This is a genomic window from Kitasatospora sp. NPDC057542 (assembly GCF_042801945.1).
Taxonomy (GTDB): Bacteria; Actinomycetota; Actinomycetes; order Streptomycetales; family Streptomycetaceae; genus Kitasatospora.
Window position 1 is genome coordinate 1 of sequence record NZ_JBHVFE010000020.1, and the last position, 41026, is coordinate 41026.

Sequence of the window (41026 nt, forward strand, 5' to 3'; positions counted from 1 at the left end):
GTCCAGGGGCATCGGCGGCCGGACGGTCAGCTCCCGCGCCCGGCGCCCTCCGGGCGCGGCCGCCGGCAGGCCCGGGACGGAGGCGATCCCCGCCGAGCCGTGCCCGGTGCGGACCAGGACCGTTCCGCGGGACTTCACCGCTACGTTTCGAGTACCCAAGAGAATCGTTTCGCCTCCGGCCGCCCTGCGCCACCACCCGGCTTGTCCCTACTGGCGCCAAGGCAGCGTGGCACGCCCGAACCGCTCGTCCGGCGAATCGCGCGAAGCCCGGACACCCGGGCCCGGAACGCGCTACTCTCCCCGGTCCACGGTTGCCCTGGGTGCCCCTCCGCGCACCCAGGGCAATCGCGGGTCCCGCCCGACGGCCGGGCTCAGAGCTGCCGCAGCAGCATCCCCGGCTGCTCCACGCAGTCCGCGACGAACCGCAGGAAGCCGCCCGCCGTCCCGCCGTCGCAGACCCGGTGGTCGAAGGTGAACGACAGCTGCGTCACCTCGCGCACCGCCAACTCCCCCTGGTGGACCCAGGGTTTGGCGACGATCCGGCCGACCCCGAGCATCGCCGCCTCCGGGTGGTTGAGGATCGGGGTGGAGCCGTCCACGCCGAACACCCCGTAGTTGTTCAACGTGAAGGTGCCACCGGTCAGTTCGGCCGGGGTGAGCGCGCCGCTGCGCGCCGCCTCGGTCAACCGGCCAAGCTCCTCGCCCAGTTGCTCGGTGCTGCGGTCCTGCGCGTCCCGCACCACCGGGACGACCAGCCCGCGCTCGCCCTGGGCGGCGAAGCCCAGGTGCACCGCCGAGTGCCGGATGATGCCCGAACCGTCCTCGGTCACCGAGGAGTTGAGCTCCGGGAAGCGCGCCAGCGCGACCGTGCAGATCCGCGCCAGCAGCGCCAGCACGCTCACCTTCGGCCCCGGCGTTGCGTTCAACTGCCGTCGCAGCGCCATGAGTTCGGTGGCGTCCGCGTCCACCCAGCAGGTCGCCGCCGGGATCTCCCGGTGACTGCGGCCGAGCTTCTCGGCCACTGCCTTGCGCAGCCCGCGCAACGGGACGACACCCTCCTGCGCGGCGGGCCCGGCGACCGCCGGAGCGGCCACCTTGGCCGCGACCGCCCGTTCGACGTCCGCACGCATGATCAGCCCGTCCGGACCGCTCCCGGTGAGCGCGGCCAGGTCGACCCCCTGCTCCCGGGCCAGCCGCCGCACCAGCGGCGAGATCACCGGCACCACCGCCGGCCCGGCCGGCACAGCCGCAGCCGGCGCGGGAGCCACCACGGCCACGGCCGAGGCCGGTGCCCCGACCCGGCGCCGCCGCCCTCCCCGGCCCGGCTCGGCGACCCCGAACCCGACCAGCGGCCGCTCCACCCCGGCAGCGGCAACGGCAACGGCCGGCTCGACCGGAGCCTGCGGAGCGCTCCCCTCCGCCGGCGCCACCGCGACCGTCACCAGCGGCGCGCCCACGGCGATCTCCTCGCCCTCCTCGCCGTACCGCGCGGTGACCACCCCGCCGTACGGGCAGGGCACCTCCACCACGGCCTTGGCGGTCTCCACCTCCACCACCGGCTGGTCGACCGCGATCACCTCGCCGACCTCGACCATCCAGCGCACCACCTCCGCCCCGGTGAGCCCCTCACCGAGGTCGGGCAGCCGGAACTCCCGCACGACGGGCATCATCCTCGGTCCTCCCACTGCAGCCGGGCGACCGCGTCCAGGATCCGGTCCACCCCGGGCAGGTGGTGGTGCTCCAGCATGGGCGGCGGGTACGGGACGTCGAAGCCGGTGACCCGCAGCACGGGCGCGGCCAGGTGGTGGAAGCAGCGCTCGGTCACCCGGGCGGCGATCTCCGCGCCGGTGCCGCCGAAGCCGCTCGCCTCGTGCACCACCACGGCCCGGCCGAGCGAGCGCACCACCCGGCAGACCGTCTCGTCGTCGAACGGCACCAGGGTGCGCAGGTCCAGCACCGCCAGGTCCCAGCCCTCGGCCTGCGCCGCCTCGGCCGCCGCCAGGCAGACCGGCAGCGAGGGGCCGTAGGTGATCAGCACGGCGGAGGTGCCGGTGCGCCGCAGCACCGCCCGGCCGATCGGCTCGACCGCCGCCGCCGGGTCGAAGTCGGCCTTGCCCCAGTAGAGCCGCTTGGGCTCCAGGAAGACCACCGGGTCGTCGGAGGCGATCGAGGCACGCAGCAGCCCGTACGCGTCGGCCACCGTCCCGGGGGTGACCACGTGCAGGCCGGGGGTGCTGGTGTAGTACGCCTCGGAGGCGTCGCTGTGGTGCTCGACGCCGCCGATGCCGCCGCCGTACGGGATGCGGACGGTGATCGGCAGCGGGAGCCTGCCCGCCGTGCGGTTGCGCATCTTGGCGACGTGCGAGAACAGCTGCTCCAGCGCCGGGTAGGCGAAGGCGTCGAACTGCATCTCGACCACCGGGCGCAGCCCGTACATCGCCATGCCGATCGCGGTGCCGAGGATTCCGGCCTCGGCCAGCGGGGTGTCCAGGCAGCGTTCCGGGCCGAACTCGGCGGTGAGCCCGTCGGTGATCCGGAAGACGCCGCCGAGCGCGCCGACGTCCTCGCCGAGCACGTGCACCGTCGGGTCCTCGCGCATGGCGTCCCGCAGCGCGGAGTTGAGCGCCTGCGCCATGCTGGCGGTACGGGCACCGGAGGTGTTCCGTACCGCCGCCGCGCCGAGGGTGGGGGCGGGCGACGGGTGGGAAGCCGTGCTCATCGGTCGGCCACCTCCGCCTCCGCGGCCAGCTCGGCGGCCAACTGTTCTGCCTGCTCCCGTAGTTGAGGTGTCGGTTCGGCGAAGACGTGGGCGAACAGCGACATCGGGTCCAGGGCCGGGTCGGCGTGGAACTCGGCCCGCATCCGGGCCGCCAGTGCCTCCGCCTCGTCCGCCGCCTCCCGCACCAGCCGGTCGTCCAGCAGGCCGAGCCCGCGCAGCGCGCGTTCCATCAGCAGGATCGGGTCGTGCTCGCGCCAGGCGGCCACCTCGGGCTCGGTGCGGTAGCGGGTGGCGTCGTCGGCGTTGGTGTGGGCGTCGATCCGGTAGGTCAGCGCCTCGACCAGGGTCGGGCCCCCGCCGGCCCGGGCCCGCTCGACCGCCTCGGTCAGCACCGAGTGCACGGCGGGTGCGTCGTTGCCGTCCACCAGCCGGCCCGGCATGCCGTAGCCGACGGCCTTGTGGGCCAGGCTCGGCGCGGCGGACTGCGCGCTGAGCGGGACGGAGATCGCGTAGCCGTTGTTCTGCACCAGGAAGACCACCGGGGCGCCCAGCACGGCCGCGAAGTTCAGCGCCTCGTGGAAGTCGCCCTCGCTGGTGCCGCCGTCGCCGAGCATCGCCAGCGCGACCACCGGCTCGCCGCGCAGCCGGGCGGCGTGCGCCAGCCCGACGGCGTGCGGGGCCTGGGTGGCGAGCGGGGTGCAGAGCGGGGCGGTGCGGCTGGCCCGCGGGTCGTAGCCGGTGTGGGCGCTGCCGCGCAGCAGGGTCAGCGCCTCCAGCGGGTCGACGCCCCGGGAGACCACGGCGAGGGTGTCGCGGTAGCTGGGGAAGAGCCAGTCGCGCTCGCCGAGCACCAGCGCGGCGGCGACCTGGCAGGCCTCCTGGCCGGTGGACGCCGGGTAGACGGCGAGCCTGCCCTGCTTGGTCAGGGTGGTGGCCTGCTGGTTGTACCGGCGGCCGACGACCAGCCGGCGGTAGAGCTCGCGCAGCAGGGCCGGGTCGTACTTCTCCAGCGCGGGGGTGCCGATCGCCCGGACGGGGGAGAGGTCCGGGAGGAGGGGTGCCGGATCGGCGCGCGGGGCGGTGGCCCCGGGCAGCCAGCCGGGCACAGGCGTGTGGTGTCTGTGGTCGAGAACGGTCATCTCGGGGCACCTCCAGGGGTGGCGGGGGCTCCCTACCGATTGTTCGGTCGTCTGTTCATCTTGACCAGAAGCGTGACAAGGTGGTGGACATTCGGCCCGTTCGGCGGTCGACTGGTGGCAGTACGTCCAATCGGGGAGGGTGGGGGGTCATGTCGGCTGAACAGATGTCCAGACTCGACCGGGTCGACCGGTCGATCCTGCGGCTGCTGCAGCAGGACGGCCGCGCCTCCATCCGCTCGGTGGCCGAGCGGGTGCACGTGTCCCGGGCCAACGCGTACGCCCGGATCTCCAGAATGGTCGAGGACGGCATCATCCGCGGCTTCACTGCCAGGGTGGACCACGAACGGGCGGGTCAGGCCGCGTCCGCGTACATCACCCTGAAAATCGTCCAGAACTCCTGGCGGACGGTGCGCGAGCAGCTGCTGGGACTGCCCGGGGTGGCGCACATCGCGCTGGTCGGCGGGGACTTCGACGTCCTGCTGCTGGTGCACACCGCCGACAACAAGACCCTGCGGGAGCTGGTGCTGGGCAGCATCCAGTCCATCCCCCAGGTGCTCGGCACCCGCACCATGCTGGTCTTCGAGGAGACCGACCAGGTGCCGCCCCTCTCGTGAGGGGACGGGTCAGCGCGCCCGCAGCCCGTCGAAGGCCAGGTGGACCACCGCGTCCGCGACCCCGTCGGCGGCCTTGAGCCCCGGCCGGTACCACTCCACGATCGAGTTGATCATCCCGAACAGCAGCCGGGTGGCCAGCCGCGGCTCCACGTCCGCGCGCAGCGCGCCGTCCGCGACCGCCGCCCGCAGCAACCCGGCGACCTGGTGGTCGAAGTCCCGCCGGCGCTCCAGCGCCCACTGCTCGGTGGCCGTGTTGCCGCGCACCCGCAGCAGCAGCGTCACGTACGGCAGCTCCTCCAGCAGCACCTCGGCGGTGCGCCGCACCACGTGCTCCAGCCGCTCCACCGCCGGGCCCTCCACCGCGGCCGGCTCGGCCAGGATCGCGAACAGCCCGTCCAGCGCCCGCCCGACCGCCAGGCGCAGCAGCTCCTCCTTGCCGCGCACGTGGTGGTAGATGGAGGACTTGGAGATCCCGGCCGCCCGGGACAGGTCCTCCATGGAGGTGCCGTCGTAGCCGCGCTCGTTGAAGACGTCGACGGTCACCGCGAGCAGTGACTCCACGGTGTAGGCGGTGCGCGTGGTGTGATCGGCCATCCTCCGAGTATCCCCGGCCGCCCCTGGCGGTACTCGATCGGGTCCGGCTGGTCCACACCAACCGAAGGAGGCAGGCCCTAGACTCTCCGGACGATCCGTCCACGTCCAGAGCACTGGGGTCCACGGCCGATGAACGCAATACGGGCAGTCGCCTCCGACGTCCCAGAGCAGCGCAGCGGGGATCCGGACGGCGCCGCGCACACCTGGCAGGAGCGCGCCCGCGCCCTGGTGGCCCGCTTCGGACCGGCCGTGTGGTGCTACGCGGTGCTGAAGCTGATCGGCTTCACCGTCTTCATGAAGCTGCTCTCCTTCGCCGGCGAGTACGCGAAGAAGCCGGCCCGGTTCGGTGGCGGCGCCAATCCCTGGGACGTGGTGGCCAGCTGGGACGGCTGGTGGTACCAACAGGTGGCCCAGTTCGGCTACCACCCGGCGCTCGTCCCGATACCGAACGGACCGGTCGGCTTCAGCGTCGAGCAGAACTCGGCCGCGTTCTTCCCGCTCTACCCGGGCCTGATGCGGCTCACCTCGGACGCCACCGGCCTCGGCCTGTACGGCGCCGGGATGCTGGTCTCGGTGGTGGCCTCGCTGTTCGCCGCGGCCGGCATCCACGCCGTGGTGGAGAAGCTGACCGGCGACGCGCGCTCGGGCGTGATCGCGGCCGGAATCTGGGCGATCGCCCCGGGCTCGGGCGCCGAGTGGGCGGTCTACTCGGACTCCCTCTTCGTCGCCCTGGCCGCCTGGGCCTGCTACTGCGTGATGACCAGGCAGTGGGTCGCGGCCGGGGTGATCACCCTGGTCGCCGGGCTCAACCGGCCGACCTCGGCGGCACTGATCGGCGCGGTGGGCCTGGCCGCGCTGGTCGAGCTGTACCGCCGGGAGAGCGGCGTCCTGCGCCCGCTGACCGCGATGCTGCTGGCCCCGGTCGGCCTGCTCGGCTACGTCGGCTGGGTGGGCTGGCGGACGGGCGAGTGGGGCGGCTACTTCCGGCTCCAGCACGACGCCTGGCTGCACTACTTCGACTGGGGCCAGGGCACCTGGCACGCGATCCGCGGGGTGCTGCTGGGCCGCAGCGACTACCCCTTCGCCTTCCCGCTGCCGGACCTGTTCGCCACCCTGATCGTGCTCAGCCTGCCGATGCTGATCGTGCTGCTGATCCGGCTGCGCCCGCCGCTGGTGCTGACCGCCTACACGCTCGCGACGATCGTCTCGGTGCTCGGCAGCCTGGGCATCTTCGGCAACGTCTCGCGCTACCTGTTGCCCGCGTTCCCGCTGTTCATCGCGCTGGCGGTGGGGATGCGCAAGCTGAGCCTGCCGGTGCTGGCCACCGTCCTGGGCACCGGTGCGGTCGCCTCCGGCTGGTACGCCGGGTACGTGATATTCGAGCTCGGCGTGCCGTAGACCCCTGCTCACCCGAGCCCACGGGGGCGCGTCCGCCATGGACGCGCCCCCGTTCGTTTCGGTGGATTCCCCGCCACGGCACCCTCTTGAGCCGACCGATCGTTCGGTTACCCTGTGACGTGTCCCGTCCTGCTTTTCGAGGCCCTCCGAGGAGCGCACAGATGTCCGCAGCGGTCACCCACCCCCTCGTCAGCGAGCTGGTCGAGCGCCACCAGGCCACCCTGGACGCCGCGCTCGCCGCCGCCGCCAAGCGCGACTACTGGTCGCCCTACCCCGAGTTCCCGAAGGCCTACGGCGAGAGCGGCCCGGCGGACGGCAAGGCCGCCTTCGACGCCCTGCTCGGCAGGCCCTTCACCCTCGACGGCCACCCCACCGACGGCGACCAGGTCGGCGGCGAGGCCTCCCCGTACGGCGTCGAGCTGGGCATCACCTACCCGCACGCCGGCCCGGACGCGCTGATCGCCGCGCTCACCGCCGCCCGCCCCGGCTGGGCCGCCGCGACCCCGCTGGAGCGCGCCGCCGTCTGCCTGGAGATCCTCCACCGGATCAACGCCCGCTCCCACGAGTTCGCCCAGGCCGTCATGCACACCACCGGCCAGGCCTACGGCATGGCCTTCCAGGCCGGCGGCCCGCACGCCCAGGACCGCGGCCTGGAGGCGGTCGCCTACGCCTACGCCGAGCAGACCCGGCTGCCGCAGCAGGCCGGCTGGACCAAGCCGCAGGGCAAGCGCGACCCGCTGGTGATGACCAAGGAGTTCACCGTCGTCCCGCGCGGCCTCGCACTGCTGATCGGCTGCAACACCTTCCCCACCTGGAACGGCTACCCCGGGCTGTTCGCCTCGCTCGCCACCGGCAACCCGGTGCTGGTCAAGCCGCACCCGCGGGCCGTACTGCCGCTCGCGCTGACCGTGCGGGTCGCCCGCGAGGTGCTCGCCGACGCCGGCTTCGACCCCAACCTGGTCTGCCTGGCCGCCGAGCACGAGGGCGGCACCGTCGCCCAGGCACTCGCCGTCCGCCCGGAGATCAAGCTGATCGACTACACCGGCTCCACCGCCTTCGGCGACTGGCTGGAGGAGCACGCCAGGCAGGCGCAGGTGTACACCGAGAAGGCCGGCGTCAACGCGGTGGTCATCGACTCCACCGACGACTACAAGGGCATGCTGGGCAACCTGGCCTTCGCGCTCTCGCTCTACAGCGGCCAGATGTGCACCACCCCGCAGAACGTGCTGATCCCGCGCGGCGGCATCGCCACCGACCAGGGCGACAAGTCCTACGACCAGGTGGTCACCGACCTGGCCGGCGCCATCGAGGGCCTGCTCTCCGACGACGCCCGCGCGGCGGCGATCCTCGGCGCCGTGGTCAACCCCGGGGTGCTCCAGCGCTCGGCCGCCGCGGCCGGCGGCGAGTACGGCGAACTCGCCCTCGCCCCGCGCCCGGTGACCTCGCCGGACTTCCCCGGTGCGACCGTCCGCACCCCCGCGCTGGTCAGGCTGGACGCCGACAAGCCGGACGACCGCGCGGTCTTCCGCAACGAGTGCTTCGGCCCGGTCTCCTTCGCCGTCGCCGTCGAATCCACCGCCGCCGCCGTCGAGTTGCTGCGCACCACGGTCCGCGAGAAGGGCGCCATGACCGCCTCCGGCTACACCACCTCGCCCGAGGTGGAGGCGCTGCTGGTCGAGGCCGCGCTGGACTCCGGCGTCTCGCTCTCGCTCAACCTGACCGGCGGGGTCTACCCCAACCAGACCGCCGCCTTCTCGGACCTGCACGGCACCGGCGCCAACCCGGCCGCCAACTCGGCCTACTGCGACGGCGCGTTCGTCGCCAACCGGTTCCGCACGGTGGAGATCCGCCGGCACTCCTGAGCCCCGTGCCGGTGGATCCGGGCCCCGGCGGTCACCCACCGCCGGGGCCCGGCGGTTCACGGCTCCGACCGCACCCGCGATGATGGAGGCTGGGAGAACGCCGGGAACGGCGTCCGACCGCCCTCCGAACAACGGGAGCTGACACATGGCCGTGAAGCCGACGACCGAAACCGACGTCCTGATCGTCGGCGCCGGACCGACCGGACTGCTGCTGGCCGGCGATCTCGCCGCCGCCGGAGTCGGCGTCACCGTGCTGGAGAAGCGGTCCGCCGAGTCCAACCTCACCCGGGCCTTCGGCGTGCACGCGCGCACCCTGGAACTGCTGGACGCCCGGGGCCTGGCCGAGGAGCTGATCGCCACCGGCCTTCCGCTCACCGAACTGAGGATGTTCGACCGCTTCGGCGTCGACCTGGGCTCGCTGCCCACCCGCTTCCCGTTCGTCCTGATCACCCCGCAGTACAACGTCGAACGGCTGCTGCTGGAGCGCGCGGAAGAGGCCGGCGCCACCGTGCTGCGCGGCGCCGAGGTCACCGGGCTGCGCCAGGACGCCGAGGGCGTGACCCTGGAGACCCGGGACGGGCGCAGCCACCGCGCCGCGTACGCGGTCGCCGCCGACGGCATCCACTCCACCGTCCGCGACCTGCTGGGCATCCCGTTCCCCGGGGAGTCGGTGGTCGACTCGGTGGTGCTGGCCGACGTCCGGCTGGACCACGAGCCCGCCCAGGCGGTCACCGTCGGCGCCAACCGGGCCGGCTTCGCCTTCGTCGTCCCGTTCGGCGACGGCTGGTTCCGGATCATCGCCTGGGACCGCGAGGAACGGTACCCGGACGGCACCACCCCTTCGGCCGAGCAGCTCACCGCCCTCTGCCGGGCCGTCCTCGGCGAGGACTACGGCCTGCACGAGGTGCGCTGGAGCTCCACCTTCCACAGCGACGAGCGGCAGGCCCCCAACTACCGCTCCGGCCGGGTCTTCCTGGCCGGCGACGCCGCGCACTGCCACTCCCCGGCCGGCGGCCAGGGCATGAACACCGGCATCCAGGACGCCGCCAACCTGTCCTGGAAGCTCGCCGCCACCCTCCGGGGCCGGGCCACCGACGCCCTGCTGGACACCTACCAGACCGAGCGGCACCCGGTCGGCAGGACGGTCCTGCGCACCTCCGGCGCGCTGATCCGGCTGGCGCTCGCCGAGTCCGCCCCCACCCGCGCCCTGCGCGGGGCGCTCACCGCGCTGGGCAGCCGCCTCGACCCGGTCACCGAGCGCGGCGCCAAGCTGATCTCCGGCATCGGCATCTCCTACCCCGCCCCCAAGGACGCCCACCCGCAGGTCGGCAAGCGCGTCCCGGACCTCCGGCTGACCGCCCTGAGCAAGCCCGTCGAGGGCGCCCCGGCCGCTCCCGAGCGGCTCTACGAGGCGCTGCGCGCCGGGAAGTTCGTCCTGGTCAGCAATGACGAGCTGGCCGCCGCCGAACCCTGGGCCGACCGCATGGTCTGCGCCGCCCCCGCCGATCCGCACGGCAAGCTGCGCGACACCGTCCTGCTGATCCGCCCGGACGGCTACGTCGCCTGGGCCGCCGTCGATCCGGGCCAGGGCGAGCTCCGCACCGCCCTCACCGACTGGCTCGGCGCCCCGGCCTGACCGCCCTTCGGGCGGGTGCGCGACCCACCGCGCGCCCGCCCGTCCACCCGGCCCGGCGTCCGGCCGTCGGTCAGCCCCGCGCCTTCACGTAGTGCCGCGCCGCCTTCGCCCGGTTCCCGCACACCGCCATCCGGCACCACCGCCGACGGCCGTTCTGCGAGGCGTCGAAGAAGTGCAGGATGCACGCCTCGTGCGCGCACTGCTTGACCCGCCGCGCCCCCTGCCCCAGCAGTGCGAGGAAGCCGTCCGCCGCCAGCCAGGGTGCCAGCCACTCCGGCCGGTCGGTCTCGATCCGGTCCTCGGCCCCGCCCGGCGCCGCCACCCGCCGGATCCGTCCGTGCGCCAGCACCGCGTCCAGTCCGTCCCGCGCCCCGGCGCCCAACTCGCCCTGCTCGCGGGCGTCCCGGGCGGCGAGCAGGACGGCCTCACGGGTCTGCCGGATCGCCGCCAGCCCCGCCTCGTCGGCTGCGCAGCGCTCGTTCAGCCCGGCGGAGGAGAGCCAGGTCGCGTACCCCTCGACGCCGGTGAGCAGGTCGTTGACGGGTGTTCCGGCCCAGCGCGTGTTGAGCAGGTCGAGCGCGAGCGGCTCGCCGATCAGCGGTCGCGGGTCCCTCGGGTCCGGCTGCACGTCAGTCATCGCCCTCCTCGGCTCGGCCCGATTCTACGTCCGCCCCTCCCAGCCCCGGCCGGCGTGGACCGGCCCCCGGATCCCGGCCATTCACTGTATGGAACCGCCGAGTTTCCGGCCCTCCACAGTTGACTGTTTTTTAGCAACGAATTGCCCGGCCATGAGCCACTTCGCACACGGGTTCTGTCATGTTCTAGCCAGCGTTCTCGACCTGAACGCCTGGCCCCTTGCCGGCCCCCACAGCCGGCCGGAGGAGGATCCGTTGCGCCCCCGCTCCCTTGCCCTCGCCGCGGCGATAGCCGTGCTGCCGCTGACCGCCGTCTCGCTCGGTGTCTCCACCGCGCAGGCCGCCACGCCCAACGCCGCCCCGCGCGTCGCCCTGCCGAACACCGTGAACCCCGCAGTGGCCCACTCGGAGAAGAAGGGTGACGTCCCGGCCGCGCAGCAGATCGCGGTGTCCGTCAGCCTGAAGCTGCGCAACACCGACGCCCTGGACCGCTTCCTCACCGCGGTCGCCACCCCGGGCACCCCGGAGTACGGCCACTACCTGACGCCGGAGCAGTTCACCGCGCAGTTCGGCCCGACCCAGGCCGCCGTCGACCAGGTCAGGGCCTACCTGGCCCAGCAGGGCCTGACCGTCACCGACGTGAGCACCAACCGCCAGGTGGTCAACGCCCACGGCACCGCCGCCCAGGTCTCCCAGGCCTTCGGCACGCACGAGAGCTCGTACCTCGACCCGCAGCTCCAGCGCGCCTTCTTCGCCAACGACGCCGCCGCCTCGATCCCGTCCGACCTGGCCGCCGTGGTCCAGGGCGTCAGCGGCCTGGACAACCACGCGGTGCGCAAGAACCGCCTGGCCACGCCGAACGCGGTCACCCCGAACACCGCGAGCTCCACCCCGAGCGGCATGGCCCCGGCCCAGTACACCGGCGCCTACAACCTCAACAAGACCGGCGCGGACGGCACCGGCACCACGGTCGCACTGTGGGAGTTCGACGGCTACAAGTCCTCGAACCTGACCACCTACGACTCCCAGTACGGCCTGTCCGGCCCGGCCGTCTCCACCGTCTCGGTGGACGGCGCGAGCTACGACTCCGCCCCCGGCCAGGGCCAGGGCGAGGTCGAGCTGGACAGCGAGATCGTCCGCGGCGCGGCGCCCAAGGCCACCCAGCTGGTCTACGAGGCGCCCAACAGCGACCAGGGCGAGATCGACATGGCCAACAAGATCGTGACCGACAACCGGGTCTCGGTGGTCTCGATCTCCTGGGGCTCCTGCGAGCCGGACACCACCGCCTCCTCGATGACCGCGGTCGACAACGCCTTCAAGCAGGCCGCCGCCCAGGGCATCTCGATCTTCTCCGCCTCCGGCGACGACGGCTCCCGCGACTGCACCCGCTCCACCAGCGGCTCGACCGTCAAGGCGGTCGACTTCCCGGCCTCCAGCCCGCACCAGACCGGCGTCGGCGGCACCAACCTCAAGGTCTCCAGCAGCAACACCTACTCCTCGGAGAGCGCCTGGAGCACCGCCGGCGGCGGCGTCTCCACCGTGTTCGCCAAGCCCAGCTGGCAGACCGGCACCGGTGTCAGCGGCACCATGCGCACCGTCCCTGACGTCTCCTCCAACGCCGACCCGGCCAGCGGCTTCGCGATCTACACCGCCGGCGCCTGGCAGGTCTACGGCGGCACCAGCGCGGCCGCGCCGCTCTGGTCCGGCTACGCGGCCCAGTTCAACCAGAAGGCCAAGGCCGCCGGCCAGCCGGTCCTCGGCGAGGCGAGCCCGCGGCTGTACTCGGTGGCGAACAGCAGCAGCTACGGCAGCACCTTCCACGACGTGACCACCGGTGCCAACCAGGACTTCTCCGCCAAGGCCGGCTACGACCAGGTCACCGGCTGGGGCTCCCCGGTCGCCGACGCGCTGACCACCGCCCTGCTCGGCGGCGGCACCACCCCGCCGTCCGGCGGCTGCACCGCCGCCCAGCTGATCGGCAACGGCGGCTTCGAGAACGGCACCGCCTCCCCGTGGACCGCCTCCAGCGGCGTGATCGACAACAGCGCCTCCCAGCCGGCCCACTCGGGCGGCTGGAAGTCCTGGATGGACGGCTACGGCTCGGCCCACACCGACACCATGTCGCAGACCGTCTCGATCCCGGCCGGCTGCGCCTCCGCCAAGCTGACCTTCTGGCTGCACATCGACACCGCGGAGACCGGCTCCACCGCGTACGACAAGCTGACCGTCCAGGCCAACGGCACCACGCTGGCGACCTACTCCAACGCGGACGCGGCCGCCGGCTACGTCCAGCGCACCCTGGACCTGACCTCCTTCGCCGGCAAGACCGTGACCGTCACGTTCACCGGCACCGAGGACTCGTCGCTCCAGACCAGCTTCGTGATCGACGACGTCGCGCTGAACGTCAACTGATCACCGGCCGGTAGCACCACCGAACCCCCGCCGGGGCGGAGCCGTCAGGGCCCGCCCCGGCGGTGTCCGTCCCCCGCCCTCCCGGGACGGTTCGCCGGCCCGGGAGGGCCGGTGTCCACGGCTTGTGTTTCCGGACTGTTTCAAGATCGCTAACCCTTCGGTCCACCTGCCGTGACCACTGTCATACGCACGACTGATGACGTAGCCTCTCGACCGTGCATAGGGTTCCCCAAAGCTCGGTGAAGCCGCTGGCGGCGCGCCCCGGCGCCGGCCCGGTCCCACCGAACTCACCTGGTGGGGAGGTTCACCGCATGGCCGCACAGCAGCCTCAGGACGCCGCGCGACTGCGGCTGGTCGGGTCGCACACGGAGCGCCCCGGCCCGTCCGGACCGGCTCCCGCCACCGCCCCCGCACCGCCCCCCGGCCGGCTCGCACCGGTCGGCGGCTTCGCGGACACCCTGCACCTGGCCATCGAGGCCAGCGGCCTCAGCCTGGACCGCATCCGCGCCGCCCTGGCCGGCCGCGGCGTCAGGGTCAGCGTCACGACCCTCAGTTACTGGCGGCGCGGCCGCAGCCAGCCCGAGCGGGCCAGCTCGCTGCGCGCCGTCCACCTGCTGGAGGAGCTGCTCGGCCTGCCGCACAGCGCGCTCTCCTCGCTGCTCGGCCCGCCGCGCCCGCGCGGCCGCTGGGCCGCCGCGGCCAACACCTGCCACCTCGGGCTGGAGGACGTCTGGCCGGGGGAGCAGGAGATCGCCAACATCTTCGCCGAGCTGAACGCCCCGCCGGCCGGCGAGCTGGAGCGCCTGAGCATCCACGACTCCTACTACGTGGACGCCGAGCGGCGCGGCAACCTGCTGCGGATGCGCCAGGTGGTGCGTGCCACGGTCGGCGGCGTCGGCCGCTGCCTGGTGGTGCACATGGCCGACGAGGAGGCGGCCGGCTGCCCGGAGATCACCTCGGTGCGGCACGGCCGGCTGGGCCGGGTGCGCCGCCGCCCGGAGGCCGGGCTGATCGTCGCCGAGCTGATGCTGGACCGCCCGCTGGGCCTCGGCGACAGCACGGTCTTCGAGTACGAGGTGGAGATCCCGCCCGGCGGCCCGACCATGGAGTACAGCCGCCGCTTCGCCACCCCGGTGCGCGAGTACGTACTCCAGGTGCACTTCGACCCGGCGGCCGTCCCGGCTCACTGCGAGCGCTACGACCGGGAGCCGGGCGCCGACGTCGACCACCGCCGCGAACAGCTGTGGATCGGTGCCTCGGCGAGCGCCCACGTCCTGGCCCCGGACCAGCAGCCGGGCCACATCGGCATCCGCTGGGAGTGGGCTTAACCCCTCCCCTCCTCCAGCCCCGCCGGACCTGACGGTCAGGCGGGGCTTTCGCATGCCCACCCGGAAAACTAACCGCCTCACTGCGGAGAACTGGTTGACGACACATCACCTAACTCCTAACCTCATGAGCACCGGTTAGGCATTGGCCTCGCCGGACACCGACGCCTCCGGGAGCGACCAGGCATGTCCACCACCACCCAGCTCCGCACCCTGCAGACCGGCCACGTGGGTCTGAACGTCACCGACCTGGCCCGCTCGATCGACTTCTACCGCGCTGTCTTCGGCCTCCAGGTCACCGCCGAGGGCACCGACCCCGATCGCCGCTACGCCCTGCTCGGCCGTGACGGCCGCCTGGTGGTGACGCTCTGGCAGCAGAGCACGGGCGGCTTCGCCACCACCTCCCCCGGCCTGCACCACCTCTCCTTCGAGGTCGAAAGCCTCGACGAGGTCCGCGCCACCGAACGGCTGCTGCGCGAGCTGGGCGCCGGGTTCGCCTACGACGGCGTCGTCCCGCACGGCGAGGGCTCGGCCTCCGGCGGCATCTTCTTCACCGACCCGGACGGCATCCGGCTGGAGGTCTACACCCGCACCGGGGTCGACGGGACCGAGGCCGCCGTCCCCAACACCGACGCCCCGACCTGCGGCTTCTTCTAGGAACCGGACCCCAGGGGGAGCCGACCGTGACCACCACCGACACGCCGTACCACCCCGGCGAGCGGGCCGCCCAGGCCCGGGCCGGCCGAACCGAGCGGGCCGACCACGCCGGCCGGTCGATCCGCCGCACCGTACCGGCGGTCGCCGCCCGCTTCCTGACCGAGCGCCGGATGCTGGTCGTCGGCGCCGCCGACCGGGACGGCCGGGTCTGGGCCACCCAGCTGGCCGGCCCGGCCGGCTTCCTCTCGGCCCCGGACGAACGCACCATGGCCGTCGCCGCCCTCCCGGCCGCGGCCGACCCGCTGGCCGGGGCGCTGGACCGCCCCGCCCGGGTCGGCACCATCGCACTGGACCCGGCCGGCCGGCGCCGGATGCGGCTCAACGGCCGCTCCGTTCCGGACGGCCGGGGCGGGCTGCTGGTGCACGCCGACGAGGTGGTCGCCAACTGCCCGAAGTACATCCAGCGCCGCACCCCGGCGGACCGCCCGGCCGCCGGCCCGCCCCGCACGGTGGCCGCCGGCGCGGCGCTGACCACCTCACAGCTCCTGGCGGCGGCCACCGCGGACACCTTCTTCATCGCCAGCACCGGCCCGGACGGCAGCGTGGACGCCTCCCACCGCGGCGGCTTCCCCGGCTTCCTGGAACCGGTGGCGCCGAACCGTCTGCGCTGGCCCGAGTACCCGGGCAACAGCATGTTCCTGACGCTCGGGAACCTGGAGCTGGACCCGCGGGCCGGCCTGCTGCTGCCCGACTGGGAGACCGGTGGGTCGCTGCTGGTCACCGGCGAGGCCCGCACCGACTGGTCCGAGGAGGCCAGGCAGGGCGTCCCGGGCGCCGAGCGGATCGTCGAACTGACCGTCACCGGCGTGGTCGAGCTGGCCGACGCCACCCCGCTGGCCTGGACCGACCCCGAGTACTCGCCCGCCATCCCGCGCTGACCACGCCTCACCCCTGCCGGCCGCCCCCACCTAACCCACGCCACGTTCCGGGGCCGAACGAGTGTCACCCGTTCGGTCTAACCCATCGTGACGCACCCCGCCTGTTTTGGGACTTTGGTCCCGATAACACGCGGAATGGGCCCGGGAAGGCCACTCCTGTCCCGCCGTCAGGCGGCGACCAGGAAAGACCGCAGGAAAGAGGCGGAGCATGACCCTTACCGATCCCCTGTCCCCGCTCATGGAGTTCGACGAGGTCGAACCGGCGGAGGACTGCATATGCGGGGGCTGCAACGCCCGCCGACGCGCACGGCTGCACGCCGCGCCGGTCCACGAGGGCGGCCACGCCGCCGCCCGCAGCGTCCGCCGCCGGGCCGCCGTGCTGATGGCCGCCGTGGGCACCGCGATAGGCGGCGGGACGGCCGCGGCCGGCTCCGCCACCGCGGCCCCCGCTCCCACTCCCACCCCGGGCGGCAGCAGCGCCGCCCGGTCGCAGACCCCCCAGGGCGAGGTCAGCGGCCTCTACGGCCAGGCCCCGGGCGCCCGCACCTTCGCCGCCCCCCGCGCCGCCGCCGCGCCGGTCACCCGGGCGCAGATCATCCAGCGCGCCCAGAGCTGGGTCGACCAGGGCGTGCCGTACAGCATGAGCCGCTACTGGTCGGACGGCTACCGCCAGGACTGCTCCGGCTTCGTCTCGATGGCCTGGGGCCTGGGCAGCAGCCAGACCACCTGGACACTGCCCGGCTTCGCCGAGCGGATCGGCAAGAACGACCTCCAGCCCGGCGACGTGCTGATCTACAACAACCCGGCCGACCCGCAGGCCGGCTCGCACGTGACGATCTTCGGCGGCTGGACCGACTCCTCACGCACCAAGTACGTCGCCTACGAGCAGACCGGCCCCGCCACCAAGAAGCGCTCCACCCCGTACGCGTACTGGAACAACTCCGGCTCCTACGTCCCGTACCGCTACACCGGCCTGTCCGCCGGCGGCAACGGCGGCGGCACCTCCTCGACCGCCTTCCCCGGCGCCGACAGGTTCGGCCCCGGCGCCGACAACGCGTACGTCACCGAGCTCGGCCGGATGCTGGTGCAGCGCGGCGGCGCCGCGTTCTACTCCTCGGGCCCCGGCCCGCGCTGGAGCGAGGCCGACCGCAGGGCCACCCAGGCCTTCCAGCTCGCCCAGGGCTGGCGCGGCAGCGAGGCCGACGGCATCCCCGGCAAGGACACCTGGGACCACCTGGTCAACGGCAAGGGCCGCAACATCGACGGCGGCACCCCGCTGCCGCCCCCGCCGCCCGCCACCGGGGGCTCCGCCTTCCCCGGTGCGCAGTACTTCGGCCCCGGCCAGAACAACGACCACGTCCGGCAGCTCGGCGAGCAGCTGGTCCGCAAGGGCTTCGGCGCCTCGTACGGCGTCGGCCCCGGCCCGCGCTGGACGGAGAGCGACCGCCGGGCCGTCCAGGCCTTCCAGCAGGCGCAGGGCTGGCGCGGCAGCGAGGCCGACGGCTACCCCGGCCCGGACACCTGGCGCCGGCTCTTCTCCTGACGCCCCTCCCGAGGCGCGGTGCCCACCCCGGGCGCCGCGCCTCAGCGCCGCTTCCCGGACATCCAGTGGAACAGACCCATCGCGACGCTGGTCGCCAGGTTGAAGCTGGACACCCCCTGCTGCATCGGCACCGCCACCAACTGGTCGGCGCGCACCTTGAGTTCGGCCGAGACGCCGTGCCGCTCGGTGCCGAAGGCCAGCAGCGCGTCGTCCGGGAACGGCACATCCCGGATGTCCGCGCCCTCCGGGTCCAGCACGTACAGCGGCCCGCCGGGCAGCTGCTCCAGGGACAACCGCTCCACAGCAGTCGCGAAGTGCAGCCCCGCACTCCCCCGCAGCACGTTCGGGTGCCACGGGTCCAGGTCGCCGGTGGTCACCACCCCGGTGGCGCCGAACCCGGCCGCCAGCCGGATCACCGCCCCGACGTTCCCCAGGTTGCGCGGATTCTCCAACAGCACCACCGGCGCCTTCCGCGGCCGACGGCCCAACACCGCCCGGTTCGCCTCGGCGCCGGGCCGCACCGCCAGCGCGACCACCCCCGTCGGGTGCAGCCGTGGCACGAGCCGCCGCAAGGCCGCCTCCGGCAGCTCCACCGCGAGCCCGTCCAGCTCCGGAACGACATCCCCCGCCAACTCGCCCGCCAACGCCAGCAAGGCCCCCCGGTCGGCGGTCAGCACCCGCCGCACCTCACCCCCGAACCGCAGGGCGTGCTTCAGCGCGTGGAACCCGTCCAGCAGCACCGCCCCCGGCTCCCGCTCGGCCGCCCGCCACGCCCGCACCAGCTCGTCCTCGTCCATGACGCCCACTCTGTCACCCCCACCCGCACCCGCCCCCACCCCGCGGGCGCACAGGGCGAAGCCCGCACGCCGCAGCCCCACCCACAGAGTCGGCACTCGGAGAATCAACCAGCCCCCAAATCCGCCCCGCCCCCACCCTCCCGAAAGCCCCCCGTCGACGAGCTCCCCCGCAAAGCCCGCTCCAGATCCCGCAACGCCTGCCCCACCAACCGGGTCCCCGCCCGCACCACATCCCGCTGCACCCCCGCCGGCGCCCCCGCCAGCTCCTCCTCCAACCGCGCCTGCGCCGCCCGCACCGCCCCGAACTCCACCGGCTGCCCGGTCAGCAGCGCCGCCGCCGCGAGCGCCGTCGCCAGCCGCAGCTCCTCCGCGTACTCCCCCGTCCCCGGCACGGGCTCCGCGTCCGCCGCCGGCAGATGGGCCTCCAGCAGCACGGCCGCCCGTCCGAGGGCTCCGACCGCCGCCCGGGCCCGGTCGATCTGGCGCCGGCTCACCCCGGCCAGCCCGGACTCGTGCCGCCCCGGTTCGGTGTCGGCCCGCTGCATCGCCTGGATCAGCTCGGAGCGTGCCTCCCGCGAGTCCAGCAGCGCGCTGCGCACCGTCCGTCCGCGCGGCGCCGCCGGCTTCTCGTAGCAGGCGATCACCGCCCCCGCGTACCGTCCGGCCGCCGCCAGCCACTCGGCGAGCCGTTCGCCGAGCCGGGCGGTCTGCCAGGTCGGGAACAGCGCGTACGTGACGAGCGCGATCGATCCGCCGAGCAGCGTGAGCCCGACCCGTTCGACGGCCGTCACCAACGGGTTGCCTTCCTGCAGCCCGAGCAGGAACACCACGTACGTGGAGATCCCGACCGTGGTGAGCGCGTACCCGGTCCGGAACGCCAGGTACGACCCGCCGATGCAGACCACCGCCAGCGCGGCCAGCACCCACTCCCCGGGGTGGATCAGCTGCACCACCAGCGTCGAGGCGGCGACCCCGACCACCGTCCCGGCCAGCCGGGCGACGCCCCGGCTGTAGGTCTGCGCGAAGTCCGGCCGCATCACCATCGCGGCGGTCATCGGCGCCCAGTAGCCGTGGTGGAACCCGGCGAGCCGGGCCAGCAGGTAGGCGACGGTGACGACCCCGGCGAGCCGGACGGCGTGCTGGAAGATCGCCGAGCGCGGCCGGAGCTGCCGCCGGACGGCCCGTGCCGCGACCGGCAGCATCCGGGCGATGGTCGGTTTGTGCAGCGCCCCGCCGGCCCCGACCACGGGCGTGGTGATGGTGTCCTCGTCGTTGCGGTCCAGGGTGTCCGCGGCCTTCCGCAGCAGCCCGCCGAGCCGCCGGGCGGAGCGCCGGGCCGCTCCCTGGAGCCGCGGCCCTTCGTCCGAGCCGGCCAGGGTGAGCGAGGGCGCGGAGCGGGGGAGCCGGACCGGGTCGCCGGTGCGGATCGCCCGGGCGAGGGCGTCCATGACCTCGGCGGCCGCCGCCAGCACCTCCCGGGCCCGGTCCCGCTCCGGCCCCTCCTCGGGGGCGCCCACCTTGGGGTCGGCGAGGGCGGCGAGGGTAGGCCGGATGCGTTCGGCGATGCCGCGCAGGCCGCGCAGCTCGGGCGGCCGGTGGCGGTCCTGCCAGGGGGTGAGGGCGGCCGCGTGGCGGGCCGTCATGAACGGCTCCGGGTCCACGTGTGCGGTCGGGTCCTGCCGCAACCGCCGGGCGTAGTCGGCGAGTTCGGCGTAGGTGTCGGCGAGGGCCTCGCGCTGGGCGGTCCAGCTGCCGATCGGCCAGACGGTGATGACGGTGGCCTGGACGACCCCGCCGAGGGCGGCGACCAGCCCGTGGCCGAGCGCGGTGGCCACGCTGACCGGGAGCTGCACGACGATCAGCATCACCGAGACGGTGTTGGTGGCGACCACCCCGGCGGTGGGCCCGATCGCCCAGGCCAGCCCGGCGCCGAAGGCCCAGACCACGAGCAGCACCGGGAACAGCCCGGGGACACCGGCGGCCAGGTAGCCGAGGAAGGTGCTGATGCCGAGTCCGGCCCCGGCCGCCACGGCGAGGCTGGCCCGGGGCCGGAAGCTGCGCTGGAAGGTGGCCGAGCCGGCGATGAACGCGCCCATCGCGGCCGAGGTGGCGAGCGCGACGCCGCCGAGCGCGAGGGTCGGGAAGAGCACCAGCGCCACCGCGACCGCCCCGCGCACCGCCCGCTTGGGGTCGGTGAGCGCCCGGTCCAGGGTGAGCCCGGTCCGCGCGGTGTCACGAAGTGCGGCGAACCAGGACATAGCGACATCCTAGGGGGCGAGCCTCCACCTGATCCGCCTCAGCCGCGCCGCCGCCCACAGCAGTGCCCCGGTCGGGAGGAACACCGCGTCCGCCGCGATCATCGCCAGCGAGAAGACCGGCAGCCCGAGCACCACCGCGATCCCCACGTGCTCCAGCACCATGACGGCCAGCAGGACGTTCTTGACCCGCCGGTTGAGCAGCGTGAACGGGAACGCCACCTGGAGGACGACGGTGCCGTACGAGATCAGGAAGACCGGCAGCAGCGCCGAGCCGACCAGCGCGGACAGCCCCGGCCAGGGGGTGAAGTAGTCCAGGTGCAGCGGGTAGTACAGCGCGGTTCCGTCCTGCCAGCGCGAGCCCTGCACCTTGTACCAGCCGGCCGTGGCGTAGATCAGCACCACCTCGACGGCGATCACCAGCATCGCGCAGTTGTGCACCATGTTCGCCAGCCCGTCGAGCACCGCCCGCGGCTCGCCGTCCGGCCGCAGCCGGCCGAGCGTCCACCAGAGCCCGGCCACCGCCCAGAGCCCCCAGAACAGCGGCGACCAGCCGAGGTACGGGAAGGCCCGGTCGGTCCAGGTCAGGCTGTCACCGGCGAAGCCGCCGAACTGACAGACGGCCAGGACGGCCCCGAGCACCAGCCAGAGCGCCACCCCGGTCCGCCCCGGCCCCGGCCTCCTGGCGTCCAGCGACCAGACCTCGGCGCAGCGGGTGAAGACCAGGTAGACGGCCATCAGGTGGACGACGTTGTCGCCGCCGTCGCCGAGGAAGACGTCGCGGTTCTGCAGGGACAGCACGGTGACCAGGAACAGCACCGTGCTCGCCCTGGTCCGCCAGCCCAGCAGCACGGCCAGCGCCGCCAGCACCGCCAGGTGGTAGACCAGCTCGAACCAGAGCCGTCCGCCGAACCAGGGCAGCACGGTGAACGCCCCGTTGTCGGTCAGCAGCCGCTCGGCCAGCTCCATCGACCAGGGGGAGCGGTCGCCGTACAGCACCCGCCGGTTGGGCCACTCGCGCAGCAGGTAGGCCAGCCAGACCAGCCCGAAGCCGATCCGCATCACCGCGGCCTGGTGCCGGCCGAGCGCCCGCCCGGTGAAGGCCTCCATCCCCCGCCCGAGCGGAGCCCCCGGCCCGCGCGCCATCCGCACCGCCCCGGACTCCACCGCCCCGGACTCCACCGGCCGCCCGGCGCCGGCCTGCCGCGGCACGCCGTCCGACGGCAGCACCCCGTCCGGTGCCACCGCCCCGTCCGGCTGCCCGGCCCGCACCGTCGCCTCGTTCATCCGAGCAGCCCCCGGTAGTCCTCGTCCGCCACCGGCCACCAGGGCAGCTCCCGCACCCGGGGCGCCGGCGGCTCGGCCTCGCCGCTCCAGGACGGCGGCGGGACGGTGGCCGCGGTCGACCGGAACTGGATCTCCAGGATCCGCTCACCGTCCGCCTCCCGGCCGATCCGCTGCAGGGCGATCCGCTTGAGGTACTGCTCGGCGAGCGCGCCGCGTGGGGAGGCCGCGGCCTCGTCCTGCGGGTTGTGCGAGGCGTCGTAGAAGTCCCAGGCCCGGCGCAGCAGGTTCTGCTCGACGTGGCTGGGCGCCGGGTTGCCCCGTATCGCGGCGACGTCCTGCGCGGTCAGCCCGATCCAGTCGTGGGTGCGGGTCGTCCCGTCGGGCGCGACGGTGCGGACCCGGGCGTCCACGCTCACGTTCTGCTGGAGCGGGTTGGGCGCGAACAGCTTCCAGTTCTGCTCGAACTCCGGGTACACCACGCCGTCGAGCTCGTCCCGGTACTGCCGGGACACCGAGTTGGCGGGCGCGACGTGCAGGAACACCGCGGCGAGGAACAGCCCGGTGCCGCCGGCCAGCACCGCCCCGGCGAAGCCGAGGACCAACTGCGCGGGCCTGGACCAGGCCCTCCCGGAAGCCGGCCGGTCCGTCGTCTCGGTCATGGCACCCCCGCCCGGTCGGCGGACGCCGGCCCGGTGCCGGCGCGCTCGCGCGCGCCCATCCTGCCCCAGACCGTCAGAGGACGAAGGCCTCCTGGCCGGTGCTGCTCACCATGGGACGGCCCGCACCCTGCCAGGCGTGCATCCCGCCGTCGACGTTCACCGCGTCCCGGCCCTGCTGCACCAGGTACTGGACGACCTGCGCGGAGCGGCCGCCGACCCGGCAGAGCACGTACAGCTTCTCGTCCGGCAGCTCGCCGAGGCGGGCGATCACCTCGCCGATCGGGATGTGCAGCGCGCCGTCCACGTGGCCGGCGTCCCACTCGTCCTGCTCGCGCACGTCCAGCAGGGTGGCGTCGGCGGGCACGGCGGTGGCGTCGGCGGAGGGGATCTGCGGGAACATCGTGTGGCTCTCCTGATGGGGGTACGTCCCGGCCGAAGGCTGGGGGACGGTCGGGTGCGTGCCATTGTCGCCCACCGGCGCCGTGCCACGGCCGCCGGAGGACGGGCCGTCCGCCGGGGCCGGGCCGCCGAGCAGCCGTTCCAGCTCGGCCTGCCGCTCGGCGGCCTTGGCCAGCAGCTCCTCGGCGAGCTGCTCCAGCAGCCGGTCCGGATCCTGCGGGGCGAGGGCGAGCAGCTGACCCATCGGGGTCTGCTCCAGCCGGACCTGCTCGGCGGCGGTCTCGGCGATCTTGGCGGTCAGCCAGTCCAGTCGGCGGCGCAGCCAGTCCGGGCGGTCGGGGGAGTCGACGGCGGGCGCGGCCTCCGGCGCGGTGGACCACTCGGCGGCCAGGGCCCCCAGCGCGGCCGCGTCCCCGTACGCGTAGGCCTCGTTGACCCGGGCCAGGAAACCGGCCCGGCGCTGCTGCTCGGCCGGGTCGGTGGTCAGGTCGGGGTGGGCGCGGCGGACCAGCTCGCGGTAGATCCGCTGGGCCTCCTTGCCGGGCCGCACCCGCTCCGGCGCGGCGGGCGGCGGCGGGGCCGCCTCCCCGTCCTGCCCGGACTGCTCCCGCACCGAGTCGAACAGCGCGTCCAGGTCCGGCAGTTCCTCGACCTGCCGGCGCGCCTCGGCGGCCCGGCGCAGGTCCTCGGGACGGCCGGTGCGGGCCGCCACGGCCTCGGCGACCAGTGCGTCCAGCTCGTCCAGCCGGGCGTAGAGCGGGCCGAGCAGCTGGTGGTGGATCAGCGCGAAGTTGTCGATCTCGACCCGCAGCGTCTGCACGTCCACGTCCATGCTGAGCCAGGCCAGCTCCGCGGCGGCGACCCGCTCCTCCAGCTCTCCCCCAGCCTCCGGCCGGGGGTACCCCCAGCGCTCCGGGTCCGTCCAGCGGGCGGGGCTCTGTGCGCTCACTTCTCGCCTCTGTCTCGTCCGGCCGGCTGCGTCCTGCGGACCACCCGTACGGGCGGTCCGGCCTGCCACCCTACCGCCGTGGTCGCAGGCCCCGTCCGGGTGAACCAGGGGTACGGACCGGCGCGCGGCACGCGACACACAACCGATCCTGAGGAATCTCCCCGTTTCGGTGTCGAGTCCGGCCCGGTCCGTGCTTCGCTGGTATCCGCACAGCGTGCCTTCCTCCGGAGAGACGGCCGCCCCCGGACGCGGCGGCCAGGCGGGAGCAGAGCGGATCCATGGTGGCCGAGTCCAACTCCACACCGCGACCGGCGGGCGACGGAACCGCGTCGGGTGACCACCCGACGGGTGTGGCCGCCCTGGTCCGGCTCGCCCCCGTCCTGGTCGACCGGTCCGGCCGGATCGCGCAATGGGGCCGGGCAGCCGAGGAGCTCTTCGGCCACCGCGCCGAGGTCGCCCACGACCGCCCGGCCTCCGGCCTGCTGCCCGCCCTGGACTCCCGGGTGCTCGAACGCTGCTCCGTCCGCCGCCACTGCGACGCGTTCGACACCCTCGCCGAGCGGACCGCCGACGGCCGGCCCTGGATCGGCCGGCTCACCGTCACCGACCGCGAGGAGCACCAGCGCGACGTGCTCTGGTGGGCCTACCCGCTGCCCGGCCCGTCCGGCGGCCTGCTGGCGCTGGCCGCCGACGCCCGCCCGCTGCGCTCCACCGGGCCGCGGCTCGCACTCGGCGAGCGGCTGCTCCCGTTCGCCGCCGCGCCCGGCGCCCGGGGCGGTTTCCACACCCTGGCCGCGGCACTCACCCCGGCCGGGCGGCCGGTGCCCGAACCGCTGGCCCGGCTGCTGCCCGCCACCCACCGCGCGGCGCTGCTGGCCGCGCTGGAGCAGGGCGGGCTGCCCGCCCTGCGGCTGGACCCGGCCACCGTGCTGCCGGTGCTGCCCGCCGACGCGCAGACCGGTACGGCACACGCGGCCGCCGGCCTCGGCCGCCGCTACCCGACGCCCCAGCAGCGCGCCGCCCGGGTCGGCCCGCCGCCGCAGCCCGAGCAGGGCGCGCCCGGCCGCCGTCCGCCCGGGCCGCTGCCCGTCCAGCGCGAGACCGCCGAACGTCCCCCCGCCCAGTCCGCCGTCCCCTCCGCCGTCCGGCCGGTGGCCGTCGGCGGCGCCGCGGCGGACGGCGGCCCGTCCGTCCCGCCCCCGGCCTCAGGCCGGGAGGTGCCCCCACCCACCGCAGGAGCAGCCGCCATCGAGCACACCGCCGTCGAGCCGTCCGCCAACGGCCACCCCCCGCTGCACACCGACCAGGCCCCGCCCGTCCCCGTCCCGGTCCCCGCCCCCGCGGTCGGCGAGGGCCCGCCCGGCGGACGGCTCGGCTCGTTCCTCACCAACGGGCAGGCCGGCGAGCAGCTGGCCCTGCTGAACGAGGTCGGCGGCAAGGTCGGCACCACGCTGGACCTCGGCTTCACCGCCCGCGAGCTCTGCCAGGTGCTGGTCCCCCGGATCGCCGACTTCGCCTGCGTGGACCTGGTGGACGGGCTGATCGCGGACTCCGAGCTGCCGGCCGCCCGCCCGGACGACGACACCATGCTGCGCCGGGTCGCCCTGGTCTACAACGAGACCGGCGGCGCCTGGGACCACGTGCTCTCCGAGGGCTCGCTGGTCAGCATGCCCCGCCGCACCCCGCCCGGGATGGCCCTGCAGCTGAACCAGCCGGTACTGGTCCCGGTGGTCAGCTCGGACGTCGCGGTCGACTACGCGATCGCCCTCGGCGGCGTCCGGCTGGCCCCGGTGGTCTCCGGCCGCTCGATGCTGGTCGTCCCGCTCTCGGCCCGCGGCACCGTGCTGGGCATCCTCAAGCTGCTCCGGCTGCCGGACCGCGCGCCCTTCGACGAGAGCGACGCCGCGACCCTCAAGGAGCTGGCCGTCCGCGCCGCGCTGTCGCTGGACAACGCCCGGCTGCACCGCGCCGAGGCACGGGTCGCCACCACCCTGCAGCGCTCGATGATCCCGACCCGCCCGCCGCAGATCCCCGGCGTGCAGATCGCCCACCGCTACCTGCCCGGCGACCCCAAGGCCCAGGTCGGCGGCGACTGGTTCGACGCGATCCAGCTGCCCGGCAGCCGGGTCGCCCTGGTGGTCGGCGACGTGATGGGCCACGGCCTGCACTCGGCGGCCGCGATGGGCCGCTTCCGCACCGCCATGCAGACCCTCGCCGCCCTGGACCTGCCGCCCGGCCAGCTGCTGCGCCACCTCGACAACCTGGCCCACAAACTCGGCGACGACCACCTCGCGACCTGCCTGTACGCGGTCTACGACCCGATCAACCGGACCTGCGAACTGGCCAGCGCCGGCCACGTCCCGCCCGTCCTGGTGCACCCGGACGGCACCGGCGAGCTGCTGGAGATCCCGGCCGGCGCGCCGATCGGCGTCGGCGGCGTGCCGTTCGTCGCCAAGACCATCGACGTCTCGGACGGCTCGATGCTGGTGCTCTGCACCGACGGCCTCGTCGAGGTCCGGGGCGGGGACATAGGAGCCGGCCTGGCCGCGCTCTGCGGCAACCTGATCGACCCGCAGCAGAGCCCCGAGCAGGCCTGCGACGAGGTGCTGCGGCGGCTGCACTCGGACGACCGCAAGGACGACGTCGCCCTGCTGGTGGCCCGCTTCGACGGGGTCGCCCCGTCCGAGGTGGCCACCTGGGACCTCACCGTGGACCACCGCGAGGTCCGCCGGGCCCGCTCGCTGGTCCGCGAGCAGCTGGCCGGCTGGCACCTGGAGGCGCTCAGCGACACCACCGAACTGCTGGTCAGCGAGCTGGTGACGAACGCCGTGCGAGTCGCCCGGGACACCGTGAAGCTCCAGCTGATCCGGGTGGACAAGCTGCTGGTCGAGGTCAGCGACGACAACCACAACCTGCCCTCGCTGGAGCCGGCCGAACAGCTCGGCGAGACCGGCCGCGGCCTCACCCTGGTCACCAAGCTCGCCGAACGCTGGGGCACCGCCCGCAAGGCGGTGGGCAAGGTGGTCTGGTTCGAGCTCCCGCTCCCGCACGCCTGACGGCCGCACCGGACACCGAACGGCCGCGTACGGACACCCGTACGCGGCCGACGAAACGCGATCAGCACCCGTCAGGGGATGACGGCCTCCGCCGAGCGGCGCCGCCGAGCCTCCACCGCGACCTCCCGCGAGGCGACCGCGGCCACCGAGGTGGCGGCGCCGACCCCGGCCAGCACCCTCGGCCAGAAGTCCCCGAAGACCTCCACCGAGACGGCGATCAGCAGCGCGGTGATCACCGCGACCACGTGCTCCAGACCGGCCAGGTTCGGCAGCACGACCGCCTCGCCGATCATCACCGCCACCACCAGGCCGCCGGTGAACCAGGCCCGGCAGCGGAACGCGATGCAGATCGCCAGCGCCACCACCGCGGCCGAGGGCCCGGTGTCCCGCACGTAGGAGACCCACTTCGGGAAGCCGAACAGGTGGTGCGGCCCGATCGCCACACCGACCCGGGCGAACAGCGTGCCCGCCAGGGTGCACGCGTAGGCGACCACCAGGGTCATCCGCCGGCCGAGCACGATCTCGGCGATGGCGAAGACCACGAACACCTGGGCCAGCGCCCCCCAGACCGGAAGGTCCAGCGCCGGCACGTACAGGGAGAGCGGGGTCCGCAGCAGCGAGACCTCCAGCGGCAGCGCCGCCCGCACCACCCCGATGTTGTTGACGAAACGCTCGCCGCCCGGCAGGTGCTGGACGATGCTGAACAGCAGGATAAGAAACGTCGCCAGCGTGGCCAGCGGAACCGCGGCGAACTTCTTTCGCACCACCGCGTCCCGGACCGTCGCGAACAACGTTCCCCACTCGGCGACAGCGGCCGATCTGGCGATTGCCAGCGGCCGCTTTCGCACGCCCCCCGCGTGGGTCCTGTGAATCACAACCGTTTCTCCGAATCCCCGAACTCTCGACTACTGCAACATTAGAAGCCCGTTAACACGGCCACATCGGCATGAATGGGGATCGAGGTCATCCTCAGGGGGGAGGCCACTCCCCCGACGGACCCCCAATTCGGCCGACCGGCCCCCTCCGCCCCCCGGCGGAGGGCTACCCCTTCCCGTCCCGGGCCGCCACCGGGAGCCGGGGCGCCACCACGGCGGCCCGGGCGTGCCGGCGGCGGAACAGGGCGGGCAGGCTCGGCGCGACGATGAAACCCTCGGCGCGCGCGCTCGCGATGCCGATCCGCGGAATCTCGCTGCTCTTCTCGAAGAGCAGGTAACGCGGCTCCCAGATCGGCCGGTACTTGGCATTGGCGCGGTACAGCGACTCGATCTGCCACCAGCGCGAGAAGAATCCCAGGATCGAACGCCACAGCCGCAGCACCGGGCCGGCACCGAGGCGCGAACCCCGCTCGAAAACCGAGCGGAACATCGCGAAGTTCAGCGACACCCGCTTCAGCCCGACCTCCTCGGCGCGCTGCAGCAGTTCGATGACCATGAACTCCATCAGGCCGTTCTCGGTGTCCCGGGCCCGGCGCATCAGGTCCAGCGAGAGCCCGTCCGGGCCCCACGGCACGAAGCTCAGCAGCGCCTTCAGCTCGCCGTCCCCGTCGTGGCACTCCAGCATCACGCAGCGGCCGTCGCCCGGGTCGCCGAGCCGGCCGAGCGCCATCGAGAAGCCACGCTCGGTCGCCCCGTCGCGCCACTCGTCGGCCTTGGCCACCAGCTCGGCCATCTCCGCCTCCGAGATGTCCTCGTGGCGACGGATCCGCACCGTGTACCCGGCCCGCTTGACCCGGTTGTAGGCCTGCCGGACCACCCGCATCGCACGGCCGTCCAGCGAGAACTCGTCCAGTTCGACGATCGCCTCGTCGCCCAGCTCCAGCGCGTCCAGCCCGTGCCGGGCGTAGATCACCCCGGCCTCCTCGGAGGCCCCCATGACGGCCGGCGCCCAGGCGTGCTCGCGGGCCTCGGCCAGCCAGGCGTCGATCGCGCCCGGCCAGGCCTCCGGGTCGCCGATCGGGTCGCCCGAGGCGAGCGAGACGCCGCCGATCACCCGGTAGGTGACCGCCGCCTTGCCGCTGGGGGAGAAGATCACCGCCTTGTCCCGGCGCAGCGCGAAGTAGCCGAGCGAGTCCCGCTCGCCCTGCTTGTCCAGCAGGCCGCGCAGCCTGGCCTCGTCCTCGGCGGTGAGCAGCTCCTTGCCGCGCGGGCTGCGGAAGGCCACGTACAGCACCAGCAGGAAGAGCAGTGCGCCCATCGCGTTGATCGCGGCGTTCACCCAGGTCGGCGCGGCGATCACCGAGCGCAGGTGCTCGGACGGGGTGATCGTGATCATCCGGCCGACGGAGTACCGGAACAGGTCCCAGAAGCCGGCGCCGGACAGCTCGTTGGTCATCCAGACCAGCAGCGCGCCGACCCCACCGCCGAACGCCAGCCCGCCGACGAAGGTGGCCGCCGCGGTCTTCGGGTTGGAGCTGTCGCCCTTGGACGTGAACTCCTTCCGCCCGACCAGCAGCGTCAGCACGAACAGGCAGGTCAGGACGGTGGAGAAGTAGTTGAGCGGGTGGGTGTCGAAGCGCTCGTCCGGCACCACCATGGCCGCCAGGTACAGCAGCGCGAACATGCCGCCGAGCGCCGCGTTGAAGATCCACGCGGCCCGCTTGCGCCGCCGCATCGCGATCGCGAGGAACACCGACAGCACCGCGCTGGCCAGCCCGGAGGTCATCAGGTACGGGGTGAAGTACTCACCCTCGTTGTGCTCGCTGACCTGGTTGCGGAAGGGCACCAACAGCACCGTCGCCACGTTCAGCAACGCGATCAGCCGCAGGTACCAGACGGAGGCCGCGGCGGCCCTCGGACGCCAACGGTCCAGCGCGCCGCCGGGACGGGGCCCCGGGGATGTGGCGGACGGCTCCGACTTCACAGTGGACGACACAGCTCAATTCCAAACGATCAGATGGTGGGGCGCATCCGCAAACGGCCCGGCGTCGGGCGCCCGTTCTTGCCCGACGGACTGACCGGCGACCTCACCCGGCCGACCGCCGAATGGAGAAGCGGCCGGAAAAGGTTCAGCCAACTCCATGGTTCCCCACCGAAGCTGAGAATTGCGTGAACCGGGTAGCGGATTCCCACCCCCGCCGAACGGCGGGGGTCATCACCCCCCACACGTTCGGCGCCCCGACCCGGCTGCCCCTACTCTCGACTCGAAACGACCCACGCGGACCGCCCCGACCCGGCCGCCCGAACCGAGGAGGCACCATCACCACCACCCGCGTGCTGATCGTCGACGACGAGATCCTGGTCCGCTCCGGCCTGGGCCTGATCGTCGGCTCCGCCGCCGACCTGGAAGTGGTCGGCGACTGCTCCGGCGGGCAGGCCGAGGAGCACGTCCAGCGACTGCGCCCGCACGTGGTGCTGCTCGACATCCGGATGCCGGACCTCGACGGCATCTCCGTACTGCGCCGCCTGCGCGCCCTGCCCGACCCGCCCGCCGTGGCGATGCTCACCACCTTCGACACCGACGAGTACATCGGCACCGCGCTGCGGGCCGGCGCGGCCGGCTTCCTGCTCAAGGACACCGCCCCCGAGCAGCTGGTGCACGCCGTCCGGGTGCTCGCGGCCGGCGGCAACATCCTCTCCCCGACCGTCACCCGCACCGTGATCGGCGGCTACGTGGACGGCGGCGGCCCGGACGCCGAGGCCACCGCGCTCGCCCGCACCCTCACCGGCCGCGAGCTCGACGTGCTCTCGCTGCTCGGCGAGGGCCTGTCCAACGCCGAGATCGCCGACCGGCTCTTCCTCGGCACCGGCACCGTCAAGGACCACATCAGCGCGATCCTCGGCAAGCTCGGCGCCGCCAACCGGGTCCAGGCCGCCGTCCTGGCCCACCGGGCCGGCCTGGTCCGGCCCAAGCCCGGCGACGGGGCATGACGGCCGCCGACCAACTGCCGTCCAGACGGCTGCCGGCCTGGTGCACCGCCCCCTGGCTGATGCTGCTGCTGCCCGTCCTGTACTCCCTGCTGGACGCCGGCCTGGTGGCCCGGGAGGCCGCCTGGTGGCAGGTGGCGCTGTCCACGCTGGCCGCCGTCGCACTGTTCTGGCGCCGCCGCTTCCCGGTGGCGGTGCTGCTGCTCACCATGCCGGGCAGCTGGGTGGACGAGATCTGGCTGGCCCCGATAACGGCCGTCTACTCGGTGGCCGCCGAGCGCCCCCGCCCCCGGGTCGTGGTCCCCTGCGGCATCCTGTTCGCCCTGGTCGAGTTCTTCCACTGGCCGCTGCCCGAGGACATCGTCACCCTCAGCCGCGCCACCGCGCTGGACGCCATCCAGGCCGTGATGCTGGCGGCCGGCCCGGCCGCCACCGGTCTGCTCGCCCGCACCCGGCGGGAACTGGCCGTCCGCCTGGACGAGCTGACCCGCGGCCAGGAGCGGGAGAGCCGGCTGCTGGCCGAGCGGGTGCTGATCAGCGAGCGCGGCCGGCTGGCCCGGGAGATGCACGACGTGGTCTCGCACCAGGTCAGCCTGATCAGCATCCAGGCCGGCGCGCTCCAGGTGAGCAGCCCCGATCCGGCGGCCGTGACCGCCGCCCGCACCATCCGCGAACTGTCCGTACGGACCCTGGACGAGCTGCGCCAGATGGTCGGGGTGCTGCGCGGCACCGGCGGGCTGCCGGACGCCCCGCTCGCCCCGCAACCCCGGCTGGCCGACCTGCCCCGGCTGATCGAGGAGAGCGGCCTGGCCGCCGACACCGAGCTGGTCCCCGGCGACCGCCCGTGGCCGGAGGCGGTCGAGCGGGCCGCGTACCGCACCGTCCAGGAGGCGCTCACCAACATCACCAAGTACGCCCCGGACGCGACGGTGCACGTGCGGGTCCGGGCGAAGGGCCGCCGGCTGCGGGTCGAGGTCCGCAACGAGGCCCCGCCGGTGCACCCGGCCGAGATCCTGCCGGGCGGCGGCCACGGCCTGGTCGGCCTGCGCGAGCGCGCCCAGCTGCTGGGCGGCACCCTCACCGCCGGGCCGACCCCGGACGGCGGATTCGAGGTCCGCGCCGAACTCCCGGCCAGCCGAGGCTGACCCGTCCCGTCCTCGGACCCGTACCGCCCGGCACCGGGCTGCGCCGAGACAACGAGAAAGCCCCGCAGATCCGTAGATCTGCGGGGCTTCGCTGTGCGCGAGGGGGGAGTTGAACCCCCACGCCCTTTCGGGCACTGGAACCTGAATCCAGCGCGTCTGCCTATTCCGCCACCCGCGCATGGGTGTTGTCCTCGTTGCCGACCGATCTTCCGAACCGCTCGGTACCATGAGGACTTCGCGTTTCCTTGGACCGGCCTCCCTTCCGGGCGGCCCTTCCGACGTGGAAAACATTAGCACGACCTGGCGGGCTGCTCCGAATCCGTCGTCCGGAGGGCCCGACGGCATCCGAACCGATGCCCGGCGAACGTCCGTGCGACTGCCAGACGGGCGCTCCGACGGGCAGACCTGGCGTGCCGTACCCGAAATGCGTCACCCTGTGTGTCCGAGCCCACCCCCGGGCACCACACGCTCCGGGAACCGTACGGAAGGGCCCGGCGTGGATACGATCAGTACGGAAGTACCGCAAGTAGGAGGCGCGACCGGGTCCCGGGCGGGATCCGGCCGGCAGGCAGGCGAACGAACCCTGGAAGGGGGTGCCCCATGGGAGTGCTGAAGAAGTTCGAGCAGCGACTCGAGGGTCTCGTCAACGGCACCTTCGCCAAGGTGTTCAAGTCCGAGGTCCAGCCCGTGGAGATCGCCGGTGCGCTGCAGCGCGAGTGCGACAACAACGCGAGCATCTGGAACCGCGACCGCACCGTCGTGCCGAACGACTTCATCGTCGAGCTGAGCCCGCACGACCACGAGCGGCTCAGCCCCTACTCCGGGCAGCTCGGCACCGAGCTGGCCGGGATGGTCCGCGAGTACGCGGAGGCCCAGCGGTACACCTTCATGGGTCCGCTCCATGTGAACCTGGAGAAGGCCGACGACCTGGACACCGGGCTGTACCGGGTGCGCAGCCGCACCCTCGCCGCCGAGGAGCCCCAGCAGCAGCAGTACGCACCGCCGCAGCCCGGCTACGACCGCCCGCCGGCCGCCCCGGCCCCCGGCGCACCGTGGCAGCAGCCCGGCGCCGGCCCGTACGGCGCACCCCCGCCGCCGGCCGCGCCGCCCGCGATGCCCCCGGGTCCGCCCGCGCCCGCCGGCGGCAACGTCCGCGCCTTCCCCGGCGCCGGCCACGGCGGCGCCGGGATGCGCCGCTGGGTCGAGGTGAACGGCGCCCGGCACCAGATCACCGGTTCGGCCTGCGTGCTCGGCCGGTCGACCGAGGCGGACGTGCGGATCGACGACCCCGGGGTCTCCCGCAAGCACGCCGAGATCCGGCCCGGCACTCCTTCGATGGTGCTCGACCTGGGCTCCACCAACGGCATCGTGGTGGACGGACAGCACACCCAGCGCGCTACGCTCCGCGACGGATCCCGAATCGTCGTGGGCTCCACCACCATCGTCTACCGGCAGGTCGAAGGGTAGTGTCCGAATTGTTCGCGCGCCTCGCTCACCGACTGGCGGGACGGTCATGTCAGAACTGACCCTCACGGTCATGCGGCTGGGCTTCCTGGCCGTGCTGTGGCTGTTCGTCATCGTCGCGGTCCAGGTGATCCGCAGCGACCTGTTCGGCACCAAGGTGAACCCGCGGTCCTCCCGTCGTGGCGCGAGCGCCACGACGGCTGGCGGCGCGTCCACCGCGACCGCCGCACGCGCCGCGGCGCCGACCCAGGCCGGCCCGGCGGCGGGCCAGACCCAGGGCGGCGGCGGGCGCCGTCGCGGCGGCCCGACCCAGCTCGTCGTGGTGCAGGGCTCGCTGGCCGGCACCACGGTGGCGCTCCAGGGCCAGACCATCACGCTCGGCCGTGCGCACGACTCCACCATCGTGCTGGACGACGACTACGCGTCCTCCCGGCATGCCAGGATCTATCCGGATCAGACTGGGCAGTGGACGGTCGAGGATCTAGGCTCCACCAACGGCACCTATCTGGACCGGCAGCGCCTGACCGCGCCCACCCCGCTCCAGCCGGGCATGCCGATCCGTATCGGCAGGACCGTCATCGAACTGCGGAAGTAGTAGCGCATGAGGGACAGCATCCCGTCCATGACCCAGAGGGGGGCACAGGTCGCATGACCCTGGTGCTGCGCTTCGCCGCCGGCTCCCACAAGGGACTGATCCGGGAGGGGAACGAGGACTCCGGCTACGCCGGGCCGCGGCTGCTGGCCGTGGCCGACGGCATGGGCGGCGCCGCGGCCGGCGAGGTCGCTTCCTCCGAGGTGCTCGGCTCGATCGTCCGGCTGGACGAGGACGTGCCGGGCGCCGACCTGCTGACCCTGCTGGGCGACGCCGTCCAGGGCGCCAACGACCGGCTCCGGCAGATGGTCGAGGAGGACCCGCAGCTGGAGGGCATGGGCTGCACCCTGACCGCCATGCTGTGGACGGGCCAGCGGATGGGCCTGGTGCACGTCGGCGACTCCCGGGCCTACCTGCTGCGCGACGGCTCCCTGGTGCAGATCACCCAGGACCACACCTGGGTGCAGCGCCTGGTCGACGAGGGCCGGATCACGCCCGAGGAGGCCGAGACCCACCCGCAGCGCTCGCTGCTGATGCGGGCGCTGGACGGCCGCGGCCAGGTCGAACCCGACCTGTCGATCCGCGAGGTCCGGGCCGGCGACCGCTACCTGATCTGCTCCGACGGCCTCTCCGGCCCGGTCAGCCACCAGACCCTCCAGGACACCCTCGGCAGCTACTACGCGCCCGAGCAGACCGTGCAGGAGCTGATCCAGCTCGCGCTGCGCGGCGGCGGTCCGGACAACATCACCTGCATCGTGGCGGACGTCATCGACGTCGGCGCCACGGACACCATGAGCGGCCAGTTCAACGACGTCCCGGTGGTGGTCGGCGCGGTCGCCGACGCCCCGCCGTCCTCGGCCGCCGCCGACCGCTCGATCGCGGACACCCCGGCCGGCCGCGCCGCCGGCCTCGGCCGCGGCCCGCAGGGCGCCTTCGGCCCGGCCGAGGGCTACGACGCCGCGCAGGGCGGCTTCGGCCCCGCCGAGGGCTACGACGGCGAGTACGGCTCCGGCGAGCCCTCGGTGTACGGCACCGAGGGCCTCGACGAGGGTCGGCCCGCGAAGCGCAGGCGCAAGGGCCTGACGGTCTCGCTGGCCGTCCTGGTCACGCTCGGGCTGCTCGGCGGCGCCGGCTACGTCGGCTACCAGTGGACCCAGGACCAGTACTACGTCGGCACCCAGGACGACCACGTCGCGATCTACCAGGGCATCAACCAGAACCTGGCCGGCCTGAGCCTGTCCTCGGTGCACTCCTCCTACAGCAAGATCCAGCTGAAGTGGCTGCCCGAGGACCAGCAGGTCCACGTGAAGAAGACCATCTCGGTCGGCAGCATGAAGGACGCCCAGTCGACGGTCAACGAGCTCGACGGCTGGGTCCAGCTCTGCCAGCGGGCCGCGAAGGCGACCGTCCCGGCCGCACCGCCCGCCACCCAGGCGTCCCAGGCCGTGTACCTGGCCGCCACGCCCACCCCGACCGAGAAGAACCGCGGCCCGGCCGCGGCGACGCCGAGCACCGGTCCCTCGACCGCACCGACGCCGACCGCCCCGGGGGCACCCGCCCCGGCGCCGAACGCCACCCCTCCGGCCACGCAGGGCGACCAGGCTCCGTTGACCGAAGAGGAGCTCAGCCGGGCGAACTCCTGCCCGAAGCAGTGACATCCGTGATCCGACATAGGTCCGCCCCGAACGGGCTTGCCGGCCGTCAGGGAGCGGTCACCACGTGAGCAGCTACGACCTGAGCCAAGAAACCACCCGGTCCGGCCGGCGCCGGGCGACGGCCGAACGCGCCGCCCCCCGTCGGCGGGGCAACACCACGATCTCCCCGCAGGGGGCGCCCAACCGGCGCAACACCGAGCTGGCCATGCTGGCCTTCGCGGTGCTGATCCCGGTCCTCGCGTACGCCAACGTCGGCCTCGCGATGGACGGCAAGCTGCCCGCGGGCATGCTCGGCTACGGGTTCGGCATGGGCGCTCTGGCGATGGTCGCGCACCTGCTGGTGCGCCGCTTCGCGCCGTACGCGGACCCGCTGATGCTGCCGATCGCCACCCTGCTGAACGGGCTCGGGGTGGTGATGATCTGGCGCCTGGACAAGGCCGGCAAGCTGCTCAAGAACAACTACCCGGCGGCCGAGAACCAGCTGATGTGGTCGGCCCTGGGGATCGCCGGCTTCATCGCGGTGATGGTCCTGCTGAAGGACCACCGGGTGCTCCAGCGCTACACCTACATCTCGATGGTGGTGGCCCTGGTCCTGCTCGCCGCACCGGCCTTCTTCCCGTCCCGGGACGAGGACTTCGGCGCCAAGATCTGGATCCGGATGGGCAGCTTCTCCATCCAGCCCGGCGAGTTCGCCAAGATCATCCTGACCGTCTTCTTCGCCGGCTACCTGATGGTCAAGCGGGACGCCCTGGCGCTGGCCAGCCGCCGGTTCATGGGCCTGTACCTGCCGCGCGGCCGCGACCTCGGCCCGATCATCGTGATCTGGCTGCTCAGCCTGCTGATCCTGATCTTCGAGAACGACCTGGGCACGTCCTTCCTGTTCTTCGGCCTGTTCGTGGTGATGCTCTACGTCGCCACCGAGCGGACCAGCTGGATCCTGTTCGGCCTGCTGATGTCGGTCGGCGGCGCGGTGGCGGTCGCCTCGACCGCCAACCACGTGAAGGTCCGCATCAACGCCTGGCTCGACCCGATGGCCGTCTTCGGCCCGAACCCGCCGAAGGGCGCCACCGAGCAGATCGGCCAGTCGCTGATGGCGCTCGGCTCCGGCGGGGTCACCGGCTCGGGCCTCGGCCAGGGCCGCTCCTGGCTGATCGGCTTCGCTGCCAAGAGCGACTTCATCCTGGGTTCCTTCGGCGAGGAGCTCGGGCTGGCCGGACTGATGGCGATCTTCCTGCTGTACGCGCTGCTGGTGCAGCGCGGTCTGCGCACCGCGCTCGCCGCCCGCGACCCGTTCGGCAAGCTGTTCGCCGTCGGGCTCTCCTCGGCGATGGCGATCCAGGTGTTCGTCGTGGCCGGCGGTGTCACCGGGCTGATCCCGCTGACCGGTATGACCATGCCGTTCCTCGCCCAGGGCGGTTCGTCCGTGGTCGCCAACTGGGCGCTGGTCGCGATCCTGCTGAAGATCAGCGACAGCGCCCGCCGCCCCGGGGCCGAACCGGCCCCGGCCACCGAGGGCCAGGGAGGACCCGCCCGATGAACAAGCCGATCCGCCGGGTCTCGATCTTCTGCCTCGTGCTGATCCTGGCCCTGATGGTGCGCACCAACTGGGTGCAGGGCGTCCAGGCCGAGTCCTGGGCGACCAACAAGAACAACAAGCGCCAGCTGTACGACCGCTACGCCCACCCGCGCGGCAACATCATCGTCAGCGGCCAGCCGGTCACCAGGTCCGACTTCGTCAACGGCCTGCGCTACAAGTACAAGCGCTCCTGGGTCGACGGCCCGATGTACGCCCCGGTGACCGGCTACTCCTCCCAGGCCTACGGCTCCAACCAGCTGGAGAACCTGGAGGACGGCATCCTCTCCGGCACCGACGACCGGCTGTTCTTCCGGAACACCCTGGACATGCTGACCGGCGAGCAGAAGCGCGGCGGCGACGTCGTGACCACCATCAACGCCAAGGTCCAGAAGGCCGCCTTCGACGCCATGGGGAACAAGAAGGGCGCGGTGGTCGCGCTCGACCCGAAGACCGGCGCGATCCTGGGCCTGGTCTCCACCCCCTCCTACGACCCGGGCACCTTCGCCGGCGGCGAGGCCGCCGACACCAAGGCCTGGACGGACCTCAACGCGGACCCGAACAAGCCGATGCTCAACCGGGCGCTGAAGGAGACCTATCCGCCCGGCTCGACCTTCAAGCTGGTCACCGCGACCGCGGCGTTCGAGAACGGCCGGTACCAGGGCATCGACGACGCCACGGACACGCCCGAGCCGTACATCCTGCCCAACACCACCACGCAGCTGAAGAACGAGAGCCCCAACGAGCGCTGCGAGAACGCCACCATCAAGTCCGGCATGGACCAGTCCTGCAACACGGTCTTCGCCAAGATGGGCGCGGACCTGGGCAAGGAGAGGATGCGGGCGCAGGCCGAGAAGTTCGGCTTCAACAGCACGATCGACACCCCGGTCCGCTCCGAGAAGAGCGTCTTCCCGGACAGCCCGAGCCTGGACGGCACCGCCCAGGACTCGATCGGCCAGCACGACACCCGCGCCACCCCGCTGCAGATGGCCATGGTCTCCGCCGCGATCGCCAACAACGGCAGCCTGATGCAGCCGTACCTGGTCGACCAGGAGCGCTCGGCCACGCTGACCACCGTCTCCAAGCACACCGAGAAGCAGTTCTCCCAGCCGATGAGCCCGGCCACCGCGCAGAAGATGCAGGACCTGATGGTCTCGGTGGTCGAGAACGGCACCGGCAAGAACGCCCAGATCCCCGGACTCCAGGTCGGCGGCAAGACCGGCACCGCGCAGCACGGCGAGGACAACGCCGGGCTGCCGTTCGCCTGGTTCACCTCCTGGGCCAAGACCCCGGACGGCCAGTCGGTCGCGGTCGCGGTGGTGGTCGAGGACGGGTCCCAGAACCGCGACGGCATCAGCGGTGGCCGGCTCGCGGCCCCGATCGCCAAGGCGGTGATGCAGGCCGCACTCGGCAAGTAGGAGCGCGGATCCGGGGTGAGGGGAATGTCACGATCGGCACCGTCGTCCGGATACCGGTCTGATATCGGCCGACGGTCGACTCCGGTCCGATGCGGTACGACCGGTAGCGTATCCGCCAGCAGCGGGTGTGCCCGTTGCCGCCCGCGAGGCACCGCACGGCCCGGCCGGAGAACCGGTCGCGGACCGCGCGGCGTCACCCAGAGCGTGCGGGGACGCCTACGTCACAACCTCACCGGCCGGTGAGGGAGAGGGTCGGAACTATGGAAGAGCCTCGTCGCCTCGGCGGCAGGTACGAGCTCGGCGGCGTCCTCGGACGCGGCGGCATGGCCGAGGTGTACCTCGGCCATGACACCCGACTCGGCCGCTCCGTCGCAGTGAAGACGCTCCGGGCCGACATGGCCCGGGATCCGTCGTTCCAGGCCCGCTTCCGCCGCGAGGCACAGTCGGCGGCGTCCCTGAACCACCCCGCGATCGTCGCCGTGTACGACACCGGCGAGGACTACATCGACGGCATCTCCATCCCGTACATCGTGATGGAGTACGTCGAGGGGTCCACGCTGCGCGAGCTGCTGCACTCCGGGCGCCGGCTGCTGCCCGAGCGCGCGCTGGAGATGACCATCGGCATCCTCCAGGCCCTGGAGTACTCGCACCGGGCCGGCATCGTGCACCGCGACATCAAGCCGGCCAACGTGATGCTGACCCGGCAGGGCAACGTCAAGGTCATGGACTTCGGCATCGCCCGTGCGATGGGCGACGCCGGAATGACCATGACGCAGACCTCGGCCGTCATCGGCACCGCCCAGTACCTCTCCCCCGAGCAGGCCAAGGGCGAGCAGGTCGACGCCCGCTCCGACCTCTACTCCACCGGCTGCCTGCTCTACGAGCTGCTGACCGTCCGCCCGCCGTTCGTCGGCGACTCCCCGGTCGCGGTGGCCTACCAGCACGTCCGGGAGGAACCGCAGCCGCCGTCCGTCTTCGATCCCGAGGTGCGCCCCGAGATCGACGCGATCGTGCTGAAGGCGCTCGCCAAGGACCGCGACTACCGCTACCAGACCGCCGACGAGATGCGCGACGACATCGAGCGCTTCCTCGACGGCCTGCCGGTGGCCGCCGCCCAGCAGGCCGCCGCGTACGGCATGGGCCCGGCCGGGTACGGCTACGACCAGAACGGCTACCCGCAGCAGCACGACCCGTACGGCCAGACCAACGTCCTGCCGCAGCAGCCCGGCGGCGGCCCGACCACCGTCCTGCCGCAGGCCTCCGGGCAGCCCGGCTACGGGCAGGGCGGCTACCAGGACGACGGCTACGGCCAGACCCACGCCGGCCCCGCGGTCGGCGGCAACGACGACGGCTACGGCCGCGGCCGCAGGGGCGAGGACCCGCCGAAGAAGAGCAACACCTCCTGGATCGTGCTGGCGGTGGCCGCCGTGTTGGTCCTGGTCGGCACCTTCTTCGTCGCCCAGGCGATGTTCAGTGACAAGGGCACGAAGGACGCCGCGAAGGTCACCGCGCCGAACCTGGTCGGCAAGACCCTGGCGGAGGCCAAGACGGCCGCCACCGGGGCCGGTCCCAAGCTCGTGGTGACCGAGGGCGAGAAGATCGCCTGCCCGGACGCCAACGTCAAGAAGGACCAGGTCTGCACCCAGACCCCGCTGCCGGGCACCCAGGTCGTCGAGACCTCCACCATCACGGTGCAGATCTCCTCGGGCCCGGCCAAGGCGCCGCTCCCCCCCGTGGTCGGCAAGCCCAAGGACCAGGCCGTCAAGGCCCTCGCCGACGCGGGCTTCACCAACGTCACCACCGAGTACAAGGACGACGACAACGCCGCGCAGGACACCGTCACCGCCCAGGACCCGGCGGCCAACGCGGCCGTCGACCCGAGCACCCCGATCAAGCTGACCGTGTCGCAGGGCAAGGCCAAGGTGAACGTGCCGAACGTGGTCGGCTCCCAGAAGGAGGACGCGACGGCCACCCTCCAGGGCCTCGGCTTCCAGGTGGACGCCTCGAAGACCGCCACGGCCCCCGACCCGAGCAAGGTCAACACCGTCGCCTTCCAGTCGGTCCCGGCCAACACCAAGGCCCCGGCCAACACCAAGATCTCGCTGACCGTCTACAAGGCGCAGGACAAGCCCCAGGTCCCGCCGCTGGCGAACGTCAAGCTGTCGGACGCCGCCAACCAGCTGAAGGCACTCGGCCTGACGTACACGGTGGTCAGCGGCCCCGCGGACCCGAACGCGACGGTGCAGCAGAGCAACCCGCCGGCCGGCACCCAGGTCGACCCGAACACCCAGATCCAGCTGTACACCAAGGCGGCCGAGCCGCCGAAAGGGGGCGACCCCACCACCCCACCCGCCAAAGGGGACCACTAGGCCTCCGATCTTCCCCTGGTTCGGCTGAGCCGGGGCCGGACGCCGGGGTGACTCCCAGGGACGCCCGAGGGCC

Annotated in this window: 30 protein-coding genes and 1 tRNA gene; 18 read left to right on the top strand and 13 right to left on the bottom strand. The window is 73.3% G+C overall.

The annotated features are described in order from the left end of the window. Positions 1 to 371: 371 nt before the first annotated feature. The 3 genes from ACFU7Y_RS04890 to ACFU7Y_RS04900 all read right to left on the bottom strand — a co-directional run bounded on the left by ACFU7Y_RS04890 (position 372) and on the right by ACFU7Y_RS04900 (position 3858). Entirely contained in the window at positions 372 to 1667 is a 1296-nt protein-coding gene (locus ACFU7Y_RS04890) for a dihydrolipoamide acetyltransferase family protein (RefSeq protein ID WP_380766507.1), read from the bottom strand. Continuing rightward, the gene (locus tag ACFU7Y_RS04895; protein WP_380766508.1) at positions 1667 to 2635 is read right to left on the bottom strand and encodes an alpha-ketoacid dehydrogenase subunit beta; all 969 of its coding nucleotides are present in this window, start codon (positions 2633 to 2635) and stop codon (positions 1667 to 1669) included. The genes ACFU7Y_RS04890 and ACFU7Y_RS04895 overlap by 1 nt, the downstream gene beginning before the upstream one ends. A gap of 80 nt (positions 2636 to 2715) precedes the next feature. Beyond that, positions 2716 to 3858 (bottom strand): thiamine pyrophosphate-dependent dehydrogenase E1 component subunit alpha, encoded by a 1143-nt coding sequence (locus ACFU7Y_RS04900; protein ID WP_224281221.1) that lies wholly within the window; start codon positions 3856 to 3858, stop codon positions 2716 to 2718. 149 nt (positions 3859 to 4007) lie between these two features. Here ACFU7Y_RS04900 and ACFU7Y_RS04905 point away from each other — a divergent pair, with 149 nt between their 5' ends. After that, entirely contained in the window at positions 4008 to 4472 is a 465-nt protein-coding gene (locus tag ACFU7Y_RS04905; RefSeq protein ID WP_224281222.1) for an Lrp/AsnC family transcriptional regulator, read from the top strand. Between the two features lie 9 nt (positions 4473 to 4481). Here the strand turns inward: ACFU7Y_RS04905 and ACFU7Y_RS04910 are convergent, their stop codons facing one another. Beyond that, positions 4482 to 5066, bottom strand: coding sequence for a TetR/AcrR family transcriptional regulator (locus tag ACFU7Y_RS04910; protein ID WP_224281223.1), 585 nt, complete (start codon positions 5064 to 5066; stop codon positions 4482 to 4484). 129 nt (positions 5067 to 5195) lie between these two features. Between ACFU7Y_RS04910 and ACFU7Y_RS04915 the strand changes: the two genes are divergently transcribed. The 3 genes from ACFU7Y_RS04915 (at position 5196) to ACFU7Y_RS04925 (ending at position 9962) form a co-directional block, all read left to right on the top strand. Continuing rightward, entirely contained in the window at positions 5196 to 6464 is a 1269-nt protein-coding gene (locus ACFU7Y_RS04915) for a glycosyltransferase family 39 protein (RefSeq protein WP_224281224.1), read from the top strand. A 161-nt stretch (positions 6465 to 6625) separates the two neighbouring features. Further along, positions 6626 to 8326 carry a phenylacetic acid degradation protein PaaN gene (paaN, locus tag ACFU7Y_RS04920; protein WP_224281225.1) on the top strand — a complete coding sequence of 567 codons (1701 nt, stop codon included), beginning with the start codon at positions 6626 to 6628 and terminating at the stop codon, positions 8324 to 8326. 145 nt (positions 8327 to 8471) lie between these two features. Beyond that, on the top strand, positions 8472 to 9962 hold the full coding sequence (locus ACFU7Y_RS04925; RefSeq protein WP_224281226.1) for an FAD-dependent oxidoreductase: 1491 nt from the start codon (positions 8472 to 8474) through the stop codon (positions 9960 to 9962). A 70-nt stretch (positions 9963 to 10032) separates the two neighbouring features. Here ACFU7Y_RS04925 and ACFU7Y_RS04930 read toward each other — a convergent pair whose 3' ends face one another. Next, positions 10033 to 10599, bottom strand: a complete 567-nt coding sequence (locus ACFU7Y_RS04930) for a CGNR zinc finger domain-containing protein (RefSeq protein ID WP_224281227.1) — start codon at positions 10597 to 10599, stop codon at positions 10033 to 10035. Between the two features lie 253 nt (positions 10600 to 10852). Here ACFU7Y_RS04930 and ACFU7Y_RS04935 point away from each other — a divergent pair, with 253 nt between their 5' ends. The 5 genes from ACFU7Y_RS04935 (at position 10853) to ACFU7Y_RS04955 (ending at position 17472) form a co-directional block, all read left to right on the top strand. Continuing rightward, positions 10853 to 13009 (top strand): protease pro-enzyme activation domain-containing protein, encoded by a 2157-nt coding sequence (locus ACFU7Y_RS04935; protein WP_380766494.1) that lies wholly within the window; start codon positions 10853 to 10855, stop codon positions 13007 to 13009. 311 nt (positions 13010 to 13320) lie between these two features. Further along, positions 13321 to 14337 (top strand): XRE family transcriptional regulator, encoded by a 1017-nt coding sequence (locus tag ACFU7Y_RS04940; RefSeq protein ID WP_224281229.1) that lies wholly within the window; start codon positions 13321 to 13323, stop codon positions 14335 to 14337. Between the two features lie 183 nt (positions 14338 to 14520). Next, the gene (locus ACFU7Y_RS04945) at positions 14521 to 14991 is read left to right on the top strand and encodes a VOC family protein (RefSeq protein WP_380766495.1); all 471 of its coding nucleotides are present in this window, start codon (positions 14521 to 14523) and stop codon (positions 14989 to 14991) included. A gap of 26 nt (positions 14992 to 15017) precedes the next feature. Beyond that, entirely contained in the window at positions 15018 to 15929 is a 912-nt protein-coding gene (locus ACFU7Y_RS04950; protein ID WP_380766496.1) for a pyridoxamine 5'-phosphate oxidase family protein, read from the top strand. Positions 15930 to 16137: 208 nt separating this feature from the next. After that, complete coding sequence (locus tag ACFU7Y_RS04955; protein ID WP_380766497.1) at positions 16138 to 17472, top strand: peptidoglycan-binding protein; 1335 nt, start codon at positions 16138 to 16140, stop codon at positions 17470 to 17472. A gap of 41 nt (positions 17473 to 17513) precedes the next feature. On the opposite strand, the gene ACFU7Y_RS04960 is transcribed toward ACFU7Y_RS04955, so the two are convergent. From ACFU7Y_RS04960 to ACFU7Y_RS04980, 5 genes are all read right to left on the bottom strand, one after another. Then, positions 17514 to 18269: a TrmH family RNA methyltransferase gene (locus tag ACFU7Y_RS04960; RefSeq protein ID WP_380766498.1), complete on the bottom strand. Its 756-nt coding sequence runs from the start codon at positions 18267 to 18269 to the stop codon at positions 17514 to 17516. 104 nt (positions 18270 to 18373) lie between these two features. Then, entirely contained in the window at positions 18374 to 20527 is a 2154-nt protein-coding gene (locus ACFU7Y_RS04965; protein ID WP_224284209.1) for an FUSC family protein, read from the bottom strand. Positions 20528 to 20536: 9 nt separating this feature from the next. Further along, positions 20537 to 21811: an HTTM domain-containing protein gene (locus tag ACFU7Y_RS04970; RefSeq protein WP_380766499.1), complete on the bottom strand. Its 1275-nt coding sequence runs from the start codon at positions 21809 to 21811 to the stop codon at positions 20537 to 20539. Further along, the gene (locus tag ACFU7Y_RS04975; protein WP_380766500.1) at positions 21808 to 22470 is read right to left on the bottom strand and encodes a DUF5819 family protein; all 663 of its coding nucleotides are present in this window, start codon (positions 22468 to 22470) and stop codon (positions 21808 to 21810) included. Before ACFU7Y_RS04975 ends, ACFU7Y_RS04970 begins: the two co-directional genes overlap by 4 nt. Positions 22471 to 22543: 73 nt before the next feature. Further along, on the bottom strand, positions 22544 to 23818 hold the full coding sequence (locus tag ACFU7Y_RS04980) for a rhodanese-like domain-containing protein (protein ID WP_224285068.1): 1275 nt from the start codon (positions 23816 to 23818) through the stop codon (positions 22544 to 22546). Between the two features lie 278 nt (positions 23819 to 24096). On the opposite strand from ACFU7Y_RS04980, the gene ACFU7Y_RS04985 reads away from it, so the two are divergent. Further along, the gene (locus tag ACFU7Y_RS04985) at positions 24097 to 26874 is read left to right on the top strand and encodes a SpoIIE family protein phosphatase (RefSeq protein ID WP_380766501.1); all 2778 of its coding nucleotides are present in this window, start codon (positions 24097 to 24099) and stop codon (positions 26872 to 26874) included. A 71-nt stretch (positions 26875 to 26945) separates the two neighbouring features. Here ACFU7Y_RS04985 and ACFU7Y_RS04990 read toward each other — a convergent pair whose 3' ends face one another. Together ACFU7Y_RS04990 and ACFU7Y_RS04995 are read right to left on the bottom strand one after the other, a co-directional pair. Beyond that, positions 26946 to 27638 carry a hypothetical protein gene (locus ACFU7Y_RS04990; protein WP_224283226.1) on the bottom strand — a complete coding sequence of 231 codons (693 nt, stop codon included), beginning with the start codon at positions 27636 to 27638 and terminating at the stop codon, positions 26946 to 26948. 277 nt (positions 27639 to 27915) lie between these two features. Continuing rightward, positions 27916 to 29745: a phosphatidylglycerol lysyltransferase domain-containing protein gene (locus ACFU7Y_RS04995; RefSeq protein ID WP_374120062.1), complete on the bottom strand. Its 1830-nt coding sequence runs from the start codon at positions 29743 to 29745 to the stop codon at positions 27916 to 27918. 341 nt (positions 29746 to 30086) lie between these two features. Between ACFU7Y_RS04995 and ACFU7Y_RS05000 the strand changes: the two genes are divergently transcribed. Beyond that, positions 30087 to 30740: a response regulator transcription factor gene (locus ACFU7Y_RS05000; protein WP_224283230.1), complete on the top strand. Its 654-nt coding sequence runs from the start codon at positions 30087 to 30089 to the stop codon at positions 30738 to 30740. Next, complete coding sequence (locus ACFU7Y_RS05005; RefSeq protein WP_224283227.1) at positions 30737 to 31882, top strand: sensor histidine kinase; 1146 nt, start codon at positions 30737 to 30739, stop codon at positions 31880 to 31882. The genes ACFU7Y_RS05000 and ACFU7Y_RS05005 overlap by 4 nt, the downstream gene beginning before the upstream one ends. Before the next feature lie 94 nt (positions 31883 to 31976). On the opposite strand, the gene ACFU7Y_RS05010 is transcribed toward ACFU7Y_RS05005, so the two are convergent. Then, positions 31977 to 32060 (bottom strand) — tRNA-Leu (locus tag ACFU7Y_RS05010). A gap of 422 nt (positions 32061 to 32482) precedes the next feature. On the opposite strand from ACFU7Y_RS05010, the gene ACFU7Y_RS05015 reads away from it, so the two are divergent. The 6 genes from ACFU7Y_RS05015 to pknB all read left to right on the top strand — a co-directional run bounded on the left by ACFU7Y_RS05015 (position 32483) and on the right by pknB (position 40953). Beyond that, complete coding sequence (locus ACFU7Y_RS05015; protein WP_380766502.1) at positions 32483 to 33349, top strand: FhaA domain-containing protein; 867 nt, start codon at positions 32483 to 32485, stop codon at positions 33347 to 33349. Between the two features lie 46 nt (positions 33350 to 33395). Beyond that, positions 33396 to 33941 carry an FHA domain-containing protein gene (locus ACFU7Y_RS05020; RefSeq protein ID WP_380766503.1) on the top strand — a complete coding sequence of 182 codons (546 nt, stop codon included), beginning with the start codon at positions 33396 to 33398 and terminating at the stop codon, positions 33939 to 33941. 53 nt (positions 33942 to 33994) lie between these two features. Then, positions 33995 to 35593 carry a PP2C family protein-serine/threonine phosphatase gene (locus ACFU7Y_RS05025; protein ID WP_380766505.1) on the top strand — a complete coding sequence of 533 codons (1599 nt, stop codon included), beginning with the start codon at positions 33995 to 33997 and terminating at the stop codon, positions 35591 to 35593. 160 nt (positions 35594 to 35753) lie between these two features. Further along, entirely contained in the window at positions 35754 to 37130 is a 1377-nt protein-coding gene (locus tag ACFU7Y_RS05030; protein WP_224283632.1) for an FtsW/RodA/SpoVE family cell cycle protein, read from the top strand. Next, on the top strand, positions 37127 to 38584 hold the full coding sequence (locus tag ACFU7Y_RS05035; protein ID WP_380766506.1) for a peptidoglycan D,D-transpeptidase FtsI family protein: 1458 nt from the start codon (positions 37127 to 37129) through the stop codon (positions 38582 to 38584). Before ACFU7Y_RS05030 ends, ACFU7Y_RS05035 begins: the two co-directional genes overlap by 4 nt. 260 nt (positions 38585 to 38844) lie before the next feature. Continuing rightward, positions 38845 to 40953, top strand: a complete 2109-nt coding sequence (gene pknB / locus ACFU7Y_RS05040) for a Stk1 family PASTA domain-containing Ser/Thr kinase (RefSeq protein WP_224283630.1) — start codon at positions 38845 to 38847, stop codon at positions 40951 to 40953. Positions 40954 to 41026: the final 73 nt, after the last annotated feature.

Bases quoted from the DNA above. Each gene is read 5' to 3' on its own strand.
- ACFU7Y_RS04900 (WP_224281221.1), bottom strand. From the start codon at position 3,858: ATGACCGTTCTCGACCACAGACACCACACGCCTGTGCCCGGCTGGCTG.
- ACFU7Y_RS04925 (WP_224281226.1), top strand. From the start codon at position 8,472: ATGGCCGTGAAGCCGACGACCGAAACCGACGTCCTGATCGTCGGCGCC.
- ACFU7Y_RS04915 (WP_224281224.1), top strand. From the start codon at position 5,196: ATGAACGCAATACGGGCAGTCGCCTCCGACGTCCCAGAGCAGCGCAGC.
- ACFU7Y_RS04985 (WP_380766501.1), top strand. From the start codon at position 24,097: ATGGTGGCCGAGTCCAACTCCACACCGCGACCGGCGGGCGACGGAACC.
- ACFU7Y_RS05005 (WP_224283227.1), top strand. From the start codon at position 30,737: ATGACGGCCGCCGACCAACTGCCGTCCAGACGGCTGCCGGCCTGGTGC.
- ACFU7Y_RS04975 (WP_380766500.1), bottom strand. From the start codon at position 22,470: ATGACCGAGACGACGGACCGGCCGGCTTCCGGGAGGGCCTGGTCCAGG.
- ACFU7Y_RS04930 (WP_224281227.1), bottom strand. From the start codon at position 10,599: ATGACTGACGTGCAGCCGGACCCGAGGGACCCGCGACCGCTGATCGGC.
- ACFU7Y_RS04970 (WP_380766499.1), bottom strand. From the start codon at position 21,811: ATGAACGAGGCGACGGTGCGGGCCGGGCAGCCGGACGGGGCGGTGGCA.
- ACFU7Y_RS04960 (WP_380766498.1), bottom strand. From the start codon at position 18,269: ATGGACGAGGACGAGCTGGTGCGGGCGTGGCGGGCGGCCGAGCGGGAG.
- ACFU7Y_RS05025 (WP_380766505.1), top strand. From the start codon at position 33,995: ATGACCCTGGTGCTGCGCTTCGCCGCCGGCTCCCACAAGGGACTGATC.
- ACFU7Y_RS05015 (WP_380766502.1), top strand. From the start codon at position 32,483: ATGGGAGTGCTGAAGAAGTTCGAGCAGCGACTCGAGGGTCTCGTCAAC.
- ACFU7Y_RS04905 (WP_224281222.1), top strand. From the start codon at position 4,008: ATGTCGGCTGAACAGATGTCCAGACTCGACCGGGTCGACCGGTCGATC.
- ACFU7Y_RS05035 (WP_380766506.1), top strand. From the start codon at position 37,127: ATGAACAAGCCGATCCGCCGGGTCTCGATCTTCTGCCTCGTGCTGATC.
- pknB (WP_224283630.1), top strand. From the start codon at position 38,845: ATGGAAGAGCCTCGTCGCCTCGGCGGCAGGTACGAGCTCGGCGGCGTC.
- ACFU7Y_RS04895 (WP_380766508.1), bottom strand. From the start codon at position 2,635: ATGGCGCAGGCGCTCAACTCCGCGCTGCGGGACGCCATGCGCGAGGAC.
- paaN (WP_224281225.1), top strand. From the start codon at position 6,626: ATGTCCGCAGCGGTCACCCACCCCCTCGTCAGCGAGCTGGTCGAGCGC.
- ACFU7Y_RS04965 (WP_224284209.1), bottom strand. From the start codon at position 20,527: ATGTCCTGGTTCGCCGCACTTCGTGACACCGCGCGGACCGGGCTCACC.
- ACFU7Y_RS04910 (WP_224281223.1), bottom strand. From the start codon at position 5,066: ATGGCCGATCACACCACGCGCACCGCCTACACCGTGGAGTCACTGCTC.
- ACFU7Y_RS04955 (WP_380766497.1), top strand. From the start codon at position 16,138: ATGACCCTTACCGATCCCCTGTCCCCGCTCATGGAGTTCGACGAGGTC.
- ACFU7Y_RS04945 (WP_380766495.1), top strand. From the start codon at position 14,521: ATGTCCACCACCACCCAGCTCCGCACCCTGCAGACCGGCCACGTGGGT.
- ACFU7Y_RS04940 (WP_224281229.1), top strand. From the start codon at position 13,321: ATGGCCGCACAGCAGCCTCAGGACGCCGCGCGACTGCGGCTGGTCGGG.
- ACFU7Y_RS04890 (WP_380766507.1), bottom strand. From the start codon at position 1,667: ATGCCCGTCGTGCGGGAGTTCCGGCTGCCCGACCTCGGTGAGGGGCTC.
- ACFU7Y_RS05020 (WP_380766503.1), top strand. From the start codon at position 33,396: ATGTCAGAACTGACCCTCACGGTCATGCGGCTGGGCTTCCTGGCCGTG.